Annotated in this window: 45 protein-coding genes and 1 riboswitch (1 of these 46 running past the window's edge); of the genes, 25 read left to right on the forward strand and 20 right to left on the reverse strand. The window is 70.2% G+C overall.

Going from position 1 to position 57,671, the window contains the following annotated elements; genetic code table 11:
* Window positions 1-272 precede the first annotated feature (272 nt).
* From eccD to OU415_RS21955, 9 genes are all read left to right on the forward strand, one after another.
* Complete coding sequence (gene eccD / locus OU415_RS21915) at window positions 273-1,712, forward strand: type VII secretion integral membrane protein EccD (RefSeq protein WP_270950833.1); 1,440 nt, start codon at window positions 273-275, stop codon at window positions 1,710-1,712.
* Window positions 1,713-1,761: 49 nt separating this feature from the next.
* Window positions 1,762-3,129, forward strand: a complete 1,368-nt coding sequence (eccB, locus tag OU415_RS21920; protein WP_270950835.1) for a type VII secretion protein EccB — start codon at window positions 1,762-1,764, stop codon at window positions 3,127-3,129.
* The gene (locus OU415_RS21925; protein ID WP_270950837.1) at window positions 3,126-3,413 is read left to right on the forward strand and encodes a hypothetical protein; all 288 of its coding nucleotides are present in this window, start codon (window positions 3,126-3,128) and stop codon (window positions 3,411-3,413) included. Before eccB ends, OU415_RS21925 begins: the two co-directional genes overlap by 4 nt.
* Window positions 3,414-3,494: 81 nt before the next feature.
* Window positions 3,495-3,785 carry a hypothetical protein gene (locus tag OU415_RS21930; RefSeq protein ID WP_270950838.1) on the forward strand — a complete coding sequence of 97 codons (291 nt, stop codon included), beginning with the start codon at window positions 3,495-3,497 and terminating at the stop codon, window positions 3,783-3,785.
* 71 nt (window positions 3,786-3,856) lie between these two features.
* Complete coding sequence (locus tag OU415_RS21935; RefSeq protein WP_270950840.1) at window positions 3,857-5,215, forward strand: hypothetical protein; 1,359 nt, start codon at window positions 3,857-3,859, stop codon at window positions 5,213-5,215.
* Between the two features lie 13 nt (window positions 5,216-5,228).
* Window positions 5,229-8,108, forward strand: coding sequence for a hypothetical protein (locus tag OU415_RS21940; RefSeq protein ID WP_270950842.1), 2,880 nt, complete (start codon window positions 5,229-5,231; stop codon window positions 8,106-8,108).
* Window positions 8,109-8,116: 8 nt separating this feature from the next.
* Window positions 8,117-8,512 carry a YbaB/EbfC family nucleoid-associated protein gene (locus OU415_RS21945; RefSeq protein WP_270950844.1) on the forward strand — a complete coding sequence of 132 codons (396 nt, stop codon included), beginning with the start codon at window positions 8,117-8,119 and terminating at the stop codon, window positions 8,510-8,512.
* Window positions 8,509-8,820 (forward strand): hypothetical protein, encoded by a 312-nt coding sequence (locus OU415_RS21950; RefSeq protein WP_270950846.1) that lies wholly within the window; start codon window positions 8,509-8,511, stop codon window positions 8,818-8,820. The genes OU415_RS21945 and OU415_RS21950 overlap by 4 nt, the downstream gene beginning before the upstream one ends.
* Before the next feature lie 250 nt (window positions 8,821-9,070).
* Window positions 9,071-21,190, forward strand: a complete 12,120-nt coding sequence (locus tag OU415_RS21955) for a WXG100-like domain-containing protein (protein WP_270950848.1) — start codon at window positions 9,071-9,073, stop codon at window positions 21,188-21,190.
* Between the two features lie 480 nt (window positions 21,191-21,670).
* Here OU415_RS21955 and OU415_RS21960 read toward each other — a convergent pair whose 3' ends face one another.
* The 4 genes from OU415_RS21960 to OU415_RS21975 are packed head-to-tail and all read right to left on the reverse strand — an operon-like array spanning window position 21,671 to window position 25,413.
* A complete protein-coding gene (locus OU415_RS21960) occupies window positions 21,671-22,291 on the reverse strand; it encodes a dihydrofolate reductase family protein (RefSeq protein WP_270950850.1) in 621 nt (206 codons plus the stop codon).
* Window positions 22,288-22,776, reverse strand: a complete 489-nt coding sequence (locus tag OU415_RS21965; protein ID WP_270950851.1) for an SRPBCC domain-containing protein — start codon at window positions 22,774-22,776, stop codon at window positions 22,288-22,290. Before OU415_RS21965 ends, OU415_RS21960 begins: the two co-directional genes overlap by 4 nt.
* Window positions 22,773-23,105, reverse strand: coding sequence for an ArsR/SmtB family transcription factor (locus OU415_RS21970; RefSeq protein WP_270950852.1), 333 nt, complete (start codon window positions 23,103-23,105; stop codon window positions 22,773-22,775). Before OU415_RS21970 ends, OU415_RS21965 begins: the two co-directional genes overlap by 4 nt.
* A 55-nt stretch (window positions 23,106-23,160) precedes the next feature.
* The gene (locus tag OU415_RS21975) at window positions 23,161-25,413 is read right to left on the reverse strand and encodes a helicase-associated domain-containing protein (protein ID WP_270950854.1); all 2,253 of its coding nucleotides are present in this window, start codon (window positions 25,411-25,413) and stop codon (window positions 23,161-23,163) included.
* A 166-nt stretch (window positions 25,414-25,579) separates the two neighbouring features.
* Between OU415_RS21975 and OU415_RS21980 the strand changes: the two genes are divergently transcribed.
* The 4 genes from OU415_RS21980 (at window position 25,580) to OU415_RS21995 (ending at window position 29,081) form a co-directional block, all read left to right on the forward strand.
* On the forward strand, window positions 25,580-25,765 hold the full coding sequence (locus OU415_RS21980; protein WP_270950856.1) for a hypothetical protein: 186 nt from the start codon (window positions 25,580-25,582) through the stop codon (window positions 25,763-25,765).
* 213 nt (window positions 25,766-25,978) lie between these two features.
* On the forward strand, window positions 25,979-27,433 hold the full coding sequence (locus tag OU415_RS21985) for an NAD-dependent malic enzyme (RefSeq protein ID WP_270950858.1): 1,455 nt from the start codon (window positions 25,979-25,981) through the stop codon (window positions 27,431-27,433).
* A 92-nt stretch (window positions 27,434-27,525) separates the two neighbouring features.
* Entirely contained in the window at window positions 27,526-27,999 is a 474-nt protein-coding gene (gene moaC / locus OU415_RS21990; RefSeq protein WP_270950860.1) for a cyclic pyranopterin monophosphate synthase MoaC, read from the forward strand.
* A gap of 167 nt (window positions 28,000-28,166) precedes the next feature.
* The gene (locus tag OU415_RS21995) at window positions 28,167-29,081 is read left to right on the forward strand and encodes a molybdenum cofactor biosynthesis protein MoaE (RefSeq protein ID WP_270950862.1); all 915 of its coding nucleotides are present in this window, start codon (window positions 28,167-28,169) and stop codon (window positions 29,079-29,081) included.
* Between the two features lie 48 nt (window positions 29,082-29,129).
* Here the strand turns inward: OU415_RS21995 and OU415_RS22000 are convergent, their stop codons facing one another.
* Window positions 29,130-29,723 (reverse strand): TetR/AcrR family transcriptional regulator, encoded by a 594-nt coding sequence (locus tag OU415_RS22000; protein ID WP_270950863.1) that lies wholly within the window; start codon window positions 29,721-29,723, stop codon window positions 29,130-29,132.
* 117 nt (window positions 29,724-29,840) lie between these two features.
* On the opposite strand from OU415_RS22000, the gene OU415_RS22005 reads away from it, so the two are divergent.
* Window positions 29,841-30,665 carry an SDR family NAD(P)-dependent oxidoreductase gene (locus OU415_RS22005; RefSeq protein ID WP_270950864.1) on the forward strand — a complete coding sequence of 275 codons (825 nt, stop codon included), beginning with the start codon at window positions 29,841-29,843 and terminating at the stop codon, window positions 30,663-30,665.
* Between the two features lie 130 nt (window positions 30,666-30,795).
* On the opposite strand, the gene OU415_RS22010 is transcribed toward OU415_RS22005, so the two are convergent.
* From OU415_RS22010 to moaA, 3 genes are all read right to left on the reverse strand, one after another.
* Window positions 30,796-31,413: a transglycosylase family protein gene (locus OU415_RS22010; protein WP_270950865.1), complete on the reverse strand. Its 618-nt coding sequence runs from the start codon at window positions 31,411-31,413 to the stop codon at window positions 30,796-30,798.
* Window position 31,414: 1 nt separating this feature from the next.
* Window positions 31,415-31,559, reverse strand: a riboswitch (cyclic di-AMP (ydaO/yuaA leader).
* 569 nt (window positions 31,560-32,128) lie between these two features.
* The gene (locus tag OU415_RS22015) at window positions 32,129-32,410 is read right to left on the reverse strand and encodes a MoaD/ThiS family protein (protein WP_270950866.1); all 282 of its coding nucleotides are present in this window, start codon (window positions 32,408-32,410) and stop codon (window positions 32,129-32,131) included.
* Between the two features lie 4 nt (window positions 32,411-32,414).
* Complete coding sequence (gene moaA, locus OU415_RS22020) at window positions 32,415-33,473, reverse strand: GTP 3',8-cyclase MoaA (RefSeq protein ID WP_270950867.1); 1,059 nt, start codon at window positions 33,471-33,473, stop codon at window positions 32,415-32,417.
* A 184-nt stretch (window positions 33,474-33,657) separates the two neighbouring features.
* Here moaA and OU415_RS22025 point away from each other — a divergent pair, with 184 nt between their 5' ends.
* The 5 genes from OU415_RS22025 to OU415_RS22045 all read left to right on the forward strand — a co-directional run bounded on the left by OU415_RS22025 (window position 33,658) and on the right by OU415_RS22045 (window position 37,532).
* Complete coding sequence (locus OU415_RS22025; protein ID WP_270950869.1) at window positions 33,658-34,059, forward strand: TOBE domain-containing protein; 402 nt, start codon at window positions 33,658-33,660, stop codon at window positions 34,057-34,059.
* Entirely contained in the window at window positions 34,056-34,802 is a 747-nt protein-coding gene (modA, locus tag OU415_RS22030; RefSeq protein ID WP_270950871.1) for a molybdate ABC transporter substrate-binding protein, read from the forward strand. The genes OU415_RS22025 and modA overlap by 4 nt, the downstream gene beginning before the upstream one ends.
* Window positions 34,803-34,885: 83 nt before the next feature.
* Window positions 34,886-35,656, forward strand: coding sequence for an ABC transporter permease (locus OU415_RS22035; RefSeq protein WP_270950907.1), 771 nt, complete (start codon window positions 34,886-34,888; stop codon window positions 35,654-35,656).
* Window positions 35,653-36,741, forward strand: a complete 1,089-nt coding sequence (locus OU415_RS22040) for a sulfate/molybdate ABC transporter ATP-binding protein (RefSeq protein WP_270950873.1) — start codon at window positions 35,653-35,655, stop codon at window positions 36,739-36,741. The genes OU415_RS22035 and OU415_RS22040 overlap by 4 nt, the downstream gene beginning before the upstream one ends.
* A gap of 26 nt (window positions 36,742-36,767) precedes the next feature.
* Window positions 36,768-37,532, forward strand: a complete 765-nt coding sequence (locus OU415_RS22045) for an HAD-IIA family hydrolase (protein WP_270950910.1) — start codon at window positions 36,768-36,770, stop codon at window positions 37,530-37,532.
* Window positions 37,533-37,565: 33 nt separating this feature from the next.
* Here the strand turns inward: OU415_RS22045 and OU415_RS22050 are convergent, their stop codons facing one another.
* The 3 genes from OU415_RS22050 to OU415_RS22060 form a co-directional block, all read right to left on the reverse strand.
* Window positions 37,566-37,838 (reverse strand): hypothetical protein, encoded by a 273-nt coding sequence (locus OU415_RS22050; RefSeq protein ID WP_270950874.1) that lies wholly within the window; start codon window positions 37,836-37,838, stop codon window positions 37,566-37,568.
* 81 nt (window positions 37,839-37,919) lie between these two features.
* On the reverse strand, window positions 37,920-38,321 hold the full coding sequence (locus OU415_RS22055; protein ID WP_270950875.1) for a YccF domain-containing protein: 402 nt from the start codon (window positions 38,319-38,321) through the stop codon (window positions 37,920-37,922).
* 162 nt (window positions 38,322-38,483) lie between these two features.
* On the reverse strand, window positions 38,484-39,272 hold the full coding sequence (locus tag OU415_RS22060) for a PhzF family phenazine biosynthesis protein (RefSeq protein WP_270950876.1): 789 nt from the start codon (window positions 39,270-39,272) through the stop codon (window positions 38,484-38,486).
* A gap of 132 nt (window positions 39,273-39,404) precedes the next feature.
* On the opposite strand from OU415_RS22060, the gene OU415_RS22065 reads away from it, so the two are divergent.
* Window positions 39,405-41,063, forward strand: coding sequence for an AMP-binding protein (locus tag OU415_RS22065; protein WP_270950878.1), 1,659 nt, complete (start codon window positions 39,405-39,407; stop codon window positions 41,061-41,063).
* Between the two features lie 320 nt (window positions 41,064-41,383).
* On the opposite strand, the gene OU415_RS22070 is transcribed toward OU415_RS22065, so the two are convergent.
* The 4 genes from OU415_RS22070 to OU415_RS22085 all read right to left on the reverse strand — a co-directional run bounded on the left by OU415_RS22070 (window position 41,384) and on the right by OU415_RS22085 (window position 48,705).
* Window positions 41,384-42,541, reverse strand: a complete 1,158-nt coding sequence (locus OU415_RS22070) for a GAF domain-containing sensor histidine kinase (RefSeq protein ID WP_270950912.1) — start codon at window positions 42,539-42,541, stop codon at window positions 41,384-41,386.
* 93 nt (window positions 42,542-42,634) lie between these two features.
* Entirely contained in the window at window positions 42,635-45,910 is a 3,276-nt protein-coding gene (gene cydD, locus OU415_RS22075) for a thiol reductant ABC exporter subunit CydD (protein ID WP_270950880.1), read from the reverse strand.
* A 259-nt stretch (window positions 45,911-46,169) separates the two neighbouring features.
* The gene (gene cydB / locus OU415_RS22080; RefSeq protein ID WP_270950881.1) at window positions 46,170-47,180 is read right to left on the reverse strand and encodes a cytochrome d ubiquinol oxidase subunit II; all 1,011 of its coding nucleotides are present in this window, start codon (window positions 47,178-47,180) and stop codon (window positions 46,170-46,172) included.
* Between the two features lie 22 nt (window positions 47,181-47,202).
* Window positions 47,203-48,705 carry a cytochrome ubiquinol oxidase subunit I gene (locus OU415_RS22085; RefSeq protein ID WP_270950883.1) on the reverse strand — a complete coding sequence of 501 codons (1,503 nt, stop codon included), beginning with the start codon at window positions 48,703-48,705 and terminating at the stop codon, window positions 47,203-47,205.
* Between the two features lie 322 nt (window positions 48,706-49,027).
* Between OU415_RS22085 and OU415_RS22090 the strand changes: the two genes are divergently transcribed.
* On the forward strand, window positions 49,028-49,693 hold the full coding sequence (locus OU415_RS22090; RefSeq protein WP_270950885.1) for a GPP34 family phosphoprotein: 666 nt from the start codon (window positions 49,028-49,030) through the stop codon (window positions 49,691-49,693).
* Between the two features lie 49 nt (window positions 49,694-49,742).
* On the opposite strand, the gene OU415_RS22095 is transcribed toward OU415_RS22090, so the two are convergent.
* The 4 genes from OU415_RS22095 to OU415_RS22110 all read right to left on the reverse strand — a co-directional run bounded on the left by OU415_RS22095 (window position 49,743) and on the right by OU415_RS22110 (window position 53,110).
* Complete coding sequence (locus OU415_RS22095) at window positions 49,743-50,126, reverse strand: hypothetical protein (protein WP_270950887.1); 384 nt, start codon at window positions 50,124-50,126, stop codon at window positions 49,743-49,745.
* 227 nt (window positions 50,127-50,353) lie between these two features.
* The gene (locus OU415_RS22100; protein ID WP_270950889.1) at window positions 50,354-51,037 is read right to left on the reverse strand and encodes an IclR family transcriptional regulator; all 684 of its coding nucleotides are present in this window, start codon (window positions 51,035-51,037) and stop codon (window positions 50,354-50,356) included.
* 4 nt (window positions 51,038-51,041) lie between these two features.
* Window positions 51,042-52,247 carry a fumarylacetoacetate hydrolase family protein gene (locus OU415_RS22105; RefSeq protein ID WP_270950890.1) on the reverse strand — a complete coding sequence of 402 codons (1,206 nt, stop codon included), beginning with the start codon at window positions 52,245-52,247 and terminating at the stop codon, window positions 51,042-51,044.
* Window positions 52,244-53,110: a hypothetical protein gene (locus OU415_RS22110; protein WP_270950891.1), complete on the reverse strand. Its 867-nt coding sequence runs from the start codon at window positions 53,108-53,110 to the stop codon at window positions 52,244-52,246. Before OU415_RS22110 ends, OU415_RS22105 begins: the two co-directional genes overlap by 4 nt.
* Window positions 53,111-53,392: 282 nt before the next feature.
* Here OU415_RS22110 and OU415_RS22115 point away from each other — a divergent pair, with 282 nt between their 5' ends.
* Complete coding sequence (locus OU415_RS22115) at window positions 53,393-54,172, forward strand: DUF2470 domain-containing protein (RefSeq protein ID WP_270950893.1); 780 nt, start codon at window positions 53,393-53,395, stop codon at window positions 54,170-54,172.
* 12 nt (window positions 54,173-54,184) lie between these two features.
* Here the strand turns inward: OU415_RS22115 and OU415_RS22120 are convergent, their stop codons facing one another.
* Entirely contained in the window at window positions 54,185-54,544 is a 360-nt protein-coding gene (locus tag OU415_RS22120; RefSeq protein ID WP_270950895.1) for a hypothetical protein, read from the reverse strand.
* Between the two features lie 112 nt (window positions 54,545-54,656).
* Here OU415_RS22120 and OU415_RS22125 point away from each other — a divergent pair, with 112 nt between their 5' ends.
* The 3 genes from OU415_RS22125 to OU415_RS22135 form a co-directional block, all read left to right on the forward strand.
* Window positions 54,657-55,466, forward strand: a complete 810-nt coding sequence (locus OU415_RS22125) for a CPBP family intramembrane glutamic endopeptidase (RefSeq protein WP_408641889.1) — start codon at window positions 54,657-54,659, stop codon at window positions 55,464-55,466.
* Window positions 55,467-55,946: 480 nt separating this feature from the next.
* Complete coding sequence (gene arcA, locus OU415_RS22130) at window positions 55,947-57,146, forward strand: arginine deiminase (protein WP_270950896.1); 1,200 nt, start codon at window positions 55,947-55,949, stop codon at window positions 57,144-57,146.
* Between the two features lie 267 nt (window positions 57,147-57,413).
* Window positions 57,414-57,671 carry the beginning of a ferritin gene (locus tag OU415_RS22135; protein WP_270950898.1) on the forward strand. Its footprint extends 303 nt past the window's final position, so 258 of the gene's 561 nt are visible here — the first part of the coding sequence; the start codon lies at window positions 57,414-57,416; its stop codon lies beyond the right edge, outside the window.

Genomic DNA, 57,671 nt, shown 5'->3' on the forward strand with positions numbered 1-57,671 from the left:
CTCCTGGTCGGACGCTGGCGAACCCTGCACCACATCACCGCCAGCCCCCGCAAAATCGGCGACATCGTCCAAGCCGCCCTCGTCCTCACCCACCACGAACACGGCCGAATCCACTGAGATCACCTCAATGGAAATTGGACGTCTGATTTCCATTGAATTTGCGTGACCCCGGACGGCGGACCCCCGGACGGCGGAGCACTGGACGGCGGAGCGCCGGGTGGTGGGGACTGTGGGGGTTGAACCTTCGGGGGGTTCGGGGACGTGGTGGGGGCATGGTGGCGACGAATCCGAACGGGGCGGCTACTGCGCAGCCCGCTCCGTCGACGCAGCCGGGCCAGTCCGGTGAGATGTGCCGGTTGACCATCTGCGGGCCGACCTCTCGGGTTGAGCTGGCCGTGCCTGCGCACGTGCCGATCTCCGATCTGATGCCGACCGTGCTCGGGCACCTCGATCCGGCGTTGGCGACTTCCGGGCTCGCGCACGGGGGTTGGGTGTTGCAGCGGCTCGGCGAGGCGCCGTTGAACGAGGAGCACGGGACCGCTGCCGCCGGGTTGTACGACGGCGATGTGCTGCACCTGCGCCCCCGGAACGACCAGCTGCCGCTGGCCGACTTCGACGACCTCGTCGACGGGATCCACACTGGACTGTCCGCGCGCACCGACAGCTGGCGTCCGGCGCTGACCCGCCGGGTGTGCCTCGCGCTCGCCGCGCTGGCCGGGTTGCTCGCGGTGCTGGTCACGACGTTCGCCGGGAGCGGGACGGTGACCGCGATCAGTGCGGGAGCCGTCGGGCTCGTCCTGATCGGCGGCGGTGCCCTCCTGGCGCGGCTGCTCGAAGAGCGGGGCGGAGCGATCACGCTCGGTGCGGTCGGGGTGGTTGCGCTCGGCGTCGCGGGGTTCGCGATGCCTGCGGGCGCAGCGCCCCCGGCCGACTGGTTCACCGTGGCCGGAGCGCTGGCAGGCGCGGTCGTCGTGGCCGCTGGATCCGTCATCGCCCGCGCCGCGCTCGACGTCGCCAAGGCGGGATTCCTCGCGGTCGCCTGCGGGGCTGTGCTGACCGCGCTCGGATGCGTCACGGGCCTGCTGTTCGGTCTGGAAGCGCATGCGACCGCAGCGGTGCTCGTCGCGATGGTGCTGGCCGTGACCCGGGCCGCGCCGCAGCTCGCCACCTGGCTCGCCGGGCTCGTCGCCGAGCCGGTGCCGACCACCGCCGAGGAGTTCCAGCAGGGCCTGGATCCGTTGCCCAGCAAGGACGTCCTCGACCGGGCATCGGTCGCCGACGCGCACCTCACCGCGTTCCTCGTGGTGCTGGGCGCGGTCTGCTCGGGCGCGCTGCTGGTGCTCACCTCGCACCTCGCGTGGGACACAGCAGCACTCGGACTCGTCGTGGCGACGCTGTTGCTGTTGCAGGCCAGGGAGTTGCGCGGGATCTGGCACCGGGTCGCCGCGCTGGTCCCGGCCACCGCGGCGCTGATGTCGGTGCTGCTGCACTGGGTCGTCGACCTGCCGCTGCTCGGCCAGCTGTGCGTCCTGGTCGGACTGCTGGGTCTGGCCGGGAACGCGCTGGCCGGTGCCCAGGTGCTGCCCGGCCGCCGGCTCGTGCCGCGCTGGGGACGCCTCGGCGACATCCTGCACTGGATCTGCGCCCTCGCCGTGCTGGCGCTCGTGTTGACGGTCGCCGGTTTCTACGGCGTCGTCGCGTCGTGGTTGTGAACCTTCTCGGTCGTGGCAGCCGTGTTCGGTAGCGGAAGGGAGGGCGAGCATGTACGGCAGGCGTGAGCAGGTCGAGGCGCATTCGTTCCTGGTCGGACGGATCCTCGCCGCGGTGCTGCGCACCGATCCCGACGACCCGAACCGGCCGCTCCGGCGGACCACGACCGGGCTGGCGGGCGGCATCGCGGTCGCGGTGCTGGTGATGGCGATCGTGCTGATCGTCAGCCTGCTCACCGGGATGGGCGGGAACGCCTGGCGGGAGAAGCCCGGATTCCTGGTCGTGGACAAGGATTCCGGCAACCGGTACGTGCTCGTCGACGGGCGGCTGCGCCCGGTGCTGAACTACGCGTCGGCTCGGCTGATGGTCGGGGGAGAGCCGAAGGTCGCGAAGGTCGGCGGCGGGGAGCTGGCGGACTTCCCGAAGGGAGCTCCGATCGGCATTCCGGGTGCGCCGGACGCGTTGCCGCCGGCCACGTCGGGGGCGCAGCCGTGGACGGTGTGCGCGGGGGTGCGGGACGGCGATCCGGGGGTCGCGGTGACCGTCGGCCCGCTGCCCGGGATGGCCGAGCTGGGGCCCGACGAGTCGGTGCTGGTCCGCGTGGGCGACCAGCAGTACCTCGTCTGGCAGGGCAGCCGGCTGCGGGTCACGGAGGGGTGGGTGCCCCGCGCGCTCGGCCTGGACCCGGCTTCGGCCATCCCGGTCGACTCGGCGTGGCTCAACACGCTGCCCGCCGGACCCGACCTCGGGGCGCCGCCGGTGCCCCGAGGCGGGCCCGGGCCGGACGTCGCTGGTCAGCCGACCGAGATCGGCCAGCTGGTGACCGCACCGGACGCGGTCGGCGACACGACGTTCGTGGTGGACGCGGGCGGATTGGTGCCGGTGTCGCGCACCGTCGCGGCGCTGCTCGGCGCCGATCCGGAGGGGGCTCTGCCGCCGCCCATCACGATCACCCCGGCGCAACTGGCCAAGCAGCAGGTCCTGCCGGCCCCGGTGTGGCAGGCCGAACTGCCCGCCCGGCCGCCGAAGGGCCTGGACCTCGACCGCCGCGTGCCGTGCGTGCGCTGGGAGTCGGGCGAGGTGGCGGTGGTGTCCGCGCCGGGCCTGAGCGGATCCACTGTGGATGGACAGACGTCCGGGGTCACCCGTGACGGCCGGGTCGCCGACCTCGTCGACGTCCGGCCCGGTGCCGGGTTCATCGCCCGCACCCGCCCGGCACCCGGAGTTCCCGGGGCGGGCGTCTACCTGATCACCGAGGCCGGGGCGAAGTTCCCGGTCGCCAGCGGAAAAGCGGCCGAAGCGCTCGGCTACTCGGTGGACACCGCGGAACCGGTTCCCGCGGACCTGCTGGCCCTGCTGCCGACCGGGCCGGTCCTCGACCTGATCGGCGAACAACGAACGGAGGAGGAAGTCCGATGACGCAATACGGTTACGACGACGGAATGCTGGTGAAGGTCATCAGCGCCACGGAGACCGCGCTCGGCCAGATGCGCCAGATCAACGGCAGCGTGCAGGGCCTGGCCGGCCAGCTCCCGGTGGTCAACAACTCCACGTCCGGCATGAAGCTCGGCCAGCTCCTCGGCGACTGGAACATGGACTTCAACAAGATCGTCAACGAGCTGGAGAACCTCAACACCAAGGCCGGTGGACTGTTGCAGACCAACCGCAACGTCGAAACCGAAACCGGCGGCGCAGCTCAGTAGGGGTTTTTCCAGGCGCGTTTTGCGTAGCGGTGAACACCTGAAGTCCAACCGCTCCGGCACTTTTCGGGAAAGGGAAATCGGATGACCGCGTTCGACGTCAACCACAACGGCTACGGCGAAGTCAACCAGCAGCTGCTCCAGGCCGTGCAGAACCTCGGTTCCGTCCTGGAACAGCTCAACGCAGCGCTGAAGAACATCCCCGAGGCCGCTTGGGGCCAGGCGCAGCCCATCTGGTTGGAGAACCAGAACCAGTGGAACCGCTCCTACCAGACGATGTCCGAGAAGATCCAGCTCACCTCGCGCTCCTCGGTGGGCATCCACGACACGTTCAAGGAAGGCGACCAGCGCGGCTACCGGATCATCGCCGGCTGACCTCGCAGCGACACCGGCACCACTGTTGACGGCCCGCTGGACCGGGCCGAACGATCGGGAAGGAGATCTCGGTGGAGGAGACGGATCCGGCGCGGACGGCGAGCACCAGGGGGACGGATTTGCCCGCCACCGCGGCCGTCGAGGTCGAAGCCGTGGTGGTGCCGGTGTCGAAGCCCGCCGAACACTCCGAGGTACCCGGGGGTGACGTCCCGCCGGGAGAGCCGTTCAGCGGTCCTCCCGGCGGGGACCTCCCGCCGCTGGAACCCATGACGGCGACGAAGGTCGTCGTGGTGGAGAAGGTCGTCGTCGCGGATGGTGAGCCCGCGGAGCAGGTGCCCGCGGATCCGGGGGTTCCGCCGACGGAACCGGTCACCACCGAGCCGGTGCCGCTGGAACCCCACACAATGCCGAAGCACTTCATCTTGGCGAAACCGGCTGAGCAGCAGGAGTTCTCGGCGCTGGAGCCCGCGATTCCGGCGGAGCAGGGCGTGCCGGCGGAGCAGTTCCCCGCGGAGCAGGTGCCGGACGAGCCCAAACAACCCGGGTACGCGCTGAGGTCGCCGCAGGTGGTGTCACCGCACCCGGTCCTCCCCGTCGAGCCGTCGCAGGAACAGGCGAAGCTCGAACCGACGGTTCCCGGGCAGCCGCTGGAGCCGATGCGGCCGAACGAGCCCGCGAGGCTGGAACCGACGGTTCCGGCGACGCCGCTGCAGCCGGCTGCGCCCGGAATTCCGGTCACGCCTGCGCAACCGGCTGTTCCCGCGCAACCGGTGGAACCGTACGGCGGCGTGGTGGGTGTCCCGGCCGGTGCACCGCCGACCGAGGGCGCCACCGAAACCCCGATGCCGAACCAGCCGCCGCCCGCGCAGGACGCGCCGCCTGCTCAGCAGCCGCCACCCGTGCAACAACCTCCGGTGACCTCCCAGGCACCGGATGCACCCCCAGTGCAGAACCCGCCCAGCACGCAGCCCGTGCCGAACACGCAGAACCCGGGCGGTGCGTACAACTTCCCCACCACGCAGGGGATGGGCGGCATGCCGTCGACGAACGGGGACGTCGGCCCGGACCCGAACATCAAGTTCGACGAGGGGCAGTACAACCAGCTGCTCGCGGTGCTCGGCGACATCAAGAGCACCGTCCGCACGGCACCTTCCCAAGGCCCCGCCGACCTCGACGCCGAGCTCCAGCTGCAACCGACCGGCCAGACCTGGGAACCGGCGACGAAGCTGGTCAAGTGGGGCGCGACCTTCGGCGGCACGGTCCAGACGGAGAACAAGAGCCTCAAGAAGGCCCTCGACACGCTGCACGACTCGCTGGAGAAGGCGAAGGAGGTCTTCAAGGAGACCGACGACCTCGCCGCCTACGACGCTTCCAAGTTCACCACCGAATACCCCGGTTTCACCGGCGGCGGCATGTCCGGAACCGCGTGACTGGAGACGAGCGATGACTGAACCCACCGGCCAGCCGGAGCCGATCAAGGGCGACAACACCTCGAGCGCGACGTTCGACCAGGTGCTGTTCACGGTCACCGGTGAAGGCGCCGACCTGCACGGCATCGTCGACAGCGGGGCGGACCAGGCCCAGGGCTGGTTCCAGGAGTCCTCGGTGAAACCCGGGAGCGCGCAGACCGACGGCCAGTCCGCGGGTAGCGGCTACAGCTACCACGCGTGGGACAAGTGGTACCTCTCGGTGGACCGCAACCCCACGCTGCCGGGTAACTGGGACAAGGCGCTCGCCGAGATCGACGCCCTGACCGACCAGCTCAAAGCCGCGAACATCGGGCTGATGAACGTCAACCGGCTGCGGGACGCGAAGGAGTCCGTCGACCACTACGTGGAGTGGCTGTCCACCAACCACGACACGCTCCAGCAGTGGGCCAACAAGCTCTCCAGCGACGACTCGGCGTTCAAGGGCAAAGCGGCGCACGCGATCCAGCAGAGCGTGAACAGCCTCGCGGAAACCGTCGAGAGCCTGCGCGAGCAGATCGTCGAGGAGCGCAACACCTCGGAGGGGCTGCAGCGGGCCGCGGAGGCCGCCTCGAACTTCGGCAAGGGCATGGCGACCGCGTGGAGCGAGTACTCGGGCGCCCTGAAGAACCTGGCCACGAACACGATGAACGCCGTGCTCAACAACGTGAGCGCTTACGTCTACGGCAAGGGCCTGGTGCACGGCACGCCGAACTACGCGCTGGACGTGCTCGCGAGGAGCAGCCGGGACAAGGCCGAGACCTACATCCAGAACGTGATGGACGGGTACCGGTCCGACGACAACCGCGGCCCGGCGGTCACCCAGCCCAGCGTCCAAGGCGCTCCCGGCATGATGTGGCCGGTGATCACGCCCGGCAGCGTGAACGCCGATTCGGTTCCGTTCACCCCGGGGAAGCTGCCGGAGGGCTTCCCGGTGATCGGTGGTCCGCTGGGCAGCCAGACCACCTGGAACGACATCAACGCCAAGATCAGCGACTACATGCGCAAGAAGATGGAGCCCCTCGACGAGGCTGCCCGCAAGCGGATCGACGAGCTGCGAACCGGCTACGAGAACACGAAGTCCTCGCTGGAGGGCCTGGAGACCCCGATCTCGCAGACCGGTGGCGGTCCCGGCGGCGGTCCTGGCGGCAACTTCCCGCCGCCGAACGGGGGCATCAACATCCCGCCGCCGAACGGTGGTGGGGATCTGAACGTGCCGCCGCCGAACGGTGGTGGTGACTTGAACGGTCCGCCGGGGAACGGCGGCGGGGATCTGAACCTCCCGCCGGCCAACGGTGGTGGGGATCTGAACGGTCCGCCGGGGAACGGCGGCGGTGACCTGAACCTCCCGCCGGCCAACGGCGGTGGGGGTGTGAACGATCCGGCGAACGGTGGTGGGAACACGCCGTCCACGTTCGGGGGCGGAGATCTGCCTCCTGCCAACGGCGGTTCGAACCTGCCCGGTGGCGGGGACGCACCGGCCTTCGGCGGTGGTGACAACCCGGCGCTCGGGGGCGGTGGCCAGGGCGATCAGCCGCCGGGCGGGATCGGCGACGTTCCGCCGGCGAACGGCGGCGGGGGAGCTCCGATCGTTCCGCCGAACGGGATGACGGGCCCGTTCGGCGGCGGCAGCGCCAACTCGCCGGATGCCAAGAGGCAGCTCAACGAGGTTCCGGGCGGTGGCAACCCCTTCGACCCGGCGAACGGTGCCGCGAACTCGCTCGGCGGGAATTTCGATCCGGCTGGTGGGGCGTCGAACTTGCCGGGCGGGAATTTCGATCCCGCTGGTGGATCGTCGAACTTGCCTGGCGGGGGCGAGCTTCCTGGTGGGAACTTCGACCCTGCTGGTGGGACGTCGAACCTGCCCGGCGGAGGTTCGAACCTTCCCGGTGGCGGATCCGATTTGCCTGGTGGGAGCTTTGATCCGGCTGGTGGCTCCGCGAATCTGCCGGGTGGGAGTTTCGATCCGGCTGGTGGTTCCGCGAACTTGCCTGGTGGGAGTTTCGATCCGGCTGGTGGTTCCGCGAACTTGCCTGGTGGGAGTTTCGATCCGGCTGGTGGTTCCGCGAACCTCCCCGGCGGGAGTTTCGATCCGGCGGGTGGGACGTCGAACTTGCCTGGCGGAGGCGACCTGCCGGGTGGGAGTTTCGACCCGGCCGGTGGCTCCGCGAACTTGCCCGGTGGTTCCGATCTGCCGGGTGGCGGTTTCGATCCGGCTGGTGGCACGTCGAACTTGCCTGGCGGAGGCGAGCTTCCGGGCGGGAGCTTCGACCCAGCCGGTGGATCCGCGAACTTGCCCGGCGGTGCGAGCTTGCCTGGTGGCGGCTTTGATCCGGCTGGTGGCACGTCGAACCTCCCCGGTGGTTCCGGCCTGTCCGGCGGGAGCTTCGATCCCGCCGGTGGCACGTCGAGCCTGCCGGGCGGCGGGGGCGACTTCTCCGGCCTCCCGGGCGGGGGCGCTGGCGGCTCGACCGGTGGGTTCGGCGGCGAGGGGTGGTCCGACTGGTCCGGGCAGGACCAGACGACCCAGCAGAGCGGACCGTCGCAGGTCGGCGGCTCCGTCGGCGACCCGCGCGGCGGGATGCCGATGATGCCCCCCATGATGCCGCCGATGTCCGGCGGGCAGAACAACGCCAAGGAGCGCGAGCGCCAGACCTGGCTGTCCGAGGACGAGAACGTGTGGGGCACCAGCAGCGCCGCGGGCAACGGCGTCATCGGGCTGCCGAACGACCTCGCGCACGAGACCGACGAACCGCTCGCCCCGACCCACGTCCACGTCAGCTCGACCGCGTCGCGTACCAGCACCGATGCGCCCAAGCAGTCGGAGCAGCCCGCTGAGCAGAGCGCGACCAGCTAGGAGGCCGGATGTTCTCCTCGATGCACAACGACATGACCGAGGCGCTGCAGGAGCTGCGCGCCAAGCAGGACCAGTTCAGCACCGCGTTCGCCGAGCTCGACGAGGTCACCGCGAGCGCCACCACGAAGGACCGCGCGATCAAGGCCACTGTGGACGGTCGCGGGCGGCTCACCGAGGTGGTGTTCAACGGCCAGCGGTGGCGGGACATGGCGCCGAAGGAGCTCGGCGCGAAGATCGTGGAGGTGGTCACCGACGCCCAGCGGCAGGCGGCCTCGGCGGTCGACGAGATGATGTCCGGGCTCACCCCTGCTGGCGTCGACCTGCGGGAACTGCGCGAGAACGGCCCCGATCTGGAGGCCGTGATCGACTCGACGCTCGGCGACGTCGGGCGGTGGTCGCGGTGACCGACCGCTTCTACGCCGACCCCGACGGGCTGGCCAGGGGCGGCGCCAACCTCGAGCAGTGGTCGATGCTGGCGAAGGAGATCGCCGCGCAGATGCGCAACGTGACCACCGCCTACCGGCACGCGGGCGGCACCGGCGAGATGGGCGAGCAGTTCAACACCAACTACAAGCCCGGCGAGACCAAGGCGATCGAATTCCTGTCGATGCTGGAAGAAGCAGTCGGCGGCCACGGCGAGCGAACGCTCAAAACAGCGCGGAGTTTCAGCGACACCAACGACGAAGCCGACGCAGCGGCCCCGCGCGAATGAATGAGTGTTTCCAGGCTCGTTTTGCGTGGCGGTGCGGGTGGCGGAACCTCAGCGCCCGCCTGGACTGCGGGATCCCGTTCTGATGTATGCCCAATACACGGCGAACGGGCTGTCCTCGCCAGACGAACGCTGAGAACCCGCGGCGGTGCCAGCGCCGTAGGTGGGTTAAGCGCTACGCGCTTGCGGCGGCACGCATCGGCTGGGCGCGTCAAGCATCGCGCCAGAGGAATCAAACGTTAGGGATCTCGCCATGGCGATGATGGTCAGCCCGGAAGTCGCGAAGCTGTTCCAGGTGCTCACCGGCGAGGAATTCCCGGACGCCAACGAGGACCAGCTGCGCGCGCTCGCGGGCGAGTGGCAGCAAGCCGCGCAGAGCCTCGGGCAGCTCGGCCCGGGGCTGCGCAGTGCGGTCCAGAACATCAGGGCGAACTTCGAGGGCGAGGCCGCGCAGGCGTTCGTGGAGCGCGTGGCGCCGTTCATCGAGGGCGATGACCTGATCTCCTCGGCCGCGGAGCTGTTCAACGGGCTGGCCAAGGCGCTGCTCGACCTCGCGCTCGACGTCGAGTACATGAAGATCGTCACGATCGCTTCGCTGATCGCGCTGCTCGCCGAGATCGCCTGGGCCACCGCCATGGCACCGTTCACCGGCGGCGCGACGATGACGTGGCTGGCCGCTCGGTTCGCCGTCGTCCGGTTCCTGATCCAGAACCTGCTCGGCAGGGTTCTGCGGCAGGTGCTCTCGACGGCCGCGTTCAGCGTCGCGTTCCAGCTGCTCATCGACGTCACCGCCCAGACGGCCCAGTTCGCGATGGGCACGCGGACGGAGTGGAACACCGACCACACCAAGAACGCGGCAGGCACCGGCGGGATGGGCGCGGCGCTGGCCCTGCCGATGGCCGGCCTCGGCAAGCTGTTCGGCAAGGGGCTCAACGGCGCGCTCAACTCGGCGTTCGCCAAGCAGTTCGGCGAGAACTGGGCCAAGAAGGGCTCGGAGGTGATCTCGCACATCGGCACCGAGTCCTTCCACGAGACGATGACCGAGGCGCTGTACAAGTACGCCACCGAGGGCGAGTTCGAGTTGAACCCGTTCGCGGCGACCGCGGGCGCGGCCTCCGGCGCCGGCAGCGCGGGCGGCGATGCCCTCGGGAACAAGCTGTCGGGCAAGCTGGACAACGCCGGCCTCGGCAACGGCGGTCCGAACACCAGCGACCGCTCCTCTCCGGACACCAGCAGTGCCGATGCGCCGACCAGCGAAAGTCCGGATCTGACCGGAGGAAACGGTCCCCAGACATCGGGCGGCAACTCACCCGGCGGTGCTCAGAGCAACGGCAACTCGTCGACTCCTCCCACCAGTCCGAGCACCGAAATCCCCGGTCAGCACGGATCCGTGCAGCCGGGATCGGGTGGGAACGGTGCTGGGCCGGTGGCAGCTGCCGCGAACACGGGCACCGAGACGCCTGTCCGGTCGAGCACGTCGACTCCGAACTCCAGCGGGAACGAGGCGCCGACAAGTTCCGGCTCGACCTCCGTTCCACGGGGGAATTCGACGCCGGGGAACGAGGAGGCGACCGCGGCGCCTCCGGTGGAGTCTGCTCAGAGCACTGCCCCAGGTGCGTCATCGACCGGCCCTGGCCCTTTTGCGGAAACGACTGGTCAGCAGGGGAGTTCGCCGGTTTCGAGTCCGGTGGAGTCGCCAACTTCCATCACGCCTCCGGCGCAGTCGCCGACTTCCGTCGCGCCGCCCGTCGAGGCGTCCTCTCCGCAGAGCACGACCTCGGGCGGGGAGTCGCACGAAGTGCCGACCAGCTCCAACTCGGTGGTGGAAACACCTGTTCCGCAAGGGAATTCTTCGCCCGTTTCCAGCCCACCGGACTCGCCGACGACCGTCGCACCTCCGGTGCAGCAGAGCCCGCCGGCGTCGGAACTCAGCGGCCACGAGTCATCGACCGGTACTGGTTCGACGGAATTGCTCACGACCAATGCGCCTCCGGTGGAAGTGCCTGGTCAGCAGCACACCCCGACACCGGGGGACGGCCAGCAGAACCCGGTGGCGCCGGAGAACCAGACCTCCGAGCAGTCGAGTTCCTGGAACGATCAGCGCACGTCCGGCAACCAGGAGTCCTCGACCTCCCACACGTCCGGGACCTCGCATCAGCCGTCGGAAACTAGCCAGGTCGCCGCGCCGCAGGTCTCGGAGCATTCGGGGCCTGGCCAGCACCAATCCGGTCCGGAGACGGTGGTCGACGCGGAACGCAGCACGTCCGGATCAGAGCATCGACAAAGCGGTTCGGACGTGGAATCGCAGTCGCAGCCCAACTCGATGCGTCAGTCGAACGAGTTCGATCCGAACCAACAGCTGGATGACGCACCGGTGGCGGAAGGCGAGTTACCCCCAGCCCAGCAGACACCTCAGTCGTCCCCGGAACACACCGGGACGACCGGGGAAAGCGCTGTCGAGACGCAGAACCATCCGCTGCGGCAGGACGATTCGAACCAGCAGCCGCCGCAGCAGACGACTGGTCAGTCCGGCGACTCGCAGACCTCCCCGATCGGGCCGTCGCAGAACGACCAGCAGACCGTGCAGTCGTCACAGCAGGTGAGTGGTCAGTCCAGCAACTCGCAGACCTCACCCACCGGGTCGTCGCAGAACCAGCAGACCGTGCAGCCGTCGCCGAACCCGGTGCAGCAGACGGTGCAGGCGCCGTCGAACCAGTCGCATCAGACGGTCAATCCGGTTCAACAGCCAGCGAACTCCGCGACTACTGCGCAGTCACCCGCCGCCGCGACTTCGGCGAAGCTGCCGCCCACCCAGCAGTCCGTCCCGAGCACGCCGACGATCAGCGCGGGCACTCCGAAGACGTCGCCATCGACCGCAACTCCCGGTATGAAGCCGAAACGCGGCGGCGGTCAGCCCCTGCCGACGGCGCAAGAGGCCGTGGCGAGCCTCGGCGGGATGCAATCCGAGAGCTCGGGATCTCGGACGGCGGAGAGCCACGAGATGACCACCCTGCCGAGCCGCCGCGCCGAAGCCCCGCCACTGACCGACCAGAACTCCTCCGGCCAGCAGACCAGCCAAAACGACCAGCAGACCGGCCAGAGCAGCGACGGCCAGCGGAACAACGACGACCAGAGCAACGACCAGAACCCCGGCCGGGAGAGCGACCCGTTCGCGCAGGTGGACCGGGCCGTCGAGAATGCTCGGAAGGCGGTCGAATCGGCGCTCGCTTCGGTCAAGGCGGCCGACACCCGCGCGCAGCACAACCTGACCCACGTCCAACGCTCGATCCGCGACACGGCAGGCGCGGTGATCGCCACGCGAGAAGCCTTCGGCACCAACGAGCAGCGGACCGCGCAGGCCCAGCAGCGATACGACGAAGCCCGCAGCGAAGCCGACCGGCAGGACGCGAAGCTGGAACTGGACCGCGCCCGCGCGACCGAAGCGTCGGCCAACGCGGCGAGCAAGGCCCATGACAACGCCCGATCAGCGCTGAACACTGCGGACGGCGCGATCAAGAAGATCTCCGACCAGCGCACGAAGGCCAACGACGCCCTCAACACCGCCAACGACATCGCCAACAACGCCGGCAACGCCCGGACCGACCTCGAGAACGCGATCAACCGCGCCAACGACGCCCGAGCAACGGCCGACAACCTCGCCGCACAAGCAGCCAAGGCGCGCAACGACGTCGAGGACCTGGCACGCCATCGGGACAGCGCCAACGAACGGGCCGGCGAGCTCAAGAGCATCCGCCCGGGCAACGCCGAGCAGCGCGCGAACCTGGACCAGGGGCTCGCCGCGCTGGAGAACGACCTGGCCAAGGCCGAAACCCGCGCGAACACCCTGGCCGACCAGGCGCGAAACGCCGAGCACCAGCACGCCGACGCCGTCCGCGACCTGGACAACGTCCGAACCGGAATCGACCGGCTCCGCGACCAGGCCCGTGCCGCCGAAGCAGCGGCCAACGCCAGCAGGGACGAGGCCAAAGCCGCCGCCGAGCAGTCCGAGAAGGCCAAGGACGAGGCGAAGGAAGCCGCCAAGCAGGGCGAGTTCGAACGCGGCCTCACCCAGCTGTCGTTCCTCCCGCACGAATCCGAGCTGCAGATCGAGTCGCTCGGCCCGCGGAACGGCCTGATCAACGGGCTGGCCGAGCTGACGGGGCGGACGCCGGAGCAGATCAGCCAGGAGATCGGCAGGCTCGGCGACGACGAGCTGGTGCGGGCGATCGGCGACGGCCGGCTCCGGATCGGGGGCCAGGACGTCGCGGTCGGTTCCGACCTGCACCGGCCCGCCGACACCAGGACCGCTCCGCCGCATCAGCAGCCGAGCACCACGAGCACCGACAAGTCGAACGAGCGAGGGAGCCCGAGCACCGAGTCGACCTCGACCAGCGTGCCGATCCGCATCCCGCTGATGTTCATCTCCCCGCTGGACCTCGCCGGTGGGGTCGTCCGCCCGATGGTCTACGTCGGCGGGACCGGGAAGCGGGCCCAGAAGTTCGACTCGACGGTGACGTTCACCGACACAGAGGGGACTTCGCGCACCCACGTGCCCGTCGAGATGAAGCTCGACCTCTCGGTCCCGGGCAAGCCACCGGTGAGCACTTCGATCGGTGCCGGCCTGCGGACGCCGGAGATCACCCGCGGCGATGCGATTACGACAACGCTGCCGGACGGCGGCTTCGGGGATGCGCGGCCGGTGCTGGCGAGCATTCCGGAGTCCTTCCAGGACGTCCTGGGCAATTCCCGGGAGGCCGCCGCTGACCTGACCGATCAGCTCTTCGCCAGGACCGGCGAGCAGAACCAGATCACCACCGGCGACGGCCAGGTGTCGATCCGCCCGGTCGGCGACGGGCGGATCAGCTACGTCGGCACCACCGCGGTCGACAGCTCGCACGCGGTCAGCAACACCCGCAGCTGGCAGACGACCAAGGGCAGCGACGCGAACTTCGGCATGGGGCTCTACACCGGGAAGAAACCGTTCTACGTCGGCGGATTCCTGGACTTCAGCAGCGGGCTGACCGACGGCAGCACCCCGAGCGCGGACGACACCGTCACGCAGTCCGGCAGCGAGCACCAGCTGGTCTACGACGTCTCCCGGGACATGCAGGTCGGCGACGTTCAGGAGAACGTCCGCACCCAGGTGCACGTGCCGGTGTGGCAGGCCCGCGACCTCGGCCTGCCGCTGCCCCCGCACCTCGCGGAGGAGAGCACACCGACGCCGGACCCGCATCGCCCGTACCTGTTCGGCCGGGACGAGATCAAGTCCGTCGATCACCAGAAGATCTCCGACTTCATCACCGGCGAGGTCCGCGACACCGACAACGGGTTGAGCGACAACGGCCGGAACGCGATCGAGGAGAAGCTCCGGCCGGAGATCGCGAGGGACACGATCTACGACGCGATGTACAACGGTGCCCGCGCATCCTGGCAGCAGGACGGCAGAACGCACTTCGTCGACATCTACGCGTTCCCGGCGGCACCGGAGAGCACCACGCCGTCCGGGCAGCAGGACACCAGCACGGAGATCAAGCACACCGACAAGTACCAGCGGGGGCAGTCCTCGTCGCGCACCGCGCGCATCGGCGGTGGCGGAGCGTTCATGGCGAGCATGACCGACAGCCCGAACCCGGACGCCCCGAAGGCCACGCCGAAGGACGGCCTGCCGAACCCCTACCAGGGCGGACCCAGCCAGACGACCGCCGGACCGCGGGCGATCGCCTCCCTGACCTACGAGAGCGGCATCTCCAACAAGTCCGGTTCGGCGGCCAAGGACGGAAGAGCGGGCAAGTACAGCGGCGAGATGCGCGACTACGAGGGACCGCTGGACATCGTCGTCGTGCACGGCTCCACCAAGGACCCGAACTGGGCGCAGCACCACATCGCCGGCAACCGCATGCTGTTCGGGCCCAACGCCGGTGAGCGGTACTCCGGACCGTCGAAGTCCGACCTGGACCAGGTGCTGGCGGGCGATTCGACGCACCCGGACATCCACCAGGGCCGGGTGGACGGCGCGATCCGGGTGACCACCGCCGCCGACAAGTTGAACTGGGCGACCAAACCGCTGCCGACGAGCGCGACGAAGCCCGGCACCTACCTCGGCACCCCGCCCGCGCTGCCGTCGGACAAGGTGGTCGGATCGGCGCTGCTCGGCCCCTACACCAACATCGAGCACGTCCGGATCTCACCGAACAGCTCCGAGGCCGTGGACATCGCGCTGGCCAAGCGGATCGAGCAGGTGCCCGCCGACGGAACCGACCCGACCCCCGTCCGCCGACCGCCGAAGGGCAGCGGGAACTGGTCGACGTGGGCGGAGAAGACCTTCACCGACAAGCGGACCGACGACACCGGAGCGGAGCAGTCCACCGACTACACCTACAAGAGCTCCGAGCTGACGCGCCCCGGCACGGCGTCGGCCGAGGCGGTGCGGGAGTTCCAGGGCAGGGTCGGCAGCCTCGGCACGGCCAGCCAGGGCCTCGGCGACCTGCCGAACAGCACCGGCAAGATGTTCGGCAAGGGCAGGGTCTTCGACCTCAACGGCGAGCTCAACGGCGAAGCGACCTACCACTCACCGCGGCTGGTCGACGTCCGGGCGGAGAGCACGCTCAAGCGCAACCAGGCCGGTGAGCAGGTCGCCGGGGCCACCGAGTCGTGGGGCGTCGGGGTCGACGTCGAGGCCAGCGGCAACCTCATGCCGAAGCGCGACGGCCAGGTCGGCGGGATGTTCGGCGGGGTGCTCGGCGCGGGCGCGAAGCACGGCCGCAGCCACGGGCTCGAAGTGACCACCGGCGGCAAGCAGGAGTTCGAGAAGACGGGCCCGACCGCGCTGGTCGCCCTGGACGTCCGCTACCGGTACTGGGCCGAGATGTCCTTGCGCAACATGCTCAAGACCAGCCGCTTCGACCAGACCGGCGATGCCGAGGTGAAACCGGTCGACGTGACCGTCGACGAGCCGGACGGACTGCTGGTGGAGATGCCGGTCGACCAGGCCATCGCGATGTTCGAGGCGCTCGACCTGCCGGTGCCCCCGGAACTGCCCGAGATGCTGGGGACGCCGGGGGAAGGCGTCGACGACCCGGCGCACACGATGCTGACCGGCCCCGGCGAGTACTCCTCCTACAGCGACACCTCGGTGAGCGGCGCGCGGCTCACCGGCGACGACCCGATGGCCACGGTCCGGGACCGGCTCGCCGAGCTCGACGTGACGGACGCGGACTGGCGGCGCGAGGTCGTCGACCAGGTCAACGCCCGGCTGAACAGCCCGGCCGGGCACGTGTGGCTGTCGGACGCGCTGGTCGGGCAGGAGGGGCGGATCTCGGTGCCGCACCCGAACGCGGCGCTCGAGGACGTCGTCGACATCCGCGTCGAGGCGACGCGCGACGACCGGGCCGTGTCCGCACCGGGCGAGCAGACGACCCCGGACAAGCTGACCAGGTCCAACTACGTCGCGGTGTCCGAACAGCACGCGAAGAACACCACCTGGTCGGTGAACGCATCGCTCAACGCCGGTGTGCGCAAAGTGGAAACCCCGGCGGTGCCACCCGGGAAACCGGACGAGAACGGCGAGATCCAGCAGGCGCCGCCGAAGCCGGGCGCGTCCAGCGGCGCGTTCACCCCGCAGGTGCTCGGCGGCGGGAAGAGCTCGAAGACCGAGCACGTCATGGACGGCAGCGGCAGCTCGAAGCTGACCACCAAGGTCGACACCGACAAGGTCGGCAGCGACACCCGGCCGGTCACCTACGAGCTGCACATCACCCGCCGCAGGGCGCCGATGCCGGCGCTGGACACCCCGAGCCTCGGGGCTGCCAAGCACCTGGTGGACCTGGACAAGGGGGTCGGCGACCCGCCGATCACGCTGCAGGGCGAGGTCGACCTCGTCTCGCCGAGCAGCGAGGCTTCACCACCGCTGCGGAAACCGGCGCAGCCGCCGGAGTTCGAGGTGGTCGACGCGCCGCCGGACCGCGAGCCGGGCTTCGGGCCGAACGACGCGTTCCGCGTCGAGGCGATCGGGGAGGACACCGCACGGGCCCTGCACGACGCGGTGTACGCGCAGCTGTCGACGAAGCTGCCGCCGACCGGGCCGCTGACCGCGGACCAGGTAGCCGAGGCGGCGCAGACGACCTCGGAGTTCACCCGGCCGGGCAGCAACTCGGAGTACGTCGCGCACAACACGGCCAAGGGCAGCTCGCTGCACAACGCGTCGAACACCCTGTTCACCGGGGGTGACGTCCGGGCGGGCGACACCCTGGGCAGCAAGCACCCGTTCTACGACTCGCTGTTCGACCTGAAGCTCACCGGCGGCCTCCGCCCGGAGGACCTGACGCTGGTCAAGGCGCTGCCCGACGACACGAAGATGAACTTCAGCAAGGAGGTCGAGAACTCCGAGTCGCACGGCACGACGAAGACGGTCACCTCGAGCTTCGGGCCTGCCGCGTCGGGGTACGGCTCGAACACCCACCAGGCGGCGGGACCCGCCCCGACGAGCGTGACCTTCGCGCCGCCGGGGTCCGCGACGGTGAGCAACGACCAGGTGGCGGCCTCGAGCGCGAAGGACAGCACGACCTCCGGCGTCAAGCACGAAGGCCGGTCGTACCTGTTCCGCGCCGACCGCGCGGACATCTACTCCGACGCGCGGATCCACGGCTCGAACTGGACGCACAAGCTGGCGAACGCGGTCAAGGGCATGTTCGGCGGGAAGGGGCATCCGCAGGACAGCACGGTGAAGATCACCTCCCGCGGCGACTTGCACGTCCGGGTCTGGGAGAACACCGCGCTGGACAAGGGCCTGCTCACCCAGCACGACGTGTGGAACCACGCCGGCCGGCTCCCCGAGGGCCGGGCGTACGAGGTGACCCGCAACGCCGACGGGGCGACGATCCACCCGCCCGGCCAGCCCGCCGGGGACCGCGCGCCGTCCGCGAGGCCCGGCCGGAACCTGCACATCGCACCGGGGGTGTCCCTGCCCGAGGTGGCGGAGTTCGTCGGCTCGCTCCCGTCGGACATGCGCCCGTCGACCTACAGCGTCGGCCCCGGCCACTCCCTGACGGTGGCCGACGTCCAGGACGCGGTGGCCGGTCTGCCGGAGCCTGCCGACGACACCAGCTCCCCGTCGCGCGATGCCGCCGACTGGGAGCAGTACCGCGGCAACATCCGGTCCCGGACGGTGAACACCGAGAGCGTCGACCCGCTGCGCACCAGCACGGTCAGCCGGGCGCCGAACGGGGCGCTGCAGTTCCACCCGGAGAAGGTCACCGGGCTGATCCGCTACGACGTGGGACGCGTGGAAGTCGCACCCGACCAGTGGGTGCAGGAGTACACCGTCAAGGCGCACCTGCAACCGGGCGAGGGGATCACACCCGAGCAGCTCGCCGACCTGAAGTCCGCCGCGCAGTCCTCTGTGGACGATGTGTTCAACTCGGGGCACCGGCTGCCGAGCGGCGATCAGCTGCACGTCCGGTTGGAGTTCGTCGACGACCCGGCGCAGGCGCACGCGAAGATCACCGCGACGGGCTCCGGGAAGTCCGATCAGCTGAACTGGAACGTGACCGACCCCGGCGGCGTCTTCGCCCACGAGATCGGCCACTACCTCGGACTTCCGGACCAGGCGCTGGCCCCGGAGATGGTGCTGGACCGCAGCCGCACCGACGCCGGGGTGATGGGGGAGCAGGTCTGGAGCAGCCCCGGGCTCGAACCGCACCACCTGGAACTGATCGAGGACACCGCGCACCACCAGGTCGTCGTTCCCGAGACCACCTTCCACGAGCTCCGCAACGGCAGCGAGGCGCCGCACGACACCGTGGTGCACCTGGACGACCCGGACGGGCCGACCCGGCAAGCACCGCCCAGGCCGAACTCGGCGGAGCAGAAGTACGGTCGGCTGCCGGCGATGCCCGCCCCCGGCGATGTCCCGGTCCGGGGAGGCAGCAAGACGTTCCAGAACGGGCTGCGCGAACACCGCGTGGAACAGCTCGGCGAGGTGGCCGAATACTCGCCGAAGACGGTCAAGGCGACCCGCAATCCCGTCGGTTTCGTGGGAATGGTGCCGGCGACTCCGAGCAGCGATCTGTACGGCCTCGCGGAGAAGTACGCCGGCGCGATGTCCGACGGCGCGCAGCGGTCGCACCGGGTCGGCCTGGTGATCGGCCTGAACCAGCACCGCCTCGCCAACGACGGCCACCGGGCCAACATCGATGCCGCCATCGCGGAGTTCGACGCGGCGTGGCGGAAGAAACCGCTGGACATCCCGGTGCGGATCATCGGCTTCACCTGGTCCGAACCCCAGGTGCACTCGGGGAAGCTGGAGCTGGGCGACCAGAAGTCCGTCCCGTACGGGCTGCTGCGCGAGCTCATCGCGCACCACCAGAGCATGAAGGACCTGGTCGGCCAGTTCGCCGAACACAGCGATGACGTGTACGTGCACATCGGCGACTCGGACGTGCAGTCCATGGAGACACCCGACGGCACACCGGTGCTCGACAAGGTCGCCGATTACCTGGAAGGCCGCACCCCGCCGACGCTGCTCAGCGGCGGGTACCGCATCGACGCCCCGCACGCCGCCAAGCTAGCCACCGAACTCGACCAGTCGGTGCGCAAGGCCATGGCGGACGTCGACCCGCGCGCCGTGTACTTCCCGGAACCGAACACCTTCCTGCGGACCAACGGCGAATCGGCGCTGGACTTCGGATGGACGTTCGGCCCCGGCGACCAGGAGGGGCGGGCGCTCTTCGACAGCGTGTCCCCGGGTTCCGACGACGCCGTGTTCGACCCGGGCTTCTCGATCGCCACCGACGGCGAGCGGGTCGCCGCGAAGCTGTTGCCGCTGGGCGGGAACCCGGCCTCCGAGGACTTGGCGGGTGGCCTGACGCAGAGCCACGCGGACCGGAAGACCTGGGAGAAGCAGCTGGAGCACTACCTGGACAGGTACCACGGCCAGCAAGGCATGTCCGATGTGGTGAAGGGCGCGGGGAAGATCGCGTTCGAGCACGCGCAGTTCCACGAGAAGGCGAAGACGGACGAGGACCCGGCGCGGGCGATCAGAACCGTCCGGAACGGACTCGTCAACGAGTTCAAACTGCCCAAGCACGTCGCCGAGGACATCGCGAAGATCGCGGTGAACACCTGGGTGGCGAGGGGCCAGAAGCTGCAGGAACTCGGCTTGAACGGCGAGCGGTCGCGGAGCACGGACGCGATCGGTGCGGCGGCGATCGCCGGTGATTTGCTGGAGCCGGAGTCGGTCCAGGACTCCGCTTCGGGGTTGCTGGAGCCGGAGTCGGTCCAGGACTCCGCTTCGGGGTTGCTGGAGCCGGAGTCGGTCCAGGACTCCGCTTCGGGGTTGCCGGAGCCGGAGTCGGTCCAGGACTCCGCTTCGGGGTTGCCGGAGCGGGCGTCGGCCCGGGACTCCGCCGCGGAGTCGCGGCCGGGCAAGCGGTCGCGCGACGAGTTCGAGGCCGACGAAGGGCCGGTCACCGCATACGAACCGTCCTACTTGCGGCCGTTGCCGGAACAACTGGTGCCGCCCGCACAAGGGGACACGGACGCGCTGCTCGCCGTGGTGCCGCCGGGTACCCGGTTCGCCGACCCCGCGAGCTTCGCCGGACTGATCAACGGCACGCGATCCGAGCAGGGACGCGACGTCAACTGCGTTGACGCGGCCCTCGCGTTCCACGAGACCTACCGCGGTGAACCGCGGGTCGCGGGCATCGCGCCGAACGGTATGCCGCGCGGTGCGGGGACGGCCGCCGCGGAAGCCCTGGGCTACGCGCCGGAACTGTTCAGCCGCGGACCGTCGGGCCTGGCCGAGGTGATCGACCGGATCACCCGAGCCGGACACGGCGCGGACGCGGTGGTGGTCGGATTCCGCCGCGGCGGCGAAGGCCACGCGTGGAACATCGTCAACCACCACGGCACAGTGTCCATTGTGGATCCACAGGCGGGCACAATCCGCCCGGCGACCACGGACGGCTTCTCCTGGCTCGACCGCGTCTACGCAACCCCGCTGGACGCGAACGGCAACTACGTCGACGACCCGACCCCGGCCCCGCAACCGCCCACGACCCCCGACCCGTACGCCACCGCCGAGTACGAGCGAGCCCGACAAGCCCACGACCTGCGACAAGCCGCCGCATCAGGCGAGGAAATCCCGCTCCCCGGCACCCCGGGCCGCCTGATCCCGGGCCTCGGCGGCCTACGCCTGGTCGGAGCGGCCATCACGGCAGAACTAGCAGCCGACCTGGCCTCCCTCTCCGACCGGAACATCATCGCCCACGTAATCGGCCCAGACGCAGACCCCGAAGAAGAACGAATCACCGACCTCCCCCAACTCCGCTTCCCACCCAGATCCCGCCCAGAACCCCTAACCCCCACCCCCCAATAACCCCACCAACTAACCCACACCCAGCGCTGATACCTCACGAGCGTCAAAACCACCGCCCCCGCACGAGACTCGGTGCTGAACCCTCGTGAGTGGCATTGGTTGCAAGAACCACCGTCCCCACTCACGAGTACGTGCTGATGCCTCGTGAGCGCGGATGGTCGCCAGGGCCACCACCGGCACTCACGAGTCTGATCCCCTGGACGTGCTCGGGGGCGCGAGTCCCACCTGGTGGACGTCTGGTGCCGCAGTTTCAATTGAAACTGTGATCCGCCGTGGGTGGGTTCCGCAGTTTCAATTGAAACTGCACACCCGGGCGTGTCGGGACCCCGGCGTGTCGGGACCTGTGGACAACTCGGGTCACCTGTGGAGAACTTCCGCAAATTCAATGGAAATCGGACCTTCGATTTCCATTGAATTTGCGTGCCGGACGTCGGAAGCAGGACGTCGGAAGTCCCCGGGGGCTGTAGTTCGTGCTGGTCGTCAGAGGTGTGCAGTGCCCTCGTAGGTGGCCAGGGGTGCCGGGCCGGTGACCTCGTACTCGAGCACCACGAGTCCGCGCGGGGTGATCTGGTGGTCGGTGAGGCGGAGTCCGACGTCGGCGTCGTCCGCGAGCAGGCGTCGGCCCTGGCCGATGATGCTCGGGGTGATGACGAGCCGGAGGGTGTCCACCAGGCCCGCTGCGAGCAGCGATGAGGCGAGCCGGGCGCTGCCGTGGACCTGCAGCTCCCGTCCCGGCGCGGCCCGCAAGGCGCCGACGGTCTCGCCGATGTCGCCGCGCAGCACGGTGGTCGGGTTCCAGGTGCCTTCGGTCAGCGTGTTGCTGACGACGTACTTGGGGAGGGCGTTCATCCGCCCGGTGAAGGGGTCGTCGGGGTCGGTGATCTGCGGCCAGTCGCGCGCGAACGCCTCGTAGGTGCGTCGCCCGAGGAGCAGCCCGTCCGCGAGGTCGAGCCAGTCCGATGCGCGTTGGACGAACACCTCGTCCAGGTGCGGCACGAACCAGCCGCCGCGCTCGAAGTCGCCGGTGGTGTCCTCGTCGGCGGAGCCGGGGCCTTGGCTCACGCCGTCGAGGGTGACGAACTGGGTGATGGCGATCTTCACGCTGCTCCTCCGCTCTCGACCAGAGTGGTCAGGGCGTCGGCGACCGAACCCCAGCCGTCGAAGAAGCCCAGCTCCTCGTGCAGGTCGCGGGTGGCGGGGTCGCGGTGGCGCACGGTCACCCGGTAGTCGGTGCCGTCGGGGTGCTCGCCGAGGACGACCTCCGCGGTCATCGCCACCGGTTCGGGTCGGGCGGGCCGCCACGCGCTGCTGATGGCGTTGGTGAACACCAGCCGGCGGTCCGGTTCGGCGATGAGGAACACCCCGTCGGTGTGCGGGACGTATTCGCGGCCGTCCTCGCTCATGCTGGTCACGAACGCGCCGCCGGGCCGGACGTCGAGCTGGTCGACCCGGGCCAGCGTCGGAGCGGGGACCCACCAGCGCTCCAGCAGCGAGGGGTCGGTCCAGGCGCGCCAGATCGACTGCGGCGATGCGCGGATCACCCGGTGCAGGGTCAGGTCCAGGCGGGGGTCGGTCGCCGCGGTCATGGGGTCTCCTCCGGGTCGGTGACGAGGTTTTCGAGGCGGTCGGTGGCGGCTTCCCAGCTGCGCCGCTGCTCGGCGAGCCAGTCGTCGACGAGGGCGAGGCGTTCGCGGTTGAGCGTGCAGGTGCGGACGCGGCCGGACTTGCTGGTCCGGATCAGCCCGCTCGCCTCCAGGGTGCGGACGTGCTTCATGAACGAGGGCAGCGTGATCGGGAACGGGCGGGCCAGTTCGCCGACGCTGGTGGGGCGGTGTCCGAGGCGTCGGATCACCTGCCGCCGGATGGGATCCGCCAGGGCGACGAAGACGTCGTCCAAGGCGTCATGCTTAGCCATGAGGCTTAGTATTCAGCCACAGAACACTTAGCGCAACGGCAAAGTGTTGAGTCGGTCAGTCCTCGACGACCGCGACGGTCATGATCCGGTGGAGCGGGTAGTGGCCGAGCTCTTCGCTCGTCGTGTCCACTCCCTGGAGGACGCCGCCCCCGACGCTGACCGGGCGCACCACGCGCTCGCTGCGCACGCCGCGCGTGTCCACGAAGCCCAGCCACACGCTCCGGCGCTCCCGCGCCGCGTCGCGCAGCAGCTGCAGCGTCGCTTCCGCGCTCGGCCGCCCGCGCTCGGGGCTCACGGCGCTGCCGCGCCGCGCCGCCCCTGCGCGGTCGCCCGCGCGCAGCTGCGCGACCAGCTCCGCCAGTTGCTCCGCGTTGGGTCGCGCGATCCCCGCCGGCTGCGCCGGACGGGTCTTGCCGCGCACGCGGCGCCCGCTCTCGCGGAGGTCGATGACGTTGCCGTCGGGGCCTTCGGCCACCGGCGTGAAGCCCGCCGCCCGCAGGGTTTCCACCACGTCGGCCAGCGGCAGCGGGCTGACCAGGACGGTCGGCGCGATGCGGCGGAGTTCGAGCTCTTCGCTCTCCGGTTTGGCCATGATCTCGGCCAGCAGCACCTGGTCGTCGCAGCGCAGGAAGGCCGACGCGGTGCCGGCGCGGAGTCGGCCGTGGCGGCGGGCGACGTCGTCGATCAGGTAGGTCAGGGACTGCGGGATCGGCGTGCGGGAGCGGTTTCGGAACAGCGCGTGCAGGTCGTCGGCGGTGTGCCCGGCGTCGAGCGCGCGGCGGACGCTGGCGTCGCTGATCCGGTAGACCGTTGCGCTGCCCGCGGATTCGACGTCGGCGACGAGCTTCATCTCGATCGCAAGGTCCGGTTCGAGGCGTCCCGGCGCGACGACCGTCAGGTCGGCCTGCACCAGCACGTGGTCCAGCGGTTCGGGCAGCGCGTCGGCCACCGCGCGGGCCGCTTCGGCGCCTCCGTCGGCGAGCAGCACGCGACCGGCGGTGGTCAGCGCGTTCAGCGCCACGATCCCGAGCACGGTGGCCTCGGCGAGGGTCCAGCGCACGAGGTCGTCGCGCAGCCGCCCGCCGCGGCGCGGAGCCCGCCAGGCCAGCACGGCAGCGGCGTCGTCCGGCCGCGCGCCGAAACCGCCGGGGAGTTCGTCCAGGTAGGCGAGGACGCGGCGGCGGTCCTTCGGTGCGAGGGGGCGGCGGAGGTCTTCGGACAGCGGACCGAGCAGTCGGTCCTTCTCGTCGCGGGCGCCGATCAGTCCGGGCAGCCGCGGCAGGTCCAGCCAGGCCTGCGCGAGCGCGGCCCAGCGCTGCTCGGGCGGGGAGGCCAGCCAGGTGTCGGACTGGTAGGTCGGGATCCACTGCGGCTCGGCGGCTTCGCTGTTGGCGACGAGGTTGGCCGCGACGGCGAGCTCCACCAGCAGGCCGAGCCGGTTCTCGTCGACGTCGATCGCCTTGGCGGTGCGGCGGAGATCGCGCACCCCGACGCCTCCGGAGCGCAGCACGTCCGGCGGGTCCTCGCCCCAGGCGCCGAGCAGTTCTTCCACGTGCCGCAGGAGTTCCAGCACCTCACCACCGGCAGTGCTGTCTACTGTGGACTGATCGGATTCGGTGAGGTCCGGGATCGGCTCGTCCGGCTCGACCTCGCCCATCGGCTCGTCCCCGCGCACTGCCAGCGCGAGCTGCCGGGGCAGTTCGACGGTCTCGGCGTCGCGGCGCAGCAGCAATCCCTTGGCCAGCAGGCGCTGCACCGGATTCGTCGCCTGCGCGAGCGGCACGTCCTTGGCGGCGTCCTTGGTCCGGCCGATCGGTGACCCGGCGGCGAGCTTGCCGACCAGCCGCTGCTCCTCCTCGTCGAGATCGGCCAGCGCGGCCTTCGCGGCGTCCTCGGTCAGCTGCTCGGCCCGCCGGCCGAGCCCGGCCGGGAAGTTCGGCAGCACCTCGCGCACGGCGGGCGAGGTGGCCAACGCGTCGTCATCGCCCCAGGCCAGCGCCAGCTGGCGCAGCTTCTCCACGGCCCGCCGGGCCTGCTGCGGGGTGATCCCGCTGCCGAGCATCCCGGCGACGTCGTCGAGCCGGACCGGCGCCAGGTCGGCGTCGAGCAGCACCAGCGCTTCCAGCGCGGCGAGGGTGAACGAGTCCAGGTCTTCGCAGGCCCGCGCCGTCGAGGAGCGCACGCCGATGCGCGTGGCCAGCACTGCGGTGTCCGGGGGCGGTGGCGTCGCGAGGTCGGGACGAGCGCGCAGCAGCGCCACGAGGGTCTCGTCGCTGCGTTCCCGCAGCCAATCCGCTAGCGAAGACATCCCCACCACGATACCCAGCGAACCACCAGCGCGGACCCGGTCGAGCAGCGCGCCGCGGCGCGGAACGGCCCGCTGGAATATGGCCGTGCACACCCTTGGATGAGGTTGACCTCCGCATCCGGCAAACTGGACCTGGACCGTTAGCCGGAATGCACAGGAGGACGACGTGGCCGGCAAGACCAACAAGGACCGCATTGACCCGACTTGGCCGAAGGTCACCGACGGCGAGCACGCGGTGAGCGAGTTCTGGGCCGACAAGCAGGGCGCGCTGTCCCCGTTCGGCGACACCACCTTCCCGCTCTCGCAGGAGACCGTGCCGTACCACCACCCGGTCACGCGCATCAACAAGTGACCCGGTTGTCAAGGGCAACCCATCGGTAACGGGACCGGACGTCGCTCACACCGGGGAAAGTTTTAGGATTTTTCGTAGTGGGTGAAGTTCGGCTCGCTTAGCACGCCCGATGGGCTTGCATCCCGGATGAGCGATCCACTCCGGCGGTCGGCGGGCCGCCGGAGAACGGCACCCCACCAAGTCCATAGCCGTACCGCTCGACAGGGGTGTGCCATGCCGGTTCCAGGTCCGGGTTACTCGATCACCGTGCGCGTCGAGGCTCCGCCGTCGACGACCGCCGCGGGCGATCTGACCAGCGCGATCGGACGCGCGGGCGGAGTCATCACGGCGTTCGACGTCGTCGAGTCCCACGCCGATCGCATCGTCGTCGACATCACCTGCAACGCGAGGTCCGCCGACCACGCCAACGACCTCGCCGAGGTCCTCGACGGGCTGCCCGGGGTCCGCATCCGCAAGATCTCGGACCGGACGTTCCTGCTCCACCTCGGCGGCAAGATCGAGGTCAACTCGCGGGTCGCGCTGAACAACCGCGACGACCTGTCCCGCGCCTACACGCCGGGTGTGGCCCGGGTGTGCACCGCGATCGCGGACAACCCCGAGGACGCCCGCCGCCTGACCGTCAAGCGCAACGCGGTCGCGGTGGTCACCGACGGCTCCGCCGTGCTCGGCCTGGGCAACATCGGGCCGGAGGCCGCGCTGCCGGTGATGGAGGGCAAGGCGGCCCTGTTCAAGAAGTTCGCCGGGGTCAACGCCTGGCCGGTGTGCCTGGACACCCAGGACACCGAGGAGATCATCCGCGCCGTCGAGCTGATCGCCCCCGTCTACGGCGGCATCAACCTCGAGGACATCGCGGCCCCGCGCTGCTTCGAGATCGAGGCCCGGCTGCGGGAGAAGCTGAACATCCCGGTCTTCCACGACGACCAGCACGGCACCGCGATCGTGGTGCTCAGCGCGCTGCGCAACGCACTGCGCGTGGTGGACAAGGACATCGCTGACTGCCGCATCGTGGTGTGCGGTGTGGGCGCGGCCGGTTCGGCGATCATCCGCCTGCTGCAGCACAAGAAACCGGCCGACATCATCGCGGTCGACATCGACGGCATCGTCCACACCGGACGCGGCGACAGCGACCCGAACCTGCAGTCCATCGCCGCGGGCACCAACAAGGACGGTCGCACCGGCAGCCTCTCCGAGGCGGTGCGCGGCGCGGACGTGTTCATCGGCGTCTCGGCGCCGAACCTGCTGACCGCCGACGACGTGGCGTCGATGAACGAGGACTCGATCGTCTTCGCGCTGGCCAACCCGGACCCGGAGATCGACCCGCTCGAGGCGCAGAAGCACGCCAAGATCGTGGCGACGGGCCGCAGCGACTACCCGAACCAGATCAACAACGTGCTGGCGTTCCCGGGTGTCTTCCGGGGTCTGCTCGACGCGCACGCGCACCAGATCACCGACGACATGATGATCGCGGCGTCCAACGCGATCGCCGACGTCGTCGACGGCGAGCGCCTCAACGCGTCGTTCATCGTCCCGAGCGTCTTCGACTCGGCGGTTTCCCCGGCGGTCGCCGATGCCGTCAAGAAGGCGGCCCTCGCGGCCAAGTCCGGCGAACCGTCCCCCGAGGGCGGCTCCTCCCTGCCGTGGAGCATGGCCGAGGACATCGACTTCTGATCCCACCGCTGAAGGGCGCCTCCGAGCTGATCGGAGGCGCCCTTCGCGCTTCCGCGGATCAGGGGAGTCCTCAGGTGCTTTAGGCTCGGGGCATGGCGCAGGATGAGCTCACGCACGTCGACGAGACCGGTGCGGCGCGGATGGTCGACGTGTCCGAGAAGGCGGCCACCGCCCGCCGGGCCGTCGCCACCGGGGTGGTGCGGACGACGCCCGAGGTGATCGCCCTGCTGCGCCGGGACGACCTGCCGAAGGGCGACGCGATCGCCACCGCCCGCATCGCGGGCATCATGGCCGCCAAGCGCACCCCGGACCTGATCCCGCTGTGCCACCCGATCGCCATCTCCGGCGCGAAGGTCGAGCTCGAGATGGGCGAGTCCGAGGTCCGGATCACCGCCACGGTCAAGACCACCGACCGCACCGGGGTCGAGATGGAGGCCCTCACCGCCGTCGCGGGCGCCGGCCTCACCCTCCACGACATGATCAAGGCCGTGGACCCTGCCGCTGTCCTCGACGAGGTCCGGGTGGAACGCAAAGAAGGCGGCAAGACCGGCACCTGGACCCGCTGATTCCGGGCCCGGCCAGTCCGCAGTTTCAATTGAAACTGCGCTCCCCAGGCACGCCGATCCGCAGTTTCAATTGAAACTGCGGCCCTGCTTGAGGTGAGGTCGGTGGGTCGCGGAGGATGGCCTTGCGGCGGCCGGTCGGTGGTGCGCGCAACACACAGGAGGTCTCCATGACGAGGACAGCGCGGGTGATCGCCGCGTCCAACCGCGCCGCAGCCGGGGTGTACCCGGACCGCACGGGACCGGTGATCGTCGAGTGGCTGCGCACCCGCGGGTTCGAGACGCCCGACCCCGTCGTGGTGCCCGACGGCGACCCGGTGGGGGAGGAGCTGCGCCGCGCGGTCGCCGCCGACGCGGACGTCGTGATCACCACCGGCGGCACCGGGATCAACCCGAGCGACCGGACCCCCGAGGTCACCGCGTCCGTGCTGGACTACCCGATCCCCGGGCTGGCCGAGGCGATCCGCTCGGCGGGCTTGCCGCAGGTCCCGACCGCAGTGCTGTCCCGAGGTCTGGCGGGGGTCAGCGGCCGGACGCTGATCGTGAACCTCCCTGGCTCGCGCGGCGGAGTCAAGGACGGCCTCGGCGTGCTGGAAGGGGTCCTCGACCACGCCGTCGACCAGCTGCACGGCGGTGACCACGCGGCGCCGAACCGCGCTGCGGCGGAGGTCCTGCGCGCCGACGTGACCGAGGACGTCATCGACGTCGACGCCCTGGCCCGCTCGGTCGAGCACCGCGCGGCGGGCGCGGTGGTGACCTTCGGCGGAGTCGTGCGCGACCACGACGGCGGTCGCGGCGTGCAGGAGCTGGAGTACACCGGGCACCCCAGCGCGAACGACGTGATCGTCGAGGTGGCGCAGGACATCGCGGCGCGCTTCGACGGCGTGCGAGCGATCGCGGTCTCGCACCGCATCGGCCTGCTCAAGATCGGCGACGTCGCCCTGGGCTGCGCGGTCGCGGCCGAGCACCGCAAGCAGGCCTTCTCGGCTTGTTCGGAGCTGGTGGACGAGGTGAAGCGCCGGCTGCCGATCTGGAAGCGGCAGGTGTTCGACGACGGCGCCGAGGAATGGGTCAACTGCCCGTGACCTCGAGTTCTCGTGAGCGGCGATGGCGGTAGGAACCACCATCGCCACTCACGCGGGGAAGGCGCGGAGGGTGGCTTCGACGAGTGCATCGGCGAAGGCGTCGTCGAGCGGGCCTGAGCGCGTCAGCCACCGCTGCGTCAGCGGTGCGTACAGGAAGTCGAGGACCAGGTCGAGGTCGGCGTCGGCGTCGAGCTGACCTGCGGTTTGCGCGCTGCGCAGGCGCTGCTTCTTCGCCTCGCGCATCGGCGCTTCCATCTTCTCGCGGTAGGTCGCGGCCAGCTCCGGGTCGTTGATGATCTCGGTGTGCAGCGCCCGGATCGGGGCTTCGAACTCGGCGTCGGCGAACTCGGCCACCGTCGCGCGCAGCACGGTCTTGAGATCGGCTTCGAGATCGCCGGTGTTGGGCAGCGCGATGCCGTCCTCGCCTTCGCTCAGCGCGAGGATCGAGTCGAACACGACCGCGCCCTTCGACGACCACCAGCGGTAGATCGTCTGCTTGCCGACGCCGGCGCGCGCGGCGATCGCCTCGATCGTCAGCTTGGCGTAGCCGACCTCGCTGACGAGTTCGCGCGCTGCGGTCAGGATCGCCGTCCGCGATCGCTCGCTGCGGCGGGTGGAATCGGGGCGCTTCTCCGGGGGCACGCGCCCAGGCTATCCAAAACGAGACGTTCCGTCTTGACACGAGTGGCGAACCCGGCGCATGCTGATGCCGAAACGAGACGGACCGTATCGTCTCGTAAAGAGTGAGAGAGGCAACGCATGCGAAACGGCGAACCCCGCACCTGGTTCATCACCGGTGCCGCCCGCGGACTCGGCCGGGCGTTCACCGAAGCGGCCCTGGCCGCGGGCGATCAGGTCGTCGGCATCGCCAGGGACGTCGCGCCGCTGGACGAGCTGGTCGCGACCAGCGGCGGCCGCCTGGTCGCGTTCTCCCTGGACGTCTCCGACCGCGCCGCGGTCTTCGCCGGCGTCGAGCGGGCGGTGGCGGCGTTCGGACGGCTCGACGTCGTGGTCAACAACGCCGGTGGCTCCATCCTCGGCATGCTCGAGGAGATCACCGAGGCGCAGGCCCGCGCGCACCTGGACACCAATTTCTTCGGCGCGCTCTGGGTGAGCCAGGCAGTCGTGCCGCACCTGCGCAGGCAGGGCTCCGGGCACGTCCTCGCCGTCTCGTCGATGGGCCCGTACGGCGGTTTCGCGTCGGCAGGGCTCTACGGGGCGGGCAAGGCAGCACTCGACTCGATGACCGAGGCGCTGGCGATGGAGGTGGAGCGCTTCGGGATCAAGGTGACGATCCTCGGCCCGGGCGGCTATCGGACCGAGCTGTTCACCAGGGGCCTGACCACGGCGGAGGAGAACGAGGCGTACGCCCCGCTGCGCGAGTGGCTGCAGGGCATGTGGTCCGCGTCCGAGGACTTCGACCCGGAGCTGGCGGCCGAGGTCGTCGTGGAGGTGGTGGACATGCCGGAGCCCCCGAAGCGGCTGATCCTCGGCGGCGCGGCCTACGACATGGTCGTCGGGATGAACCGGGGCCTCGAGGCGGAGCTGGCGAAGTGGGAGCACCTCAGCCGCCGGGCGGACTGAACACCCGGAAATGACGGGACCCCCACCGCTGGGGGCGTGCGGTGGGGGTCCCGAGAAGGGGCGGAGTACGTGCCGTGTCGGGGGGGTACGACACGTACTCCTCGCCGACCGGCTCAGCCGGCCGACCAGATCACTTGATGTCGAGCTGCTGGCCCGGGAAGATCAGGTTCGGGTCGCTGATGATGCTCGAGTTGCGCTCGGCGATCTGCTTGTAGTCGACGCCGAACTTCTCGCCGATCTTGCCCAGCGTGTCGCCCAGCTGCACGGTGTAGTCCGCGCCGTTGGTCTTGACCGTCGACTTGGTCGTGGTCTTCTTGGTCTGGGTCTGCGACTGGGTGCTGACCTGCTTCTTGGTCTGCACCTTGGTGCTCGTCTTGGTGCTGCCGCTCTCCCAGTTGGTCTTGGCGGTGCAGCCCGGCCAGGCGTTGGCGCCCTGCGCGGCCAGGACCTTCTCGGCCACCGCGATCTGCTGCTCGCGGGACGCGAGGTGGGCGCTGCTGGCGTACTGGGTGCCACCGAAGGCGGACCAGGTGGACTGCGTGAACTGCAGGCCGCCGTAGAAGCCGTTGCCGGTGTTGATGCTCCAGTTACCGCTGCTCTCGCACTGCGCGAGGGTGTCCCAGTCGGCTGCGTTTGCCATCGGGGCGATCGCGATCGGGGTTGCGACCACCGCGCCGGCGACGGCGACACGGGCAACGGTGCGGCTGGTATTGGAAGGCTTGCGGTGCTTGCCCTTGTAGCGAGCCATGTTCCTCTCTCCTGCCGCGCCTGCGAGGTCAGCTGTCGGGTTCGGGCTGAGAGGCAGCCCGGCCGGCTCGGGGGAACCGGCTTCACCCCTAGGGCTTCGGGGAGCCCGGGATTGGGTCCCCCGCCCCTGTCCGGTGTTTCTCGTTTCGGGGGTCGGAAGCCCGCCGGACAGGGTTCGGCGCTGCGGGCTTCCCGCTCTTGCTGATCGGTTCGGGGCCGACCGATGAGCGACACTACGTAACCAACGGGGAGATCCCAAATCTTCTGCCATGTGACGGTGGTCACGTAACAAGTGGGGCAGATGCTCCGATCCGTGGTGTTTCTGCTGATCAGAGCGTTGTTATCAAGTCGTTTTCTAGTCGAGATCGATCACCGTCGGTGAGGCGTGGGTCACCACATTGCTCCCGTCCGGGAACCCCCGTCGCACCCGTTCGCGCCACTCGGAGGGGTGGCGTTCCGGCTCGATCACGCGTGCGCGGGTGTGCGGAAGCGATCACGAACTGGGTTCACGTCGAAGCGGAGGGTAGCGATCTGCGTCACTGGATCAGGCGCCGTTAAGGCTGCCGAAGGACGTGATTGCGAAGTCAAGATCGACACGGCTCTGCCGATGCCGAAATGTCACCTGGATGAGGATGTACGACATGCCGGGGCATGTTGTATTCGCACGTGCGCGCGCACGCGCGCGCAGTAGATACAGTGCGCTGCGAGCCGCTGGTTCAGCCGCCGGCGAACGGGGGGAGGACGTCGAGCGTCGCGGAGGCCGGAACGGTGGTCCCGCGGTCTCGGACGGCGACTCCGTCGAGCAGGAAGCTGCAGGCCGGGAGCACCTTCGCCAGGCCTTCGCCGCGCAGGTCCAGGACTGCCGAGATGACGTCCGAGACGGTCGTCGGGCCCGACAGGCGCACCGTCTCCTCCGGGACTCCAGCGGCAGCGCGTGCTCCTGCGAAGTAGCGCACCTGCACCGCCACCGCTTCGGTCTGCTCCGGCATCGCCGTCATCCGCTCAACCCCCGATTGCGCTCATCGGCCGGGACGGCTGCGCGAACTCGCCCGAGTCCATGCCGTGCCCGGCGGCCTTCGCCCACATCGTGCCCTGCCACAGCCGGACCAGTTCGGCGTCCTCTGCTCCGGCGCGCATCGGCCCCCGCAGGTCCGTCTCCGTGGTGGAGAACAGGCAGGAGCGCAGCTGGCCGTCCGCGGTCAGCCGCGTGCGGTCGCAGGCCGAGCAGAACGGCCGGGTGACCGAGCCGATCACGCCCACCGTCGCGGGCCCGCCGTCGACCAGCCAGCGCTCCGCGGGTGCCGAGCCGCGCTCGGCGACGTCCGGGCTGAGGTCGAACTCGGCGCTGAGCCGGTCCAAGATCTCGTCGGCGGTGATCATCTGCGAGCGGTCCCAGCCGTGCTGGGCGTCCAGCGGCATCTGCTCGATGAACCGCAGCTGGTAGCCGTGCTCGATGCAGTAGCGCAGCAGGTCGCAGGCCTCGTGGTCGTTGATCCCGCGCATCAGCACCGCGTTGACCTTGACCGGTTCCAGCCGCATCCGCTTGGCCGCGGCCAGCCCGGCCAGCACGTCGTCGAGCCGATCGCGCCTGGTCAGCTCCTTGAACACCGCGCGGTCGAGGGTGTCCAGCGAGACGTTGACCCGGTTCAGCCCGGCGCGCACCAGGGGTTCGGCGTAGTTGCCGAGGTTGATGCCGTTGGTGGTCAGCGAGGTCTTCGGGCCGCTGGGCAGCGCGGCGGTCGCGGCGATGATGTCCACCAGGTCCTGCCGCAGCAGCGGTTCGCCGCCGGTGAACCGGACCGCGGTCACGCCGAGCTCCTCGACGGCGATGCGGATCAGCCGGTTCATCTCGTCGGTGTCGAGCAGCTCCGCGCGCTTGAGCCAGGGCAGGCCCTCGGCCGGCATGCAGTAGGTGCAGCGGAGGTTGCACTTGTCGATGAGGGACACGCGCAGATCGGTGGCGATCCGTCCGAACCGGTCCACCAGCTTCGGCGTATCCGGTCGTTCGGACGTGTCGATCGTGCTGCGCACGAAGGGAATTCCCAGGTCCACCGCGGTCACCCCACGACCCTAACGCGCCGGACCGGTGAATTTCGATCGCCGGAGGGCATTTGTGCGCAATCCACGAGGGTCTCGTGCGCGGATGGATCTCCGGTCGGAGGAACGCACGAAACCTGTTGATGTTCCGGATTTGCGGGTACTCCACTCTGGATCGCACCGCAGATGCGGAAGTAGTGTCCTTCACGTGCCGCAATATCGGATCGCAGAAGCCGCCGGACTGCTCGGCGTCAGCGACGACACGGTGCGCCGGTGGGTCGACGGGGGACAGCTGCAGGCGCAGCGGGACGCCTCCGGACGGCTCGTCGTGGACGGCGCCGCGCTCGCCGAGTTCGCCCGCGAGCAAGCGCGCTCCACGCCCGATCCCTCCGGTGTCGGCCGCTCGGCCCGCAACCGGTTGGTCGGGCTGGTCACCGAGGTCGTGTCGGACAAGGTGATGTCCCAAGTGGAGATGCAGTGCGGTCCGCACAGGGTGGTGTCGCTGATGAGCACCGAGGCCGTGCACGAGCTCGGCCTGCGCCCGGGAGTGCTGGCGGTGGCCGTGGTCAAGTCGACCAACGTCGTGGTGGAGACACCGGGAGAAGGATGATGTCGAAGCTCAAGATGATCGCCGGCGCCCTGCTGGCCCTGGTGCTGCTGGCCGGCTGCGGTCAGACCGGGTCCGAGCAGCAGCGCACGCTGACCGTGCTGGCCGCGGCGTCGCTGACCGAGTCCTTCGACGAGCTGGGCGCCCGGTTCACCGCTGAACATCCAGATGTGCAGGTGCAGTTCGACTACCAGGGCTCTTCGACGCTGGCCGAGCAGATCAAGCAGGGGCGTCCGGCGGACGTCTTCGCCTCGGCGGACCAGAAGAACATGGACAAGGTGCGCGACCTCGTCGGCGACCCGCGGACCTTCGCGACGAACAAGCTGACGATCGTGGTCCCGCCGGGCAACCCCGGGAAGATCGGCTCGCTGGCGGATCTGGCCGGTGACCACGCCGTGGTGGTGTGCGCGCCGCAGGTGCCGTGCGGCTCGGCGACGCAGAAGGTGACGCGGGCGGCGGGCGTGCAGGTCAAGCCGGTGAGCGAGGAGAACGACGTCAAATCCGTGCTGCAGAAGGTGATCGCGGGCGAGGCCGACGCCGGGCTGGTCTACGTCACCGACGCGAAGGAGGCCGGGCAGCAGGTCCAGGTGATCGACTTCCCGCAGGCCGAGCAGGCGGTCAACGACTACCCGATCGCCACCATCAAGGCCGCCCCGCAGTCCGACGCGGCGGCCCAGTTCGTCGAGTTCGTCCACGGCCCGGTCGGCCGCGAGATCCTCACCAAGCACGGTTTCGGTGCACCGTGAGTCCGCAAATTCCATTGAAATCGGACGTCCAATTTCATTGGAAATCGCGTGCCCGATTTCCATTGAAATCGCGCACGACCCAGGTGCCGGTGGTGCTGTGGGTGCCCGCAGTGCTGGGGTTGGCGCTGGTGGCGCTGCCCGTTCTCGGGCTCCTGACCAGGGTTGATCCGGTTCAGCTGCCGGAGCTGCTGCTGAGCCCGGCGGCACTCGACGCGTTGCGGTTGTCGGTGGTCACCGGGCTCATCTCGACCGGTTTGGCGCTGGTGCTCGGTGGCCCGCTGGCGCTGGTGCTGGCGAGGTCGCGGATGCGCGGACTGCGCGTGCTGCGGGCGTTCGTGCTGCTGCCGCTGGTCCTGCCGCCGGTCGTCGGCGGTCTGGCCCTGCTCTACCTGCTCGGGCGCACCGGGCCGCTCGGCGGGGTGCTCGACGTCGTCGGGATCCGGCTGCCGTACACGACGACGGCCGTCGTGCTGGCGCAGACGTTCGTCGCGATGCCGTTCCTCGTGGTCGGGCTGGAAGGCGCGCTGCGGACCGCCGGCGGGCGCTACGAGCAGGTCGCCGCGACGCTGGGCTCCGGGCCGTGGTTGACCTTCCGGCGGGTGACCGTGCCGCTGCTGCTGCCCGCGCTCGGGTCGAGCCTGGTGCTGACGTTCGCGCGCGCCTTGGGCGAATTCGGCGCGACGATCACCTTCGCCGGTAGCTTGCAGGGCACCACCCGCACCTTGCCGCTGGCCATCTACACCACCGCGCAGTCCGATGTGGACGCTGCGGTGGCGATGTCGTTGTTGCTGGTGGTGCTGGCCCTCGTGGTGATCGTGGTGGCCCGGCCCAAGGCGGTGGAAGGACGGCTTTGAACGGGTTGCGGACCGACGTCGAGTTCCGCCGCGCGGAGTTCGCGCTGCGCGCCGAGTTCGAGGTCGCGCCGGGCGAGGTGCTGGCGGTGCTCGGCCCGAACGGAGCGGGCAAGTCGACCTTGCTGTCGGTGCTGGCCGGGCAGCTGGTGCCGGACCGGGGGCGCGTCGAGCTCGACGGCGTCCCGTGGCTGGACACCGAGCGCGGGATCGCGGTCCCGACGCACCGGCGGGGTGTCGGACTGCTCGCGCAGAACGCACTGCTGTTCCCGAACATGACGGCCCTGGAGAACGTGGCCTTCGGGCCCCGCGCGGCCGGGGTCGGCAAGGCCGAGGCGCGGGAGATCGCCGAGCACTGGCTGTCCGAAGTGGACGTCGCAGGGCTCGCCGGGCGCCGCCCCGGGCAGCTCTCCGGTGGTCAGGCGCAGCGCGTCGCGCTGGCTCGCGCGCTGGCCGCCAACCCGCAGCTGCTGCTGCTCGACGAGCCGCTGGCCGCGCTCGACGTGGACGCCGCTCCGGCGATGCGAGGCCTGCTGCACCAAGTGCTCGGGCAGCAGGACAAGCCGACGGTGCTGGTCACCCACGACGTGCTGGACGCGGTCGTGCTCGCCGACCGGCTCGTGGTGCTGCTCGACGGCTGCATCGTCGAGCAGGGCCCCACCCGCGAAGTCCTGGCCAGACCGAAGGAACCCTTCACCGCGCGGATCGCCGGGCTCAACCTGGTGCCGGGAATCGCGAAGGACAACGGGGTCGAGTTCGGCGACACCGTGCTCAGCGGTCGCATCGCCGAAGACCTGGACCAGGGCGAACCCGCCGCCGCGGTGTTCGCACCCGCCGCCGTCGCGGTGCACCGCGAGCAGCCGAGCGGCAGCCCGCGCAACGCGATCCGAGTGCGGCTGGCCGGGCTGGAACCGCGTGGCGACGTCGTGCGGGTGCGCGGCGTGGTGCGGGACTGCTCGCTGGTCGCGGACGTCACCCCGGCGGCCGTCGCCGACCTGCGGCTCGCCCCCGACGACGAGGTGTGGTTCGCGATCAAAGCGGCTGAGGTAGCAATCCACCCGCTATCGGGAGGATCATCTGGGGCGTGACTGAGCCATCCCCCTGGACCTACCTGATGGACATGGACGGCGTGCTCGTCCACGAAGAGCACATGGTGCCCGGCGCGGACGCCCTGCTGGCGGCGCTGCGGGAGAACCACGTCCCGTTCATGGTCTTCACCAACAACTCGATCTACACCCCGCGCGACCTGCGGGCCCGGCTGCTGCGCACCGGGCTGGACGTCCCGGAGGAGGCGATCTGGACCTCGGCGCTGGCCACCGCGCAGTTCCTGGAGAACCAGCGCCCGGGCGGCTCGGCCTACGTCGTCGGCGAATCGGGGCTGACCACGGCGCTGCACAACATCGGCTACGTGCTCACCGACCGGGACCCCGACTACGTGATCCTCGGCGAGACGCGCACCTACAGCTTCGAGGCGATAACCAAGGCGATCCGGCTCGTCGAGGCAGGCGCCCGGTTCATCGCCACGAACCCGGACGAGAAGGGGCCGAGCCGCGAGGGCACGCTGCCGGCCACCGGCGCGGTCGCCGCGCTGATCGAACGGGTCACCGGGCGCGCGCCGTACTACGTGGGCAAGCCGAACCCGCTGATGATGCGCTCGGCGCTGCGGCACCTCGGGGTGCACTCGGAGAACACGCTGATGATCGGCGACCGGATGGACACCGACGTGCGGTCCGGTCTGGAATCCGGGCTGAAGACGATCCTGGTGCTGTCCGGGATCTCCAACGAGTCGACCGCCGAGCTGTTCCCCTACCGGCCGACGAAGGTGGTCAGCTCCGTGGCCGACCTGGTCGACAACGTCCTCGACCCGTTCAAGTCGTGACCGCGGTCGTGGGTGCGCGGCGGGGCTGCGCACTCACGACGTGCGGTTCGTGGCCGCCTGGGACGGCAGGTCGATGGCGCTGGCGACGTGGTTGAGCTCGTCGGCCATCCGCTCGGCCGCGTCGCGCACCAGCTCGGCGCGGCGGGCCAACGAGCTCGACCAGTGGCGCTGGGCGGCCGCCAGCCGGTCGAACAGGTCGGCCTGCAGCCGCAAGCGCTCCACCTCGGCCCAGTCGGCGGCCCCGGGGTGCCGGAAGGCGCGCTCTATGGCGGCGGCGACTCGCTCCAGCTCGAGTTCGGTGATCACTGGCACCCCCCGGAATCGGTGATGGGCTGACGTAGGAGAGAGGCATTCGGAGCAGTCCCTCGTACGCCGGTGTGCCGAAAATCACCCTGCGCGCATGAACGCGTACGCGTCGTCGGCATCCACGATCCGCTTGCCCAGCGGCATCAGGGAGACCGGGATCAGCTTGAAGTTGGCGATGCCCAGCGGGATTCCGATGATCGTGATGCACTGCGCGATGCCGGTCAGGATGTGCCCGAGCGCGAGCCACCAGCCGGCGAGCACCAGCCACAGGATGTTGCCGATGCCGGCCATGGCGCCCGAGGTGGGCTCGTCCACCAGACGTCGGCCGAACGGCCACAGCGCGAAGTTCGCCATCCGGAACGAGGCGATCGCGAACGGGATGCCGATGATCGTGATGGTCAGCAGGATCCCGGCGAACGCGTACCCCAGCGCCATCCACAAGCCCCCGAAGACCAGCCAGATGACGTTCAGCAATAACCGCATGTCCCTACCGTGCCACCACCCGACCGCCCGGCGAATCGGGGTTTCCCCTCATGCCTCCGCCTGGCCTCGGAGCTGCAGTTTCAATTGAAACTGCGATCCGCCGTGCCTGGGTTCCGCAGTTTCAATTGAAACTGTGGTCCACGATGTGGGACGGAGCTCGGGTCAGACGTGGAGTTCGCCGCTGAGGACGGTGGTGGCCCGGCCGCGGAGGCCGACTCGGTCGGCGCGGAGCGCCATGCGGACGATGCCACTGCGGGCGGAGGCCTGCTCGCCGACGAAGTCCGCGCTCCGCGGGTCGCGGTGGAGCTTGGCGGCCCACCAGGTCGCGAGGGTGCAGTGGGCGGAGCCGGTCACCGGGTCTTCCTGGATGCCGACCTGCGGGGAGAACACCCGGCTGACGAAGTCGACCCCGGGCCGGTCGCCGGGCGCGGTGACGATCACGCCGCGGGACGGGACGGTGGCCAGCGCCGCGAAGTCCGGTCGCACCGCGCGGACCTCGGCGGCCGACCCGGCGCGCACGAGCACCTTGGTCGCGGCCTGCGCCGTCTCCACGACGGTGACGCCGGGGAGCCCGGCGGCCAGGGCTTCCGGCGGTTCCACCGGCTCGGCCCGATCGGCGGGGAAGTCCATCTCGATCCAGCCGTCGTCGAGCGCGGTGCAGGTCAGGACACCGCTGCGGGTGTCGAACCGCTGATCGCCGCCGAGCACGTGCGCGGTGGCGAGGGTGCCGTGCCCGCACAGCGGAACCTCGGTGGTCGGCGTGAACCAGCGCAACGGCTTCGGCTCGCCCTCCGGGCCTGCGACCACGACGAACGCGGTCTCGGAGTGCCGGAGCTCGGCGGCCACCGACTGCATCCACGACTCCTCGGCGGGGGAGTCCAGCAGCACGACCCCGGCGGGATTCCCGGTGAAGGCGGTGTCGGTGAAGGCATCGACGACGAAAGCACGCACCCGGAAACCCTACGTCGCTCCCACCACCGGGCTCCGGTCCCCGTAAATTCAATGGAAATCGGACGTCCAAATTCCATTGAATTTGCGGTACCCGCGTTCGGGGGTGGCCGAGCGGGGGATCTCGAGGACAAGATGGGTGATCCGTCTCACGTGCTCGTCGGGGAGGTAGTCACCGTGGATGCCGTCCAGCTCAGCTACGACTCGGGTGTTTCGGAGGTGCCGCTGCTGGGGGAGACGATCGGGGCGAACCTCGATCGGCTCGCGGCGCGGTTCCCCGAGCGGGACGCCCTGGTGGAGTGCGCGACCGGTCGCCGCTGGACCTACCGGGAATTCGTGGCCGACGTGGACGCGCTGGCGGTCGGCCTGCTCGACGCCGGGATCGGCAAGGGAGACCGGGTCGGGATCTGGTCGCCGAACCGCGCGGAGTGGACGCTGACCCAGTACGCGACGGCGAAGATCGGCGCGATCCTGGTCAACATCAACCCGGCCTACCGGGCGCACGAGCTGGAGTACGTGCTCAACCAGGCCGGCATCCGGATGCTGATCTCGGCGAAGTCGTTCAAGTCCTCCGACTACGTCGAGATCGTCGAGCAGGTGCGCCCGAAGTGCGACGGCCTGGAGCAGGTGGTGTTCCTGGGCGACCCGGCGTGGGAGCAGCTGGCCGGGGCCGCCGCGGACCCGCAGCGGTTGGCGGCGATCGAGCTCTCCGCCGACGACCCGATCAACATCCAGTACACCTCGGGCACCACCGGGTTCCCGAAGGGCGCGACGCTGTCGCACCACAACATCCTGAACAACGGGTTCTTCGTCGGCGAGCTGTGCAACTACAGCGAGGTCGACCGGGTGGCGATCGTGCCGCCGTTCTACCACTGCTTCGGCATGGTCATGGGCAACCTGGCCTGCACCAGTCACGGGGCGGCGATGGTCATCCCGGCGGAGGGCTTCGACCCGGTCGCGTCGCTGTCCGCGGTGGCCGCCGAGCGGTGCACGTCGCTGTACGGGGTGCCGACGATGTTCATCGCCGAGCTGGAGCACCCGGACTTCGAGAGCTTCGACCTGTCCGCGCTGCGCACCGGGATCATGGCGGGTTCGCCGTGCCCGGTGGAGGTGATGAAGCAGGTCATCGACCGGATGGGGATGCGGGAGGTGTCGATCTGCTACGGCATGACCGAGACGTCCCCGGTGTCGACGCAGACCCGCGCCGACGACTCGCTGGAGCGCCGGGTGTCCACTGTGGGCAGGGTCGGTCCGCACCTGGAGGTCAAGGTCGTCGACCCGGTGACCGGCCTGACCGTGCCGCGCGGCACCCCGGGCGAGCTGTGCACCCGCGGCTATTCGGTGATGCTGGGCTACTGGGAGCAGCCGGAGCGCACCGCCGAGGTCATCGACGCGGCGCGCTGGATGCACACCGGGGACCTGGCGGTGATGGACGCCGACGGCTACGTCAGCATCACCGGCCGGATCAAGGACATGGTCATCCGCGGCGGCGAGAACATCTACCCGCGCGAGATCGAGGAGTTCCTCTACACCCACCCCGACGTGGTGGACGCGCAGGTCATCGGGGTTCCCGACGCGCGCTACGGCGAGGAGCTGATGGCCTGGGTCCGGCTGCGCGAGGGTGCTGAGCAGCTGACGGCCGAGTCGTTGCGGGAGTTCTGCACCGGCAAGCTGGCGCACTACAAGATCCCGCGCTACGTGCACGTGGTGAACGAGTTCCCGATGACCGTCACCGGCAAGATCCGCAAGGTCGAGATGCGCGAGATCTCCAAGGACCTCCTCGACCGGAGCTGAGTCTCTGGCGCACCGGTCCGGAGGAGGTGTCGGCGTGTCATGCCCCGGACACGCCGGCACCTGATCCGCAGTTTCAATTGAAACTGTGATCCGCCGTGCCTGGGTTTTACAGTTTCAATTGAAACTGCACACCCGGGCGTGTCGGGACCCCGGCGTGTCGGGACCTGCGGACCCCGACACGCCGACACCTGTGGACAAGTCGTCCTGGCTGTGGAGAACTTCCGCAAATTCAATGGAAATTGGACGTCGAAATTCCATTGAACTTTGATCCCCGCCGACGGCGGAGGTCCGGAACCCGTTGGGGTGCGGGGGATCCCGGGTCAGGTCTTGGCGGTGAGGGGGACTTCCCAGGTGACCGTGGTGCCGCTGTCCGGGGACGAGGTGATCACGCAGCGGCCTCCGGCAGCGACCGCTCGTTCTTCGAGGTTCCGCAGGCCCCGCTTGCTCACGTCGCGGGGAATTCCGCAGCCGTCGTCGACGACTTGCAGCAGCAGTCCGGCATCCGAGCGGCGCACCCGAACCAGTACCGACTTCGCACCCGCGTGCCTGACCACATTGGACAGTGCTTCGCGTAGGGCCGCGCGGGCGTGATCGGCCACTTGGACCGGCACGTCCGACAGGTCGCCCTCGATCTCCAGCTGCGGGGGCCGCCCCAGCAGCTCACCGGCGATCTGCACCTCGGAACGCATCGAGTCGTCCAGCGCGGGCGCGTGGTGCGGAGGCTCCGGGTCGGCGGAGCGCAAGGTGCGGGCGGTGGCCCGGACCTCGGCGATGGCCTGGTCGATCTGCTCCATCGTCTCCGACAGCCGGGTCGCGTCGGCGGGCGCGAGCTGGCCGGACAGCCGCCGCTCCAGCACCTCCAGCTGCACGCCGGTGGCGTAGAGCCGCTGCACGATCACGTCGTGCAGGTCGCGCGCGATGCGCTCGCGCTCCTGGTACACCGCGATCCGCTGCCGCGCGGTGGATCCCTCGGCGAGCACCAGCGCCAGCCCGGCCTGCGCGGCGAAGGAGGTCAGCACGTCTACCGCGACGCGCGTGAACGTGCTCGCACCGCGCCTGCGGTACACCGCCAGCGCGCCCAGCCGGCGCTCGCGGGTGCCGAACGGCGCGACCGCGAACGGACCGTAAACCCGCAGTTCAGCGGGGACGTACGGGGCCGTGAGCGGATCGTCGATGAGGTCGTCCACGACGACCGGAACACCGCTGCGGGCCACGCGCGCCGCAGCCGACCGCGAGGACAGGACGGTGCCGACCGGGTCGCCGAGCGGACCGATCGCGGACGGCGCGCCGTAGGCGGCTTCGACCGTCAGGCGGCCGTCGTCGGCGCGGACGGTGACGATGCCGAGGTCGGCCTCGGCGAGTTCGGCGGCGCGGCGGACCACCAGCGGGAGCACCGCGTCGGGATCCTCCGCGGACAGGGCCGCGCGGGTGATCTCGGTCGATGCCGCCAGCATTCGCCGGGCGAGGGAGGAATCCATGTCGTGCACGAGGCTATAGCTCCTCACCTGGCGCTCGCTCCTCCTGACGACGCAGGTCACAGGCAGTGCCCTTGATGATCATGAAGGGGATTCCTACCGCGCCGCCGGGGACCGCGACGACGTGGGGTTCCGGACGGCGGTGAGCCCGCCGCCGTCCACGCGCAGGACGACGTCGGCGCGTTCGGCTTCCGACCAGCGGTGCGTCACGTGCACGACCGTGCGTCCCCGCAGCGCCCGCTCCAGGCGGTCCAGGAGCGCTTCGGCCGCCGGGACGTCCAGGTGCGCCGTCGGTTCGTCGAGCAGCACCAGATCCGCGTCCCGCACCAGCAGCGCGCGGGCCAGCGCGAGGCGCTGCGCTTCGCCGCCGGACATCGCCGTGCCACCGACCTTGGTGTCCAAGCGGTCGGTCCAGTCCGGCAGGCCGGCGACCTCGAGGATCTCGACGAGCTCGTCGTCGCCGGCCTTCGGCGCGGCCAGCCGCAGGTTCTCGCGCACCGTCGTCGACACCAGCTGCGGTTCCTGCGGGCACCAGGCGATCCGCCGCGGCACGCGCGCTTCGCCGCGCTCGGCGTCGAGGAAACCCAGCAGCAGGGCCAAGAACGTCGACTTGCCACCACCGGACGGCCCGACGATCGCCACGTGGGAACCGGCCGGGACGTGCAGGTCAACGTCTCGCAGCGCAGGTTCCGCCGCGCCGGGCCAGCGCACGTCGACGTCGGAGAGCTCGATTTCGGTTGAGGCGTTCGTCCCGCCAGAAGGTGCTTCGACCGCGAGCAGCGGGGCCAGGCGGTCCTGCGCGGACCGCAGCGACCGCCACTGCTGCGCAGCCGGAGGCAGCAGCGCCACGGCCTCCGCCACCGCCAGCGGTACGAGGCCGAGCAGCGGCGCCAGCTCCGGCGCCAGTCGTCCTTCGGCCACCGCCGCCGCTCCGAGCCACGCTCCGCCGAGCACCGCCACGCCGATGAGCAGGACGATCATCGCAGTCGCCGCTCCCGCGCCGAAAGCCGCGCGTCGCGCCCGCGCTGCCAGCCGGTCGTCCTCGGCAGCCAGTTCCGCGCGCTGTTCGGCGTGCGCGCCGAAGGCGAGCAGTTCCGCCGCGCCGTCGAGAAGTCCCAGGACCCGCGCGGAGACCTTCCGCCGTCCCTCAGCCACGGCAGTCGTCGCGCGGCGCTCCGCAGCGACCGCGGCGAGCGGGCTCGCGATGCAGGCCGCGAGGAGCACCACGGCGAGCAGCAGCCCGGCCTCCGGCAGCACCAGCGCCTGCACCACGACCGCACCGATCATCACGACCACGGCCACCATCGGCGGGAAGATCACGCGCGGCACCAGGTCGCGGACCGCGTCGACGTCGTCGACGAGCCGAGCGACGCCTTCGCCGCGGCGGAGTCCGGCACTTCGCACCGGCCCGAGCCGCACCAGCGCGTCCCACAGCTGCCGTCGCAGGCGACCGGACAGCCGGAACGCGGCGTCGTGCGTGACCAGGCGCTCGACGTAGCGCAGCACCGCGCGCGAGAGCGCGAAGGTGCGGACGCCGACGACCGCGACGGACAGCGTCAGGATCGGCGGCTGCTGCGAAGCGCGGGCGATCAGCCAGGCCGAGGTCGCGGTCAGCGCGAGGCCCGAGAGCAGCGACAGCGCGCCGAGGCCGGTGCCGACGAGCAGCCGCGGCGACAGGAGGTCGCGGAGGCGACCGCGCGCTTCGGGCAGGTCGGGGGCTGCTGCCGGGGCCGCCGCGAGCACCGGCTCGGCCAGCTCAGCCGCGGCTTCCGGCCGGTGGCTGGCGAGCACCACGGTGGCGCCGTCGTCGGCGGCGCGGCGGATCGCCGCGTTGACCTGGTGCGCGGTGGCGGTGTCGAGGTGCGCGGTGGGTTCGTCGAGCAGCAGGATCGTCGCCTCGCCGCGCAGCCGGAGCAGGGCGCGGGCCACCGCGACCCGTTGACGCTCCCCTGTGGACAGTTCGTCGGTGCGGCGGTCGCGCAGGTGCGCCGCTGCCGCGGCGGACAGGGCTTCGTCGACGTGCACCGAGAGGTCCGGTTGGTCGGCGGTGGCGACGGCGAGTTCGTCCGCGACCGTGCCGCCGGTGAACGTCGGGCGCTGCGGCACCCAGGCGATGCGGCGACGCCACTCCCCCGGCGCAAGGTCCGCGATGTCCACGCCGTCGCAGGTGATCGTGCCGCTCTCCGGTTCGGCGAACCCGAGCAGCACCGCCATCGTGGTGGACTTCCCGCTGCCGCTGGGTCCGATGCCGTCGAAGCCCTCCAGCCGCACGATCTCGCCCGGCCGCGCGGTGAAGCTCAACCCGTCCGGGGCGAACCCGTCCCGCCGCCGCACCCGCAACCCGGCGACCCGCAGGCCGGTTTCGGAGCGAACGGACCGTTCACACCGCTCGACGAGGTCAACGGTCCGTTCGCTCGGCCCCGGCTCGCTGACGATCTCGTCGACGCGGCGGACGGCTTCCACGCCGTCCTCGCTGGCGTGGTGCGCCGCGCCCGCCGCGCGCAGCGGGAGGTAGCACTCCGGCGCGAGGACCAGCACCAGCAGGCCGGTGGCCAGGTCGAGGTCGCCGGAGACCAGGCGCAGGCCGATGCCCACCGCCACCATCGCCACCGACAGCGACGAGAGCAGCTCCAGCACCAACGCGGACAAGAACGCGACGCGCAGCGTGGCGACCGTGGTGCGGCGATGCGAGTCGCTGACCCGGCCGACCACCTCGCCCTGCGCCTGCGCCCGGCCGAACGCGGTCAGCACCGGCAGCGCGCGGATCAGCTCCAGCAGCTGCCCGGACAACCGCTGCACCGCGTCGGCCGCCTTCGACGTGCGCTGCTCGGTGTACTTGCCGACCAGCCAGGCGAACAGCGGGATCAGCGGCACCGTGATCAGGATGACCAGCGCGGAAACCCAGTCGGACCACAGGATCCAGGCCCCGACCAGCGGCGGCACCACGGCCGCGGTCACCAGCGCGGGCAGGTACTTGGTGAAGTACGCGTCGAGCGCGTCGAGGCCCTTGGTGGCCAGCGCGGTCAGCTCCGCGGAGCCGCGGCGCTGGATCCACTCCGGGCCGCGGCGCAGCGCGGAATCCAGCATCAGGCCGCGCAGTTCTTCCTTCGCGCCCGCGGCGGCCCGCGCCGACACCGACTCGGTCGCCCAGCCCAGCACCGCGCGCGCCACCACCGCCACGGCCAGCACGACCAGGTAGCGGCTGATCTCGCTCGGCTCGACCCCGCGCGTCACCACCGCCGCCAGAGCGCTGCCCAACGCCCAGGCCTGCACGATCAGCGCGACGGCGTTGCCGACCGACAGCAGCCCGGCGACGACCAGCGCGCGGCGAGCCGATGCCGACAACCGCGGCAACGCGCCCAGCGGACCCATCACGTGCTCCTCAACGAACGTCCCGTTTCAGTCGCGGCTGAACGCAGTTTCAATTGAAACTGCGATCCGTCGTGCCTGGGGTCCGCAGTTTCAATTGAAACTGCGCCCCTCCGGGCGTGTCGGGACCCGGCGTGTCGGGCACCTGATACGTCGACACCTGTGGACAGGTCCCGGGTCCTGTGGAGAACTTCCGCAAATTCAATGGAAATTGGACCTCCAAATTCCATTGAATTTGCGGCGCCCCGGGCGGAGGGAGGGGTCATGACGGGGCGTGGATCGGCGGGATGTGCTTGGTGCCGATGCGCTTTCGGAACACCCAGTACGTCCAGCCCTGGTAGATCAGCACCGCCGGGGTGCCGAAGGCCGCGACCCAGGTGATCACCGTCAGCGTGTACGGGCTGGAAGCGGTCTCGGCGATCGGCAGCGACCACGCCGCGTCCAAAGTGGACGGGATGACGTTCGGCCACAGCGCGCCGAAGAGGGTGACCACCACGGCGGCCAGCGCGATGCCCTGCAGCGCGAAGGCCTGCCCGTCGCGCCACCGGTACAGCCGCGCGAGCCCGGCCAGCGCCGACACCAGTGCGATCACCAGCGGCACCCAGGTCCAGGTCGACCCCTCGGACAGCTGCGCGATGAACAGCAGCGCGATCACCGGCAGCAGCAGCGGAACGCCCATCCGCAGCGCGAACCGCCGCGCCCGCTCGCGGATCTCGCCCTCGGTCTTCAGCGCCAGGAACACCGCGCCGTGCAGCAGCGAGAACCCGCACACCGCCAGGGCGCCGACGATGCTCGGCACGCTGAAGATCGTCCACCAGGCACCGACCCGGTCGCCGTGCTGGTCCAGCGGCAGCCCGAACACGTTGGCCGACAGCACCAGACCCACCACCAGCGGCGAGATCCAGGAGGCGGCCACGATCACCCGGTCCCAGTTGCGCCGCCACCGGTCGGTGTCGACCTTGCCGCGGTACTCGAACGCCACCCCGCGCCCGATCAGCGCCACCAGCAGCAACAGCAGCGGCAGGTAGGCGGTGCTGAACAGCGAGGCGTACCAGCCGGGGAAGGCCGCGAACATGGCGCCGCCGGCGACGATCAGCCACACCTCGTTGCCGTCCCACACCGGGCCGATCGTGTTGATCAGCACCCGTCGCTCGACGTCCTTGCGGCCGAGGATCGGCAGCAGCATGCCGACGCCGAAGTCGAAGCCCTCCAGGAACAGGTAGCCCAGCCACAGCAGGGCGATCACGCAGAACCAGAAGGTCGGCAGATCCATCGCAGGTCCTCTTCACACTCGTTCAGTACGCGAAGGACAGGGCTTCGTCGTCGGATTCCTCGCCCTCGGCGGGCTTCGGCGGCATCACCGCGTCGAACCCGCCGCGCACGTAGCGCGCGATCAGGAAGATCTCCACGATCGCCAGGCCCCCGTACAGCGCGGTCAGCGCGATCACCGAGGTCAGGAGCTCGCCCGGTGTCACCCCGGCGGACACCGCCTGCGCGGTGAACATCCAGACCCCGTCGATCCCGGACGGGTCGGGGTTGGGCGCCACCACGAACGGCTGGCGGCCCATCTCGGTGAACACCCAGCCCGCGATGTTGCCCGCGAAGGGCAATCCGATCGCCAGCACCGCCAGCGGAGCCCACCAGCGACCCTTGGGAAACCGCTGCTTGCGGGTCAGCCACAGCACCGCCACCGCGCCGAGCGCGGCCAGCCCGCCGAAGCCGATCATGAACCGGAAGCCCCAGTAGGTGACCGGCAGGTTCGGGGTGTAGTCGATGGGCTGCCCGGCGAGCGAGCCCAGCCGCGGGTCGTCCGGGTAGTGCGTGCCGTACTTGGCCTGGTACTCCGGGATCAGGTCCTGGACGCCCCTGACCTCGCTGGTGAAGTCCCCGTTGGCCAGGTACGACAGGATGTAGGGCACGGTGATGCTCTTGATGTTCTCGCAGTCCGGGCGGGCCACGTCGCCGACCGCGAAGATCGAGAAGCTGGCCGGCGCCTCGGTGTGGCACAGCGCTTCGGCGGAGGCCATCTTCATCGGCTGCTGCTGGAACATCAGCTTGCCCTGCACGTCACCCGAGATCGCCAGCCCGGCGAAGGCGACCACCGCGACCCACGCGCCCAGCCGCATCGAACCGTGCCAGGTCTTGCGGTCCTCGTCGTCGACGTCGGACTTGCGGTGGTGGCGGGCGATCTGCCAGGCCGCGATGCCGATCAGGAACGAGCCGGCGACCGCGAAGCAGCCGAAGATGGTGTGCGGGAAGGCGGCGAGCACGGTGTTGTTGCCCAGCACCGCCCAGATCGAGGTCAGCCGCGGCCGGCCGTCCACCAGCTCCACGCCGACCGGGTGCTGCATCCAGGAGTTGGCGGCCAGGATGAAGTACGCGGACAGCACGGTGGCCAGCGAGAACGCCCACGCGCAGGCCAGGTGCACACCCTTGGACAGCTTGTCCCAGCCGAAGATCCACAGGCCGAGGAAGGTCGACTCGACGAAGAACGCGAGCAGTCCCTCCATCGCCAGCGGCGCGCCGAAGACGTCCCCGACGAAGCGGGAGTACGCGCTCCAGGCCATGCCGAACTGGAATTCCTGGACGATCCCGGTGACCACGCCCATGGCGAAGTTGATCAGCATCAACTTGCCCCAGAACTTGGTCATCTTGAGGTAGCGCTGCTTGCCCGTGCGGTACCAGGCGGTCTGCATCCCGGCGACCAGCACCGCGAGCCCGATGGTCAGCGGAACCATCAGGAAGTGGTAGACGGTCGTGATCCCGAACTGCCATCGGGCGATGTCGAGCAGATCCACGACACCACTCTGTCCACTTCAGGGGGAACTCCGCAGAGGCAAGGGCCCTCATTCCCCCGGACGAGGGTCCTGCCGCGGACAGGACCTTGGTCCCGTCGACGCTGCGCATCACCGGTCGCCGATCGGGTTACTTCCTACCAGCCGAATCGGGGGACGCGGAAGACGTTCCGGCAAAATTCGGACTCCACTCCGCACTGCCCCGCGGGCTGAGAACCGCTCCACGTCCTGCTGCGGCCGACCGCGCAGAGATGTCCGGAAGGCACGATTTCCGGCCTGCGAAGCCGCTTTCGCCGGGCCGGACGGGGATGACAGGGTGATCGGCGTGAACGCACCCCGACCGCTCACCCTGCCCGAGGAATTCGTCCTGCTCGCCCACCAGCCCTCCGGCACCGTGCAGAGCGTCCTCCGCGCCGACGCGGGCTGCGCAGCGGCCGAGCTCGGCGACCTCGCGCTGCGCGGCAAGCTGCGGATCCGGACCAACAAGTTCGAGTTCCTCGGCATCCGGGTGTACCGGGGAACCAACGCGGTCGAACTGCTCGACGTCAGCCCCACCGGCCTCGGATGGGCCGACGCGTTGCTGGACGAGCTGGCCCGGCTCAGCGCCACCAGGCCCGTCCCCGTGCGGGAATGGCGGCAAACGCGCGGCGTGGAAGCCTTCGACCGGCACCGGGCCGCCCTGGTCGAGCGCGGCCTGCTGCACCACGAGCCCTCCGACATCCCCGCGCAGGACCGCTACCTCCCGCACAACCCGACGCGCGACGCGCTCATCGCCGAGATCGAAACCGCCATCGGCAGCCACGCTCCGATCGGCGCGCACATGCTCTTCCGCTTCGACCTCGCCAACGCCATCGCGCAGCTGCGGATCACCAAGCGGGGCCGCTGGGTGATGAACCGCGACCGCGGGATCGGCCCGGTGGCCGACATCCCCGAAGACCTGCGCGAGACCAGCAGGGTGCTCACGATGGTGCTGCCCGAGAGGTCCGCCTAGCCACGGCTGATCCCGGGCCACCCCCTGGCGGAAGTGGCCCGGTCGCCGATCACGCCATCTGCATCGTCTGCGGTGTCATCTGGCGGCACATCGCGGCGCACTGCGTCATCGTGTCCGCCAGGTCGGCCATCTCCCGGGTTTCCATCCGGCGGCACATCTCGGCGGTCGTGTCGCACATGTCGGCGCACATCCCGCACATCCGCACGCACATCTGCACCATGTCCGAGCTGGCCTTCGCCATGCTCGAACAGCGCATCATCATGTCCGCGCACATTCGGCACATGTCCGCGCAGGAGATCAGCGCCATGCTCATCTGCATGGCTTCCTCGCTGCGCTTCTCCATGCAGTGCGACAGCATCTGCTCGCACATGTCGTGGCACTTGTGGCACATGTCGATGCACTGCTGCATCTCGGTGGTCATCTGCCGTGTCATCGGTGGACCTCCAAGCTCAGGAAGGACCGGCCGCCGGCCGTGGCGCCCGGGACGCCTGGAGTACCCCCGCCGGACCTAGATCGCACACCCGGTCAGGGGCGGAAGTCCGGTTCACGACCCGCAGTTTCAATTGAAACTGTGATCCGCCGTGCCTGGGATCCGCAGTTTCAATTGAAACTGCATCCCCCGGCGTGTCGGGACCCGGCGTGTCGGGTGCCCGGGAAGCGTCAGCGGAGGGCTTCGGCGACCGATTCGGCGGTCTCGACGACCAGCGGGCCGATCTCGTCGGGTTCCAGCGGTTGCAGCGACACCAGGCCGACGCTCGCACGCAGACCGGGCACGCCGCGGACCGGTGCCGCCACGGTGAACGCACCGGGCTGGAAGTCGCCGCTGCTGGTGAGCCAGCTCGGGCCGCCGGGCGGCAGGTCCACCGCTCGCCCCGCCGCTCCGCGCTGCACCGGATGACGGCTGCCCACCCGGTACGACACGTGGCAGACGGTCCACGACGGTTCCACCACGGCCACGGCCTGCGCCTCGCCGCCATCGGCGACCGTCAGGTGCACCGTCGCCCCGACCCGCTCGGCCAGATCGCGCAGCGCGGGCAGCGACGCCACGCGCAACTGCGGCAGCACCCGCCCGGCCAGCCACAGGACGCTCAGACCCAGCCGCACCTTCGAGCCCTCGCGGCGCACCAGGCCGCGGCGCTGCAGCGGTCCGAGCAGCCGGTACACGGCCGCGCGGCTGACGCCGATGGTCGCGGCCAGATCGCTGATCGTCGGCGCTTCGCTCTCCGACTCCGCCACCGCCTGCAGCAGGCTCAGCCCGCGCTCCAGCGTCAGCGAGCTCTCCTTGGTGCTGGGCTGGGCGTCGTGGAGCGCGCGGATCGGCTCCGGGGTGGTTGGTGGAGCCATCGCGTCACCTCCGAGCGGCGGCCAGCACCGTGCCGGTCACCTCGCCGAGCCCGACCACCGTTCCCCCGGGCCCCGGCGCACTACCCCGCAGTGTCACCCGGTCCCCGTCCTGGAGGAAGGTGCGCTGCTCGCCGTCCTGCAACGTGATCGGTTCGGCCCCGCCCCAGGTCAGCTCCAGCAGGCAACCGCACTGGTCGCGCTGCGGCCCGGACACGGTGCCGGAGGCGAACAGGTCGCCCGGGCGCACCGTCGCGCCGTTCACCGTCAGGTGCGCCAGCTGCTGCGCGGGCGACCACATCATGTGCTCGAAGCGCGGCCGGGACAGCACCGTCTCGTTGCAGCGCACCTCGAGCCGCAGGTCCAGCCCCCAGGACTCGGTCTCCACCAGGTAGGGCTGCAGAACGTGGTCCGGGCCCGGCAGCGGGATCCGGGCGTGCTCGAAGGCCGCCAGCGGAGTGATCCAGCCGGCGATCGAGGTGGCGAAGGACTTGGCCAGGAACGGACCGAGCGGGTCGGACTCCCAGGTCTGGACGTCCCGCGCCGACCAGTCGTTGACCAGCGCGACGCCGAACACGTGCTCCGCGAAGTCCGATGTGGACACCCGGGTGGCCGGTTCGCCGCCGCAGACGAACCCGACCTCCGCCTCGAAGTCCAGCCGCCGGGTCGGGCCGAACGCGGGGTGCAGGTCGCCGGCGGCCTTGCGCTGCCCGCTCGGCCGGTGCACGTCGGTGCCCGAGACGTACACCGTGCCCGAGCGGCCGTGGTAGGCGATCGGCAGGTGCGACCAGTTCTCCGGCACCGGCGCGGCGGCGCGGCGGAAGATGCGGCCGACGTTCTCCAGGTGGTGCCGCGAGGCGGAGAAGTCGACGTAGTCGGCGACGGTGAACGGCAGCACCAGGGTGTGCCAGTCGGTGCGCACCAGGTTCGCGCCCGCCGGCGCGCGATCGGCCTCGACGATCTCGACGAGCCGCTCGCGCAGCTCCTGCCAGCGCTCGCGGCCCGCGGCCAGCAGCGGATCGAGGGAATCGCCGGAGACCAGCTCGGCGAGTCGAGGTCCGAGCGCCCCGGAGATGCCGCGCAGCGGCAGCGCGTGCCGACCGACCCGCACCGCGACGACGGGACCGTTGCCGGTCACCAGCACCCCGTAGGGCAGCGTCTGCGGGCCGAACGGCTGGTCCGGGGCGAACTCGGGATCCTCGATCCAGGTCAAAGCAACCCCAATCCTTCCAACTCGGCGATCGGGTCCTTCAACGATCGTGCGCCGTAGGAGGCGAAGACGTCGCGAACCGCTTTGGCCGCGTCGTCGGACAGCGCCCGGGCCTCGGCCGCGAGCGCGGCGCCGTCGGTGCTGGCCAGCGCCTCGCGCACGTCCTTGCCGGACAGCGAGCGCGCGGTGGCGACCAGCAGGTTGAGGAAGCCGTGGTGGGTGAACCCGGTCTCCGGGTCGGTGCCGCGCACCGCGTAGTGCAGGCCGGTGGTGGCCTTGAACGGCACCTCGAGGCTGGCCGCGACTGCGAGGAAGTCGTTGACCACGTCGACCGAGGGCACCGATTCGGCGGTCGGACCTCCGCAGCGCAGCTTCGGCCAGCAGCCGTGCTCCGCCACCCGGCGGATGCCGTCCAGCCAGCCGTCGCCGCCGCGCCGCGGCTCGACGACCCGGATGATGTCCTCGGGCACGAACTCCGACACCCGCTCCAGCCAGATGTCGTCGACGTCCGACGGCGCGGGCATCTCCACCATCCGCAGCGCCAGCAGCTCCTGCCTGCCCTCGATGATCGACAGCGCCTTCGGCACCCCGCCCAGGCCGGTGTCGCACACCAGCGAGAGCGGCACCGGGGCGCTCGGCTTGACCTTGGCCAGCTCGGTGATCAGCTCGGCGAGCCGCGAGGCCTGGCACAGGATCGGCCCCAGCAGTCCGGTGAAGGCACCGCCGCGCGCGTCGAGGTGGTCCGCCACGACCTGGGGAACGGCCGGTGTTCCCGGTGGGAACAACGCGGCGTCGTCAACCAGACGGGCGAACAAGGGCGGGATGCCGCGCGGACCGGGCGCGCGAAGCTCAACAGCGCTTGACACGGCTGACACGCTAATGCCGTATCGCCCAGTGAACAAAGGTGCCCGATAAACGGACGTCCGGCGGGGTCATGAGCGCCTCCCTCGCCTGGTTCGAACCTCATCATCCACCCGGCACCGACCAGGGCCGACGACCCCCTCCCACCACCGGCGACGATCGGCTCCCGCAGCAGCGTCCCAGCTGGTAGTAAGGGGACGTCGGCGAAATCGGGTCGAGATCCCCCGACCAGACGACTTCCGCACCCCGCCCTGATAAGTTAGGGTTGCCTAAGTTGGAGGTGAGCGGTGAGCGAGACGACGACCCGGAAGCCCGCCACGCCCAGCCCGGCGGAGCGGGCCAGGAGCATCGCCAAGCGAGGCGGCCGGGCCGCGCTCCTGCCGTCCAGCGAAACCTCGGTGCGCGTCGCCCCGCTGCTGCACCACGTGCACGCGGACGGCTCGGCCACCGTGCTGCTGGCCGACGACCACCCGCTGATCGCCGCCGCCTGGCAAGCCCCGCGCAGCGAACTCGCCGCGGTGCTGGAGATCGCCGACCCGACGCCCGTCCGGCTCCGCGAACCGGTGCGCGGCCTGCTGTGGCTGACCGGCTGGGTGAGCCTGCTGGAAGGCGACGACGCCCGCGCTGAAGTGCTCGCGGTCGCCGAGGAGCGCCCGGACCCGCGGCTGCTGGACGCCGGGCACGGCGCGACCGTGCTGAAGCTGGAGTCGGCGTCGCTGGTGCTGGCCGATTCCGAGGGAACCAGCTCGGTGGACGTGGCCGACTTCCAGGCCGCCGCGCCCGACCCGTTCTGCATGCAGGAGGACTCCTGGCTGCGCCACCTGGAGCTGTCCCACCGGGACGTCGTCGGCCTGCTCGGCCGGCACCTTCCGGAGCAGCTCCGCGGCGGCCACGTCCGCCCGCTCGGCCTGGACAAGTACGGCCTGCGCCTGCGCGTGGAGTCCACCGACGGCGACCACGACGTCCGCCTCGCCTTCTCCCGCCCGGCGACGACGACCGAACACCTCGGAGCCGAACTCCGCCGCCTCGTCGGCTGCCCCTTCCTCGCGCAACAGCGCTCCGCCTGACCCGGAGCGACGTCAGTCGTCCTGGACGGTCTCGGAGTCCAGGGGTTCGAGGCGGTGGATCCGGCCGCTGCGGAAGCGCAAGCCGTGAGCGCCAGGGCCGACCAGCATCGCCTCGTCGACGCCGCCCCGGCGGGTGATCATCCACAGGAACGAGCGCGCCACCACGGCAGCCCGGCCGGGGCTCGTCCCGTCGACGAACCGCACCTGGAGCCCACCCGGGTCGCAGTGCCGCAGCTCCACCAGGACGCCGTCGCGCACGCCGAGCAGGTCCGCCGAGCCCACGGGTCCGTCGAGCGCCTCGAACCCGCGCACCGCCTGCAGCACGCGCACCGCGCGTTCGGTGTCGGCCGCACCCCACACGAACACGTCCATGCCCACCTCCGCCGGGCCGTCACCGATCCGACGCCACCACCCCGCGGGCCGTTCCGGAGCAGGTTTCCCGGTATTGCCAGACGGTTCCATCCGTCCAGGTAGGTTCGTTCGGGTGAGCACCCTGCGCGCCTGGCTGGCCCCCACCCGCCCCGGCGATCCCGCCGCGATCACCGATCGCCGGGAGCGCAAGGCGATCATCGTCGAGCTGGTCGTGGTGTTCACCGTGACCCTCGGCCTGTCCGGTCTGCAGAGCCTGCTGTCCCTGCTGGACGCACTGCTGCGCCCGGAACCGCTGGCCGACCAGCACGCCGCGATCAACGTCCCGCGCGCCGAGCTCGGACTGCTCGACATGTTCCAGCAGCTGGTGAGCGTGACCCGGCTGATCGCCTGGGGCGCGCTGGGCGCGTTCCTGCTGTGGCGCAGCGGAGTGGCGCTGTGGCGAGTCGGGCTCGACCGCTCCCAGCCGGCGCGGGACTTCTTCCGCGGCATGGGCCTGGCCGCGCTGATCGGCATCCCCGGCCTGGGCCTCTACCTGACCGCGCACGCGCTCGGCCTCAGCCTGACGGTCCAGCCGTCCACTTTGGACGACGCGTGGTGGCGCGCCCCGGTCCTGACGCTGGCCGCCTTCGGCAACTCCTTCGCCGAAGAGGTCCTGGTGGTGGCCTACCTGCTGACCCGCCTGCGGCAGCTGGGCTGGTCGGAGAACCGCGCGCTGTGGTTCTCGGCGGTCCTGCGCGGCAGCTACCACCTGTACCAGGGCTTCGGCGGGTTCGTCGGCAACGTGGTGATGGGCCTGGTCTACGGCCGGATCTGGCAGCGCTCCAACCGCCTCTGGCCGCTGATCGTCGGCCACGCCCTGATCGACGTCGTAGCCTTCGTCGGTTACGCAGCCCTCCGCGGCCGAGTCGGCTGGCTCCCGTAACCCCGCAAATCAACGAGGTTTTTCCACCCTCGTCCTGCATAGCGGTGCCGGTAGCGGAACCTCAGCGCCCGCCTGGACTCCGGGTGCCAACCCTTATGTATGCCAATACACGGCGGGTTGGCCGTCCTCGCCAGGCGAACGCTGAGAACCCGCGGCGGTGCGAGTTGCGAGGGTGGGCTATGCGCCTGCGGCGCATGCGACCCTCGCCGCGCGGTGCCGGTCGTGCTTCGCGGTCACAGACCGCACCCTCCGCAAATTCAATGGAAATTGGACATCCGATTTCCATTGAATTTGCGGACGTCGTCCGGAGGAGGGGCTGCTGGTCCACATCCGGCGCCGGTCGCCGGGTGTCCGGCGCGGGGGCCTGATTTTGACACTGGGCGCAACGAATTGATGCTCGAGGCTCTGGTTTCGTTAACGTTCGATCGAAAACGTCGCTGATCGCAGACGTTTTGGTTCGTCGTGGTTACGCTTCGAACCGTGACCGAACCACACGTCCAGAGCGAGGTCGGGCCGCTGCACTCGGTGCTGCTGCACCGGCCGGGCACGGAGTTGAAGCGACTCACTCCGCGCAACAGCGACCAGCTCCTGTTCGACGCGATCCCCTGGGTCGATCGCGCGCAGGAGGAGCACGACGCCTTCGCCGAGGTCCTGCGCAGCCGGGGCGTCGAAGTGCTGCTGCTGCGCAGCCTGCTCACCGACGCGCTGCGGGACTCGCGGGCGCGGGCCGCGGCCGTGCTGTCCGGAGTCGACGAGCTCAAGCTGGGCGTCGACATCGCCGACACCCTGCGGTCCCACCTGTCCAGCGTGGACGACGCCGCGCTCGCCGAGATCCTCATCGCGGGCATGACGTTCGAGGAGCTGCCCGCGGCCGAGGGGCAGTCGCTGGTGCGCCGCATGCACCACGCGCACGACTTCGCCATCGAACCGCTGCCGAACCTGCTGTTCACGCGCGACTCGTCGGTGTGGGTGGGCGACCGGGTCGCCATCGCCGCCCTCGCGATGCCCGCGCGCCGCCGCGAATCGGCGCTCACCGACCTGATCTACGCCTACCACCCGCGCTTCTCGCACGCCGCCCGCGCGTACGGCGCCCACTCCGCCCCCGTCGAGGGCGGCGACGTGCTGCTGCTCGCGCCGGGAGTGGTGGCGATCGGCGTCGGCGAACGCACCACACCGGCCGGGGTGGAGTCCTTCGCGCGCTCGGTCTTCGCCGACGACCTGGCGCACACCGTGCTGGCCGTGCCGATCGAGCAGCGGCGCGCGTCGATGCACCTGGACACGGTGTGCACGATGGTCGACCGCGACGCGGTGGTGATGTACCCGGCCATCCAGGACTCGCTCGAGGCCTACACGCTGCGCCCCGCGGGCGAGGAGCTGAAGGTGTCCGGCCCGACGCCCTTCCTGGAAGCCGCGGCGGAAGCGATGGACATCGACCACCTGCGCGTGATCGACACCGGCCTGGACCCGGTGACCGCGGAGCGCGAGCAGTGGGAGGACGGGAACAACACCCTGGCGCTGGCGCCCGGCGTGGTGGTCGCCTACGAGCGGAACGCCGAGACCAACGCGCGGCTGGAAGACGCGGGCATCGAAGTGCTGCGCATTTCCGGTTCGGAACTCGGTTCCGGCCGCGGTGGACCGCGTTGCATGTCCTGTCCGATTACCCGCGCCCCTCTCACCTGATCGTGCAGTCGGTGGAGGCTGCCATTGCGCAATTGATCCACGCAATGACAGCCTTCACCGACAAACGATCACTCGAATTAGTGACACTGCGCTCAACACCGGTTACGATCTAGCCAGCAGGCCACCTACCAGCCAAAACAGGTCAGGTTTGGCTTACCTTCGATTTCTTAGGATTGCCTGCGTTAATTGCGGCAACCTTAGCCTTGCCGAATTCAACTTAGGGTTCCCTGGAATGAAACTGGATTAATTCCAGAGTATTCTGATGGCATGTCTGTCACCGCGAAGAAGATTCAGCACAAGGAATCGAAGTTCGAGCACCTCCTGCAGGAACAGGTGCGCAACGAATTCACCGCCTCGCACCAGTACGTCGCGGTGGCCGTGTGGTTCGACGACAACGACCTCCCGCAGCTGGCCGGGCACTTCTACCGGCAGGCGCTCGAGGAGCGCAACCACGCGATGATGATCATCCAGTACCTGATGGACAACGACATCAGGCCGCGCATCCCGGCCATCGAGCAGGTCCGC

Source organism: Saccharopolyspora oryzae, from assembly GCF_027853915.1.
Taxonomy (GTDB): Bacteria; Actinomycetota; Actinomycetes; order Mycobacteriales; family Pseudonocardiaceae; genus Saccharopolyspora; species Saccharopolyspora oryzae.

Excerpts from the sequence above, each read along its gene's own strand:
- eccD (WP_270950833.1), top strand. The coding sequence starts at position 273 with ATGGTGGCGACGAATCCGAACGGGGCGGCTACTGCGCAGCCCGCTCCG.
- eccB (WP_270950835.1), top strand. The coding sequence starts at position 1,762 with ATGTACGGCAGGCGTGAGCAGGTCGAGGCGCATTCGTTCCTGGTCGGA.
- OU415_RS21925 (WP_270950837.1), top strand. The coding sequence starts at position 3,126 with ATGACGCAATACGGTTACGACGACGGAATGCTGGTGAAGGTCATCAGC.
- OU415_RS21930 (WP_270950838.1), top strand. The coding sequence starts at position 3,495 with ATGACCGCGTTCGACGTCAACCACAACGGCTACGGCGAAGTCAACCAG.
- OU415_RS21940 (WP_270950842.1), top strand. The coding sequence starts at position 5,229 with ATGACTGAACCCACCGGCCAGCCGGAGCCGATCAAGGGCGACAACACC.
- OU415_RS21945 (WP_270950844.1), top strand. The coding sequence starts at position 8,117 with ATGTTCTCCTCGATGCACAACGACATGACCGAGGCGCTGCAGGAGCTG.
- OU415_RS21955 (WP_270950848.1), top strand. The coding sequence starts at position 9,071 with ATGGCGATGATGGTCAGCCCGGAAGTCGCGAAGCTGTTCCAGGTGCTC.
- OU415_RS21965 (WP_270950851.1), bottom strand. The coding sequence starts at position 22,776 with ATGACCGCGGCGACCGACCCCCGCCTGGACCTGACCCTGCACCGGGTG.
- OU415_RS21970 (WP_270950852.1), bottom strand. The coding sequence starts at position 23,105 with ATGGCTAAGCATGACGCCTTGGACGACGTCTTCGTCGCCCTGGCGGAT.
- OU415_RS21975 (WP_270950854.1), bottom strand. The coding sequence starts at position 25,413 with ATGTCTTCGCTAGCGGATTGGCTGCGGGAACGCAGCGACGAGACCCTC.
- OU415_RS21985 (WP_270950858.1), top strand. The coding sequence starts at position 25,979 with ATGCCGGTTCCAGGTCCGGGTTACTCGATCACCGTGCGCGTCGAGGCT.
- moaC (WP_270950860.1), top strand. The coding sequence starts at position 27,526 with ATGGCGCAGGATGAGCTCACGCACGTCGACGAGACCGGTGCGGCGCGG.
- OU415_RS21995 (WP_270950862.1), top strand. The coding sequence starts at position 28,167 with ATGACGAGGACAGCGCGGGTGATCGCCGCGTCCAACCGCGCCGCAGCC.
- OU415_RS22005 (WP_270950864.1), top strand. The coding sequence starts at position 29,841 with ATGCGAAACGGCGAACCCCGCACCTGGTTCATCACCGGTGCCGCCCGC.
- OU415_RS22010 (WP_270950865.1), bottom strand. The coding sequence starts at position 31,413 with ATGGCTCGCTACAAGGGCAAGCACCGCAAGCCTTCCAATACCAGCCGC.
- OU415_RS22015 (WP_270950866.1), bottom strand. The coding sequence starts at position 32,410 with ATGACGGCGATGCCGGAGCAGACCGAAGCGGTGGCGGTGCAGGTGCGC.
- modA (WP_270950871.1), top strand. The coding sequence starts at position 34,056 with ATGATGTCGAAGCTCAAGATGATCGCCGGCGCCCTGCTGGCCCTGGTG.
- OU415_RS22045 (WP_270950910.1), top strand. The coding sequence starts at position 36,768 with ATGGACATGGACGGCGTGCTCGTCCACGAAGAGCACATGGTGCCCGGC.
- OU415_RS22055 (WP_270950875.1), bottom strand. The coding sequence starts at position 38,321 with ATGCGGTTATTGCTGAACGTCATCTGGCTGGTCTTCGGGGGCTTGTGG.
- OU415_RS22065 (WP_270950878.1), top strand. The coding sequence starts at position 39,405 with ATGGGTGATCCGTCTCACGTGCTCGTCGGGGAGGTAGTCACCGTGGAT.
- OU415_RS22070 (WP_270950912.1), bottom strand. The coding sequence starts at position 42,541 with ATGGATTCCTCCCTCGCCCGGCGAATGCTGGCGGCATCGACCGAGATC.
- cydD (WP_270950880.1), bottom strand. The coding sequence starts at position 45,910 with ATGGGTCCGCTGGGCGCGTTGCCGCGGTTGTCGGCATCGGCTCGCCGC.
- cydB (WP_270950881.1), bottom strand. The coding sequence starts at position 47,180 with ATGGATCTGCCGACCTTCTGGTTCTGCGTGATCGCCCTGCTGTGGCTG.
- OU415_RS22095 (WP_270950887.1), bottom strand. The coding sequence starts at position 50,126 with ATGACACGGCAGATGACCACCGAGATGCAGCAGTGCATCGACATGTGC.
- OU415_RS22100 (WP_270950889.1), bottom strand. The coding sequence starts at position 51,037 with ATGGCTCCACCAACCACCCCGGAGCCGATCCGCGCGCTCCACGACGCC.
- OU415_RS22120 (WP_270950895.1), bottom strand. The coding sequence starts at position 54,544 with ATGGACGTGTTCGTGTGGGGTGCGGCCGACACCGAACGCGCGGTGCGC.